The 57,671-nt window shown below is 72.9% G+C and carries 44 protein-coding genes and 1 tRNA gene (1 of these 45 running past the window's edge); 20 read left to right on the plus strand and 25 right to left on the minus strand.

From position 1 onward, the window contains the following. Nucleotides 1–128: 128 nt before the first annotated feature. Nucleotides 129–2,264, minus strand: a complete 2,136-nt coding sequence (uvrB, locus tag V1L54_RS22710) for an excinuclease ABC subunit UvrB (RefSeq protein WP_330119945.1) — start codon at nt 2,262–2,264, stop codon at nt 129–131. Nucleotides 2,265–2,592: 328 nt separating this feature from the next. Between uvrB and V1L54_RS22715 the strand changes: the two genes are divergently transcribed. The 3 genes from V1L54_RS22715 (at nt 2,593) to V1L54_RS22725 (ending at nt 5,639) form a co-directional block, all read left to right on the plus strand. Further along, nucleotides 2,593–3,501 carry a glycerophosphodiester phosphodiesterase gene (locus tag V1L54_RS22715; protein WP_443076754.1) on the plus strand — a complete coding sequence of 303 codons (909 nt, stop codon included), beginning with the start codon at nt 2,593–2,595 and terminating at the stop codon, nt 3,499–3,501. 124 nt (nt 3,502–3,625) lie between these two features. Continuing rightward, entirely contained in the window at nt 3,626–4,195 is a 570-nt protein-coding gene (locus V1L54_RS22720; protein ID WP_330120020.1) for a methylated-DNA--[protein]-cysteine S-methyltransferase, read from the plus strand. A 184-nt stretch (nt 4,196–4,379) separates the two neighbouring features. Beyond that, complete coding sequence (locus V1L54_RS22725) at nt 4,380–5,639, plus strand: MFS transporter (RefSeq protein WP_330120021.1); 1,260 nt, start codon at nt 4,380–4,382, stop codon at nt 5,637–5,639. Between the two features lie 178 nt (nt 5,640–5,817). Here V1L54_RS22725 and V1L54_RS22730 read toward each other — a convergent pair whose 3' ends face one another. Next, nucleotides 5,818–6,555 carry a PIG-L deacetylase family protein gene (locus V1L54_RS22730; RefSeq protein WP_330119946.1) on the minus strand — a complete coding sequence of 246 codons (738 nt, stop codon included), beginning with the start codon at nt 6,553–6,555 and terminating at the stop codon, nt 5,818–5,820. A 75-nt stretch (nt 6,556–6,630) separates the two neighbouring features. After that, nucleotides 6,631–7,062, minus strand: coding sequence for a type II toxin-antitoxin system PemK/MazF family toxin (locus tag V1L54_RS22735; protein ID WP_330119947.1), 432 nt, complete (start codon nt 7,060–7,062; stop codon nt 6,631–6,633). Nucleotides 7,063–7,549: 487 nt separating this feature from the next. Here V1L54_RS22735 and V1L54_RS22740 point away from each other — a divergent pair, with 487 nt between their 5' ends. Then, a complete protein-coding gene (locus tag V1L54_RS22740; protein ID WP_330119948.1) occupies nt 7,550–8,227 on the plus strand; it encodes an AIM24 family protein in 678 nt (225 codons plus the stop codon). Between the two features lie 961 nt (nt 8,228–9,188). Here the strand turns inward: V1L54_RS22740 and V1L54_RS22745 are convergent. Beyond that, nucleotides 9,189–9,932: an HNH endonuclease family protein gene (locus V1L54_RS22745; RefSeq protein WP_330120022.1), complete on the minus strand. Its 744-nt coding sequence runs from the start codon at nt 9,930–9,932 to the stop codon at nt 9,189–9,191. 191 nt (nt 9,933–10,123) lie between these two features. On the opposite strand from V1L54_RS22745, the gene V1L54_RS22750 reads away from it, so the two are divergent. Beyond that, nucleotides 10,124–10,903: a hypothetical protein gene (locus V1L54_RS22750; RefSeq protein ID WP_330119949.1), complete on the plus strand. Its 780-nt coding sequence runs from the start codon at nt 10,124–10,126 to the stop codon at nt 10,901–10,903. A 124-nt stretch (nt 10,904–11,027) separates the two neighbouring features. Here the strand turns inward: V1L54_RS22750 and V1L54_RS22755 are convergent, their stop codons facing one another. The 4 genes from V1L54_RS22755 to rpsA all read right to left on the minus strand — a co-directional run bounded on the left by V1L54_RS22755 (nt 11,028) and on the right by rpsA (nt 15,151). Next, a complete protein-coding gene (locus tag V1L54_RS22755; RefSeq protein WP_100201298.1) occupies nt 11,028–11,399 on the minus strand; it encodes a tetratricopeptide repeat protein in 372 nt (123 codons plus the stop codon). A gap of 218 nt (nt 11,400–11,617) precedes the next feature. Continuing rightward, complete coding sequence (gene coaE / locus V1L54_RS22760; RefSeq protein ID WP_330120023.1) at nt 11,618–12,220, minus strand: dephospho-CoA kinase; 603 nt, start codon at nt 12,218–12,220, stop codon at nt 11,618–11,620. Between the two features lie 141 nt (nt 12,221–12,361). Then, nucleotides 12,362–13,351, minus strand: coding sequence for a PAC2 family protein (locus tag V1L54_RS22765; protein WP_330119950.1), 990 nt, complete (start codon nt 13,349–13,351; stop codon nt 12,362–12,364). A gap of 279 nt (nt 13,352–13,630) precedes the next feature. Beyond that, nucleotides 13,631–15,151 carry a 30S ribosomal protein S1 gene (gene rpsA / locus V1L54_RS22770; RefSeq protein ID WP_330119951.1) on the minus strand — a complete coding sequence of 507 codons (1,521 nt, stop codon included), beginning with the start codon at nt 15,149–15,151 and terminating at the stop codon, nt 13,631–13,633. A 433-nt stretch (nt 15,152–15,584) separates the two neighbouring features. Here rpsA and V1L54_RS22775 point away from each other — a divergent pair, with 433 nt between their 5' ends. Further along, a complete protein-coding gene (locus tag V1L54_RS22775) occupies nt 15,585–16,412 on the plus strand; it encodes a class I SAM-dependent methyltransferase (protein ID WP_330120024.1) in 828 nt (275 codons plus the stop codon). A gap of 60 nt (nt 16,413–16,472) precedes the next feature. Beyond that, nucleotides 16,473–19,094: an ATP-dependent helicase HrpB gene (gene hrpB / locus V1L54_RS22780; RefSeq protein WP_330119952.1), complete on the plus strand. Its 2,622-nt coding sequence runs from the start codon at nt 16,473–16,475 to the stop codon at nt 19,092–19,094. A 16-nt stretch (nt 19,095–19,110) separates the two neighbouring features. Here hrpB and V1L54_RS22785 read toward each other — a convergent pair whose 3' ends face one another. Next, nucleotides 19,111–20,538, minus strand: coding sequence for a lytic murein transglycosylase (locus tag V1L54_RS22785; protein ID WP_330119953.1), 1,428 nt, complete (start codon nt 20,536–20,538; stop codon nt 19,111–19,113). Nucleotides 20,539–20,881: 343 nt separating this feature from the next. Continuing rightward, nucleotides 20,882–23,620 carry a DNA polymerase I gene (gene polA / locus V1L54_RS22790; RefSeq protein WP_443076748.1) on the minus strand — a complete coding sequence of 913 codons (2,739 nt, stop codon included), beginning with the start codon at nt 23,618–23,620 and terminating at the stop codon, nt 20,882–20,884. 165 nt (nt 23,621–23,785) lie between these two features. Here polA and V1L54_RS22795 point away from each other — a divergent pair, with 165 nt between their 5' ends. Together V1L54_RS22795 and V1L54_RS22800 are read left to right on the plus strand one after the other, a co-directional pair. After that, nucleotides 23,786–26,107: an FdhF/YdeP family oxidoreductase gene (locus tag V1L54_RS22795; RefSeq protein WP_330119954.1), complete on the plus strand. Its 2,322-nt coding sequence runs from the start codon at nt 23,786–23,788 to the stop codon at nt 26,105–26,107. 48 nt (nt 26,108–26,155) lie between these two features. Continuing rightward, nucleotides 26,156–26,629, plus strand: coding sequence for a PaaI family thioesterase (locus V1L54_RS22800; RefSeq protein WP_330119955.1), 474 nt, complete (start codon nt 26,156–26,158; stop codon nt 26,627–26,629). A gap of 74 nt (nt 26,630–26,703) precedes the next feature. Here the strand turns inward: V1L54_RS22800 and V1L54_RS22805 are convergent, their stop codons facing one another. The 6 genes from V1L54_RS22805 to V1L54_RS22830 all read right to left on the minus strand — a co-directional run bounded on the left by V1L54_RS22805 (nt 26,704) and on the right by V1L54_RS22830 (nt 33,364). Further along, nucleotides 26,704–27,471, minus strand: a complete 768-nt coding sequence (locus V1L54_RS22805; RefSeq protein ID WP_330119956.1) for an ABC transporter ATP-binding protein — start codon at nt 27,469–27,471, stop codon at nt 26,704–26,706. After that, the gene (locus V1L54_RS22810) at nt 27,468–28,436 is read right to left on the minus strand and encodes an ABC transporter ATP-binding protein (RefSeq protein ID WP_330119957.1); all 969 of its coding nucleotides are present in this window, start codon (nt 28,434–28,436) and stop codon (nt 27,468–27,470) included. Before V1L54_RS22810 ends, V1L54_RS22805 begins: the two co-directional genes overlap by 4 nt. Further along, a complete protein-coding gene (locus V1L54_RS22815; RefSeq protein ID WP_443076755.1) occupies nt 28,433–29,806 on the minus strand; it encodes a branched-chain amino acid ABC transporter permease in 1,374 nt (457 codons plus the stop codon). The genes V1L54_RS22810 and V1L54_RS22815 overlap by 4 nt, the downstream gene beginning before the upstream one ends. 2 nt (nt 29,807–29,808) lie before the next feature. After that, the gene (locus V1L54_RS22820; RefSeq protein WP_330119959.1) at nt 29,809–30,732 is read right to left on the minus strand and encodes a branched-chain amino acid ABC transporter permease; all 924 of its coding nucleotides are present in this window, start codon (nt 30,730–30,732) and stop codon (nt 29,809–29,811) included. 250 nt (nt 30,733–30,982) lie between these two features. Next, nucleotides 30,983–32,143, minus strand: a complete 1,161-nt coding sequence (locus V1L54_RS22825; protein ID WP_330119960.1) for a branched-chain amino acid ABC transporter substrate-binding protein — start codon at nt 32,141–32,143, stop codon at nt 30,983–30,985. A 552-nt stretch (nt 32,144–32,695) separates the two neighbouring features. After that, nucleotides 32,696–33,364: an ANTAR domain-containing response regulator gene (locus tag V1L54_RS22830; protein ID WP_330120026.1), complete on the minus strand. Its 669-nt coding sequence runs from the start codon at nt 33,362–33,364 to the stop codon at nt 32,696–32,698. Nucleotides 33,365–33,490: 126 nt separating this feature from the next. On the opposite strand from V1L54_RS22830, the gene V1L54_RS22835 reads away from it, so the two are divergent. Together V1L54_RS22835 and V1L54_RS22840 are read left to right on the plus strand one after the other, a co-directional pair. Further along, nucleotides 33,491–33,563, plus strand: a tRNA-Leu gene (locus V1L54_RS22835). Nucleotides 33,564–33,671: 108 nt separating this feature from the next. Further along, nucleotides 33,672–34,454: a hypothetical protein gene (locus V1L54_RS22840; protein WP_330119961.1), complete on the plus strand. Its 783-nt coding sequence runs from the start codon at nt 33,672–33,674 to the stop codon at nt 34,452–34,454. Nucleotides 34,455–34,542: 88 nt separating this feature from the next. Here V1L54_RS22840 and pyk read toward each other — a convergent pair whose 3' ends face one another. Next, complete coding sequence (gene pyk, locus V1L54_RS22845) at nt 34,543–35,976, minus strand: pyruvate kinase (protein ID WP_330119962.1); 1,434 nt, start codon at nt 35,974–35,976, stop codon at nt 34,543–34,545. A 285-nt stretch (nt 35,977–36,261) separates the two neighbouring features. On the opposite strand from pyk, the gene V1L54_RS22850 reads away from it, so the two are divergent. After that, nucleotides 36,262–36,411, plus strand: coding sequence for a hypothetical protein (locus tag V1L54_RS22850; RefSeq protein WP_330119963.1), 150 nt, complete (start codon nt 36,262–36,264; stop codon nt 36,409–36,411). A 54-nt stretch (nt 36,412–36,465) separates the two neighbouring features. Here the strand turns inward: V1L54_RS22850 and pepN are convergent, their stop codons facing one another. Both pepN and V1L54_RS22860 read right to left on the minus strand, forming a co-directional pair. Further along, complete coding sequence (pepN, locus tag V1L54_RS22855) at nt 36,466–38,973, minus strand: aminopeptidase N (RefSeq protein ID WP_330119964.1); 2,508 nt, start codon at nt 38,971–38,973, stop codon at nt 36,466–36,468. A gap of 85 nt (nt 38,974–39,058) precedes the next feature. After that, a complete protein-coding gene (locus tag V1L54_RS22860) occupies nt 39,059–39,364 on the minus strand; it encodes a chorismate mutase (protein WP_330119965.1) in 306 nt (101 codons plus the stop codon). Between the two features lie 125 nt (nt 39,365–39,489). Between V1L54_RS22860 and V1L54_RS22865 the strand changes: the two genes are divergently transcribed. After that, on the plus strand, nt 39,490–40,419 hold the full coding sequence (locus V1L54_RS22865; RefSeq protein ID WP_330119966.1) for a hypothetical protein: 930 nt from the start codon (nt 39,490–39,492) through the stop codon (nt 40,417–40,419). Between the two features lie 253 nt (nt 40,420–40,672). Beyond that, nucleotides 40,673–41,143: a PPOX class F420-dependent oxidoreductase gene (locus V1L54_RS22870; protein ID WP_330119967.1), complete on the plus strand. Its 471-nt coding sequence runs from the start codon at nt 40,673–40,675 to the stop codon at nt 41,141–41,143. Nucleotides 41,144–41,306: 163 nt separating this feature from the next. Here V1L54_RS22870 and V1L54_RS22875 read toward each other — a convergent pair whose 3' ends face one another. From V1L54_RS22875 to lgt, 4 genes are all read right to left on the minus strand, one after another. Next, entirely contained in the window at nt 41,307–42,770 is a 1,464-nt protein-coding gene (locus V1L54_RS22875; RefSeq protein WP_330119968.1) for a glutamate synthase subunit beta, read from the minus strand. Beyond that, nucleotides 42,763–47,322, minus strand: coding sequence for a glutamate synthase large subunit (gltB, locus tag V1L54_RS22880; RefSeq protein WP_330119969.1), 4,560 nt, complete (start codon nt 47,320–47,322; stop codon nt 42,763–42,765). The genes V1L54_RS22875 and gltB overlap by 8 nt, the downstream gene beginning before the upstream one ends. Before the next feature lie 367 nt (nt 47,323–47,689). After that, nucleotides 47,690–48,445 (minus strand): VIT1/CCC1 transporter family protein, encoded by a 756-nt coding sequence (locus tag V1L54_RS22885; protein WP_330119970.1) that lies wholly within the window; start codon nt 48,443–48,445, stop codon nt 47,690–47,692. 144 nt (nt 48,446–48,589) lie between these two features. After that, the gene (lgt, locus tag V1L54_RS22890; protein WP_330119971.1) at nt 48,590–49,531 is read right to left on the minus strand and encodes a prolipoprotein diacylglyceryl transferase; all 942 of its coding nucleotides are present in this window, start codon (nt 49,529–49,531) and stop codon (nt 48,590–48,592) included. A 377-nt stretch (nt 49,532–49,908) separates the two neighbouring features. On the opposite strand from lgt, the gene V1L54_RS22895 reads away from it, so the two are divergent. From V1L54_RS22895 to V1L54_RS22920, 6 genes are all read left to right on the plus strand, one after another. Further along, nucleotides 49,909–50,286 carry a DUF485 domain-containing protein gene (locus V1L54_RS22895; protein WP_443076749.1) on the plus strand — a complete coding sequence of 126 codons (378 nt, stop codon included), beginning with the start codon at nt 49,909–49,911 and terminating at the stop codon, nt 50,284–50,286. After that, nucleotides 50,283–51,980 carry a monocarboxylic acid transporter gene (locus V1L54_RS22900; RefSeq protein ID WP_330119972.1) on the plus strand — a complete coding sequence of 566 codons (1,698 nt, stop codon included), beginning with the start codon at nt 50,283–50,285 and terminating at the stop codon, nt 51,978–51,980. The genes V1L54_RS22895 and V1L54_RS22900 overlap by 4 nt, the downstream gene beginning before the upstream one ends. Before the next feature lie 231 nt (nt 51,981–52,211). Next, nucleotides 52,212–53,270 (plus strand): sensor histidine kinase, encoded by a 1,059-nt coding sequence (locus tag V1L54_RS22905; protein ID WP_330119973.1) that lies wholly within the window; start codon nt 52,212–52,214, stop codon nt 53,268–53,270. Further along, nucleotides 53,267–54,052: a LytR/AlgR family response regulator transcription factor gene (locus V1L54_RS22910; protein ID WP_330119974.1), complete on the plus strand. Its 786-nt coding sequence runs from the start codon at nt 53,267–53,269 to the stop codon at nt 54,050–54,052. The genes V1L54_RS22905 and V1L54_RS22910 overlap by 4 nt, the downstream gene beginning before the upstream one ends. Continuing rightward, entirely contained in the window at nt 54,049–54,453 is a 405-nt protein-coding gene (locus V1L54_RS22915; protein WP_330119975.1) for a hypothetical protein, read from the plus strand. The genes V1L54_RS22910 and V1L54_RS22915 overlap by 4 nt, the downstream gene beginning before the upstream one ends. Further along, nucleotides 54,450–55,922 (plus strand): sodium/solute symporter, encoded by a 1,473-nt coding sequence (locus V1L54_RS22920; RefSeq protein ID WP_330119976.1) that lies wholly within the window; start codon nt 54,450–54,452, stop codon nt 55,920–55,922. The genes V1L54_RS22915 and V1L54_RS22920 overlap by 4 nt, the downstream gene beginning before the upstream one ends. Nucleotides 55,923–56,042: 120 nt before the next feature. On the opposite strand, the gene trpA is transcribed toward V1L54_RS22920, so the two are convergent. Together trpA and trpB are read right to left on the minus strand one after the other, a co-directional pair. Beyond that, nucleotides 56,043–56,861: a tryptophan synthase subunit alpha gene (trpA, locus tag V1L54_RS22925; RefSeq protein WP_330119977.1), complete on the minus strand. Its 819-nt coding sequence runs from the start codon at nt 56,859–56,861 to the stop codon at nt 56,043–56,045. Beyond that, nucleotides 56,861–57,671, minus strand: the 3' portion of a protein-coding gene (trpB, locus tag V1L54_RS22930; protein ID WP_330119978.1) for a tryptophan synthase subunit beta. It continues 449 nt past the right edge of the window; 811 of the gene's 1,260 nt are visible here — the last part of the coding sequence; its start codon lies off the right edge, out of view; it ends in the stop codon at nt 56,861–56,863. The genes trpA and trpB overlap by 1 nt, the downstream gene beginning before the upstream one ends.

Below are 57,671 nucleotides of genomic sequence, written 5' to 3' on the forward strand. Positions count from 1 at the left end.
GTTCCCCTTTTGCGTTGCAGCCAGTGTGACCAACCGCCGTCGCCGACGGCTGCCACGAACCCTATGCACTGCGGCTGACGGGCCGGGCCGGGCGTTCCGGGTTTGTGTCGCTCTTGCAACACTTCCCGTCAGCGCAGGCCCGCCTCCTTCATCTGCCGCAGTTCCTTCTTCAGTTCGCTCACCTCGTCCCGCAGCCGGGCGGCCACCTCGAACTTCAGCTCGGCCGCCGCGGCCCGCATCCGCCCGGTCATCTCCTCGATCAGCGCGGCCAGCTCGGCGGCCGGCCGGTCGGTGGGCCGCTCGGCGCCCCCGCCGCCCGGACCTCCGCCGTCCCCGCGCGCCTCGCGGCCCAGCGCCGGCACCGGGGCTCTGCGCTCCCGGCCCGCGCCCGCCTGGCGGTAGCCGCTGTCCAGCAGCTCGTGGGTGTCGAGCTCCTCGCGCGCGATCGTCGCCACGATGTCGTTGATCTTCTTGCGCAGGGGCTGGGGGTCGATGCCGTGCGCCTCGTTGTAGGCGATCTGCCGGGCCCGGCGCCGGTTGGTCTCGTCGATGGCCTTGGCCATCGCCGGGGTCACCTTGTCGGCGTACATGTGCACCTGGCCGGAGACGTTGCGCGCCGCGCGGCCGATGGTCTGGATCAGGGAGGTCCCCGAGCGCAGGAAACCCTCCTTGTCCGCGTCGAGGATGGCCACCAGGGAGACCTCGGGCAGGTCCAGGCCCTCGCGCAGCAGGTTGATGCCGACCAGGACGTCGTACTCGCCGGCCCGCAGCTCGCGCAGCAGCTCCACCCGGCGCAGGGTGTCCACGTCGCTGTGCAGGTAGCGGACCCGGATGTCCAGCTCCTCGAAGTACCCGGTCAGGTCCTCGGCCATCTTCTTGGTCAGCGTGGTGACCAGGACGCGCTCGTCCTTCTCGGCGCGGACACGGATCTCGTGCACCAGATCGTCGATCTGCCCCTCGGTGGGCTTGACCACGACCTCCGGGTCGACCAGCCCGGTGGGGCGGATGATCTGCTCCACCACTCCGTCGGAGCGGGACAGCTCGTACGACCCGGGGGTGGCCGACAGGTAGACCGTCTGCCCGATGCGCTCCAGGAACTCCTCCCACTTCAGCGGCCGGTTGTCCATCGCGGACGGCAGCCGGAAGCCGTGGTCGACCAGGGTGCGCTTGCGGGAGGCGTCGCCCTCGTACATGGCGCCGATCTGCGGGACGGTGACATGCGACTCGTCGATGACCAGCAGGAAGTCGTCGGGGAAGTAGTCGAGCAGGGTGTGCGGGGGTGAGCCCTTCGCGCGGCCGTCGATGTGCAGCGAGTAGTTCTCGATGCCGGAGCAGGTGCCGATCTGCCGCATCATCTCGATGTCGTAGGTGGTCCGCATGCGCAGCCGCTGGGCCTCCAGCAGCTTGCCCTGCTTCTCCATCCGCGCCAGGCTCTCGGCCAGCTCGGCCTCGATCCCGGCGATGGCCCGCTCCATGCGCTCGGGGCCCGCCACGTAGTGGGAGGCGGGGAAGACGTACAGCTCCTCGTCCTCGGAGACGACCTCGCCCGTGATCGGGTGGAGCGTGGAGAGGGCCTCGATCTCGTCGCCGAACATCTCGATGCGGACGGCCAGTTCCTCGTAGACCGGGAAGATCTCGATCGTGTCGCCGCGCACCCGGAAGGTGCCCCGGGTGAACGCGAGGTCGTTGCGGGTGTACTGGATGTCGACGAAGCGGCGCAGCAGTGCGTCCCGGTCGAACTCCTGGCCGACCTTCAGCGGCACCATCCGGTCCACGTACTCCTGCGGGGTGCCCAGGCCGTAGATGCAGGAGACGGAGGCGACCACCACGACGTCGCGCCGGGTGAGCAGCGAGTTGGTCGCGCTGTGCCGCAGCCGCTCGACCTCCTCGTTGATGGAGGAGTCCTTCTCGATGTAGGTGTCGGTCTGCGGGACGTACGCCTCGGGCTGGTAGTAGTCGTAGTACGACACGAAGTACTCGACGGCGTTGTGCGGCAGGAGCTCGCGGAACTCGTTGGCGAGCTGGGCGGCGAGCGTCTTGTTCGGCGCCATCACCAGGGTCGGCCGCTGGAGCCGCTCGATCATCCACGCGGTCGTCGCCGACTTGCCGGTGCCGGTGGCGCCGAGCAGTACGACGTCCTTCTCTCCCGCCCCGACGCGCTTCTCCAGCTCGTCGATGGCCGCCGGCTGGTCGCCGCTGGGGCGGTAGGGGCTGACGACCTCGAAGGGCGCCGCCTTGCGTTCGATATGGGTCACGGGCCGCATGTGACCACCGTACGGCTCCGTACTGACATCCGGGGCCGCGTCGGATGGCCGACACCGGCGGGGGCTTCCGTACGGCGTTCAGGTTCTGTACGCCTCCCGCCCACGTATCCGTTCCCCGATGCCGGAATGTTCCTGGGGCCGGCGCACCGAGGCCGCCGGAAGCCCCGGAGCCGGAAAACCCCGACACCACGGACAACCCGGACAACCCGGATAACACCGAAGCAGCTGAGGAGCCCCCGTGCCCGTACGTCCCGCCACCCTCGCCCCGCTCGCCGGTCTGTGCCTGCTCGCCCTCACCGCCGTCCCCGTCCAGGCCGTCCCCGTCCGGGTGCCCCCCGCGGAGGACACCGCCGGCGCCGTGCCCGCCGCCGGACGGGCGGTCCCCGTGCCGGTCGCGCACCGCGGCGCCTCCGCGTACGCCCCCGAGAACACCCTCGCCGCCGTCGACGCCGCCCACGAACTGGGCGTCGAGTGGGTGGAGAACGACGTGCAGCGCACCAGGGACGGTGAACTGGTGGTGCTCCACGACGACGGGCTGGCCCGGACCACCGACGTCGAGGAGGTCTTCCCGGACCGCGCGCCCTGGAAGGTCGCGGACTTCACCGCCGCCGAGATCGCCCGGCTGGACGCCGGGAGCTGGTTCGCCCCGCGGTACGCGGGCGAGCCGGTGCCCACCCTGCGGCAGTTCCTGCGGCGGGTGGAGGACAACGGCCAGCGCCTGCTGCTGGAGATCAAGAAGCCCGAGCTGTACCCCGGCATCGAGGCGGACGTCCTGCGGCAGCTCCGGGAGGAGGGCTGGCTGGACCGGCGGCACGTGCGGAACCGGCTGATCGTCCAGAGCTTCGGCGCCGACTCGGTGCGCGCCGTCCACGAGCAGGCCCCGGCCGTGAAGACCGGCTTCCTGGGCACTCCGGCCGCCGACGACCTGCCGCGTCACGCACGGTTCGCCGACCAGATCAATCCGCCCCACACCGCCCTGTCCGAGGAGTACGTGCGGCGTGTCCACGCGCTGAAGGGGCCGCACGGCAAGCCGCTGGAGGTCTTCACCTGGACGGTGAACGACGCGGAGACGGCCCGCCGGGTCACCGCCGCGGGCGTGGACGGGATCATCTCCGACAAGCCGGACGTCGTCCGGGAGGCCACCGCGGTCCCGGCCGCGGACGTTTCCCCCGACAACGCCGTGGACACCGTCCTGGCCGGCATCCGGGGCCTCGTCCGCGGTCTCCTGGGCGGCTGAGCGGGCAACCTCCGAACGGCGGGAACGGCGGGAACGGCGGGAACGGCGGAAAAACCGCGGGGAAGCCGTCGGTGCCGGCCCGTAGGCTCGTGCCATGACCGAGAAGGCGGCGGAGGACCGTGCCATGACCGGGGCGGCGGCGGGGACCGGCCCGCCGGTCTGGACCGTGCGCGGCACCCCGGTCGGTCCCCTGCTGCTGGCGGCCACCGGCCGGGGGCTGGTGACCGTCGTCTTCCACGCCGACGGGCGGACGGCGGACCGCGCCCTGGCCCGGCTCGCCGCGCGGCTGGGTGCCGCCCCGGTGCGCGACGGCACCGGGGCGGGCCGGGCCGGCGCGGTGCTGGCCGGGGCGGTCCGGGAGCTGGACGGGTACTTCCACGGCGGGCTCCGGGAGTTCTCCGTCCCCCTGGACTGGTCGCTGACGTCCGGCTTCAACGAGCGGGTGCTGCGGGAGCTGGCCTCCTCGGTGCCGTACGGCGCCACCGTCGGCTACCGGGCCCTGGCCGCCCGGGTCGGCGAACCCGGCGCGGCGCGCGCGGTGGGAGTGGCCATGGGCGCCAACCCGCTGCCGGTGGTGGTGCCGTGTCACCGCGTGGTGGAGAGCGGTGGCGGGATCGGCGGCTTCGGCGGCGGGCTGGAGACCAAGCGCGCGCTGCTGGCGCTGGAGGGCGTCCTTCCCGCACCGCTGTTCTGAGCGTCTCCCCGGACGCTCCCCGGGCTCTCCGCCCGGGGGCGGAAACCGCTGTCGCCGCCCGGCCCTCCCTGGCAGACTGCCCATCGTGACCGACATTCCCCAAACCGCCGACGCTGCTGACGGCGCCGGAGGCGTCCCCGTCGCCTCCCCCGCCGCCTCCGAGGGCGCCGTCAAGGGCTCCCCGGTGCCGTCCGGGGGCGAACTGGCCGCGCTGCGCCGCCGCACCTCCGCCGTGCTCGCCGCGAGCCAGGTCCTGGGCGGCCTGGGCGTGGCAACCGGCATCGCCCTGGCCGCCGTGCTGGCCGAGGAGGTCAGCGGTTCGGAGGGGCTGGCCGGGCTGGCCATGACCTCGTCGGTCCTGGGCACGGCCGTGCTGTCCCTGCCGCTGGCCGCCCTGATGGCCGCGCGCGGCCGCCGCGCGGGGCTGACGCTGGCCTACCTGGTCGGCGCGGCGGGCGGCGGGGTGGTGGTCCTCGCCGCCGTGCTCGGCAGCTTCCCGCTGCTGCTGGCGGGCATGGCCGCCTTCGGAGCGGGCTCCTGCGCCAACCTCCAGGCCCGCTTCGCCGCCGCCGATCTCGCCGAGCCCGACCACCGCGGCCGGGCCATCGCCATGGTGGTGTGGGCCACCACCATCGGCGCGGTCCTCGGCCCGAACATAGCCGCCCCGGCCGGACGCAGCGTGGCGGGCCTGGGCGTTCCGCAGGCCGCGGGCCCCTTCCTGTGGGGAGCGGGTGTCTTCCTGCTGGCCGCCGCGCTGGTGTTCGCCATGCTGCGGCCGGACCCCCTGCTCACCTCCCGTGCCCTGGCCGCCGCCGGTCCGGCCGCCCCGGAGCCGGCGCGGGCCCGGTCACTGCGCGCCGGTCTGTCCGCCGTCACCGCCTCGGCACCCGCCCGGCTGGCTCTGGTCACCATCGCGGGCGCGCACACCACCATGGTCTCGATCATGGTGATGACCCCGGTCGACCTGGACCACCACGGCGCGGGCATCGAGCTGATCGGTCTGGTGATCAGCGGCCACATCGCGGGCATGTACGCCTTCTCGCCGCTGATGGGCAGGCTCTGCGACCGGCTGGGCCGGGTCCCGGTCATCTCGGCCGCCGTCGCGCTGCTGGCGTGCGCGGCCCTGGTGGCCGGCACGGCGGACGGCGACCACACCCGCAGCGCGGTGGGCCTGTTCCTCCTGGGGCTGGGCTGGTCCGCCGGGCTGGTCGGCGGTTCCGCCCTGCTCACCGACTCGGTGCCGCAGGCCGCCCGCGCGGCCGTCCAGGGGCTCTCCGACCTGGCCATGAACGCCGCGGCGGGGGTGGGCGGCGCGCTCGCCGGCCTGGTCATGGCCAAGGCGGGCTACGGCTGGCTCAACGCGGCGGCGGCCGCCCTGCTGCTGCCGGTCGCCGCACTCGTGCTGCTCACCCGCCACCGCCGTCCGGCGGCGGCCGGCCGGTGACGGCGGAGTGGGGCCGGCCGCCGCCGCGTTGAGCCGGCCGCACGCCGGGCGGGGCCCGGCGCACCGCCGCACGGCGCCACACCGGCCGGCCGCCGGTCCCTCGCCCCCGGGGCACCCGCCGCGGCCGGGACGGTCGTCCGCCTCCCTCCCGGGGAGGGACACGGCGGCGGCCGGCCCGTCACCCCCTCGGATACACCTGGAAGGTCACGGCCCGCCGTCCGCCGGTGCGTTCGGCGGACATCTCCAGCATCCCGGTGATGAACCCGCGGGCGTACTCGGCGGGCTCCTCGTCGCTGAGCGCCGTGAGGTAGGCCCGGTGCTCGGCGAGCGAGGCGACGGCCCGCTCCACGTCCTCCTCCCCCACCTCCACGGCGTGCGTCGCCTCCGGCGAACCGGCGACCGCCACCCAGCGCACCCCGTCCCAGGGCGTCAGCCCCTCGTCGGCCAGATCGGTGAAGATCCAGCGGTTGCCCGCGTCCCCGGCCGCGTCCAGGGTGGCACGCCCGACGGCCCGGTGGTCAGGGGTGTTCCAGAAGCCCGGACCCCAGGTCTCGTGGTGGTTGAGGGTGATCACCAGCTCGGGCCGGTGGCGGCGGATCGCGGCGGCCAGGTCCCGGCGGAGCGCGACGCCCTCCTCGATCACCCCGTCCCGGTGGTCCAGGAACTCCACCGCCTCCACCCCCACCACGGCCGCGCTCGACCGCTGCTCGGCCTCCCGCACCCGTGCCGCCTCGACCGGGTCCATGGTGTCGATCCCGGCCTCGCCGCGGGTCACCAGCAGATAGGCGATCTCCCGCCCGGCGGTGGTCCACCGGGCGATGGCGGCGGCCGCTCCGTACTCCAGATCGTCCGGATGGGCGACGATCGCCAGGGCGCGCTGCCAGTCCTCGGGCATGGGGCTGAGCTGTCCGTCCATCGTTGGCCTCCTCGGCGGTACGCGGTGTGCTCTGCGTGTTGCGGTGGTGTGGTGGTGCGGGTGTGACCGGTGCGATCAGTGCCAGCCGTACCGCAGCCGGAGGCTGTGCACGACCCGGTTGAACCTGGCCCGGTCCAGCGCGCACGCCTCGCGCCGCATTCCCTCCGGATGGATCCGCAACACCCGGTCCAGGTCCACCCACGACTCCCGTCCGGAGCGGTCCCAGGGGCCGGAGCCGAGCGGCACCCACTCCCGCCTTCCGTCCCGGGGCCTGCTGGAGAGCTGTACGGCCAGCAGGGTGCCGGCCGGCTCCCGCGCCACGACCAGGACGGGGCGGTCCTTGCCCCGCCCGTCCAGCTCCTCGTAGGGCACCCAGGTCCACACGATCTCACCGGGGTCCGGATCGCCGTCCGGGTCGGGCGCGTAGGCCGTCCGCACCACCCCCACCTCGTCGGCACACACCTCGGCGGTCGCGGTGGACCCCGTCGTCCCGGGTTCTGTCGTCATGGGGCCACGCTAGCGGCAGGCCCCGCTGCCATGCGGTCCGCACCGCCACCGGCAGCCCGCTCGGCCAGGCCGGACGCACGGAACGGAAGTCGGCGCGCTGCTCCGTCCCGGCCGGCGGTCGTGCCACGGACGCCCTGTGCTCCTCCGGCCGGCCGGGCCGCGGGCCGGCGCCGTCCACGGAACGGGTGCCGCCGGGCGCGACAGGTCCCCGGCGTCTTCGGTGGAGGCCGGCGGGGATCGGCGGTGGCCCGCGGGGTGGACAGGGCGGCGGGCTCCTGTGGGGGTGTCGTCCACCGGGTGATTCCCCTAGCCCCGTCCTCCGGGCCGCAGCTCCCTTCCGGCCGTGTCCGGGCGAGGAGGAGTGCCCCTGCCGGGGAGGGCGCGACCCTCCGGCGGGTCCCGCGCCCGGCCGATCGAGGCGTCCCGCCCGTCCTCCGCCGCGCGCGGTGCCTTGGCGTGCGGCGGAGGAGCGGGGAGCATACCTGCCATGCGCAGCGACATCTTCGCCTCCGAGAACACCGTCCGGCCCGCCACCGCCCCCGGTATGACCCTGCAGAACCCCAAGTCGATCCGGTACGTGGTGAACGGCGAGTGCTACGCCCGGCAGGGGGCCATGATCGCCTTCCGCGGCAATCTGGCCTTCGAGAAGAAGGGCCAGGGCGTGGGGAACTTCATCAAGCGGTCGGTCACCGGGGAGGGGCTGGCCCTGATGGCCGTCCGCGGCCAGGGGGAGGCGTGGTTCGCCCACGAGGCCGCCAACTGTTTCATCATCGACTTCGACCCCGGTGACAGCCTCACCGTCAACGGGCGCAACGTCCTGTGCTTCGACGCGGGCCTCGGTTACGAGATAAAGGTCGTCAAGGGCGCGGGCATGGTCGGCGGCGGCCTGTTCAACAGCGTCTTCACCGGACAGGGCAAGCTGGGCGTGATCTGTGAGGGCAGCCCCATCGTCATCCCCGTGGACCCGCAGCAGCCGGTCTTCGTCGACGCCGACGCGGTCGTCGGCTGGAGCGCGCAGCTCCAGACATCCCTGCACCGTTCGCAGAGTTTCGGTTCGATGATCCGCGGCGGCTCCGGCGAGGCGGTGCAGCTCAGGCTGGACGGCCAGGGCTTCGTGATCGTCCGCCCGAGCGAGGCGCGCTCGGCGGCCCAGGCCGCGGGCTGACCGCCCGGCCCACCGGGAGCGGCCCGTACCGGTCGCGGCAATGCGCCTCGCTCCTTACCGGAAGCCTTCCGGAGCTTCTTCCGGGAACTTCCCAACACCCGACGGAGAGCCCTTTTCTGACATCCGGTAACCGCTTTTCAGAACGTTTCCACCCGGCCCATTTCGCTTTTTGGCTACCGGAAAAATTCCGGAAGAACGCATTGACGCTCCCCCGTCCCGGGCCCATACTCCATACCGATCGTCACCGATCGCCACGGATGCGCGTACCGCGGGCCCAGCACGCCCGGACGATTCCCACGGTCCCGAGGAAGGGACAGCAATGGTCGGTCCACTCCTTTCCGAGCCGGCATTGCCGGAGCCACGACCGCCCGGCTCCCGCGCCCGTACGGCGGGCCCCGTCCCGGCCGCCGGGCACGCGACACGGCAGGCGGCCCGTCCACCGCACGGCACCCGCCGTCCCGAGCAGTGCCGGTGAGGACTCCGGCGGCCCGGCGGATTCCGGGATCGGTTCCTGCCCGTTTCCCGGCCCCGTCCGGCAGCCGGTGACACGGCGGCGTGGCGGTCCCCTCCCCGATCGCCACGCCGCCCGCCCTCCGGCGGGCCCCGCCGGTGTGCGGGTACTCACAACGGCGTGTCGGGGACAGGGCGGGGCCGATACGGTGTGAGGGTGCTGCCAACCCCCCGCTCCCCCTTCCCGTCCCCCGCCCCCCGGCTGTGCTGTCTCAACGAGTCGCTCCGGCGACGGCCGAGCCGGGTACGGTGCCGACCGGCGCGTGAGAGGCGGCCCGGCGGCCGTCCGCGGCCGGTGACCGCCCGGGGCACCGGCGCCACCCGGTCCGTGGTCTGCCGCCGGCTGTGCGGTTACCCGGCGCCGCCCGGAACTCCCTGACGGACCGTCCTCCTCCGGAGCCCGCCGGGAAGACGGCGGCCCGGGGACACGCCCTGTCCGGGGCGAGGCCGCTCAGCCCCCGCACTGCCGCAGCATCGCCGTCCGGTCCGCCGCCGTCACCGGCAGTTCGTACTCGAGCGCGACCTGCGCGAAGCGCACCGCGTAGGCGCAGCGGACCTGCCTGTTCGGCGGCAGCCAGGCGGCCGGTCCGGAGTCGCTCTTGCGGCTGTTGGCCGCCCCGTCCACGGGCAGCAGGTTCAGCGGGTCGTTGGCGAACCGCTCGCGCCGGTCCTCCGGCCAGCGGGAGGCGCCCAGCTGCCAGGCGTACGACAGCGGAACGACGTGGTCGACCTGCACCTCGTTGGCGTCCTGCTTGCGCCACTCGATGGTCTTCCCGGTGTACGGGTCGGCCAGCGTCATGGAGACCACCACACAGTCGGAGCCGGAACGGAAGCGCAGCTCCCGGCCGTCGCGCTTCAGCAGGTCGTTGCGGGTGTCGCAGCCGTTGCGCGCCAGCGGCACCCCGTCGGCGGAGTCCTTCCAGGCGTACCCGAACTCCTCCCGGTCGTAGCCGGTCTTCGGCCCGCGCCCCTTGGTCGCCAGCTCCCCGATGATCCTCCGCGCCTCCTCCCGCTCCGCCCCGGAGTCGAGGGGCGCGAGTCCCGGCCCGGTGCCCTCCTCGTTCTCCAGCGGGCTGACCGCCCCGCCGTCCCCGGCGGAGGGGGACGGAACAGCGGAGGAGTCCTCCGCTCCGAGGGTCTCGCAGCCGGTCAGGGCGAGGGCGGCGGCCAGTGCGAGGGCGGCGGGCGGAACCATTCCGCGGCGGCGGTGTCGGGGTGTCACGTGGCGGTCCTGGGGTCGGCGGTACGGCGGGGCGGCGCCCTGCCCATGCCAATACTGCCGCCTCCGGGCCCCGGAAAACCCGGTTGCCCTCCGACCGCGGGCGGAGGACGGTTGTGCCCGTCACAGTACTCGTCGTCAACGGGCGTCAACGGGGGTGTTCTGCCTTGACCAGCCACTTCGGCACCATCGGGCTCGAGGTGCGCGACCGGGAGAAGTACGCCGGCCTGCTGCGGCGGCTGCACGGGCTGGGACGGGCGGAGCCCGTCGGCACGGGCCTGACCAGGGTGGTGTGGACGGGCGCGGGCGGCGCGCGCGTGGAACTGGAGACCGACCGGGAGGGGGCGCTGACGTACGCGCTGCCCGCCCTGGTGCCGCGGGGCGCGCCGGTCCCGGTGCGCGGGATCGCCCTGGCGCCGGACGGCACGGCACATGTGGAGCTCCTGGACGGCCCGGGCGGCGAGATGCTGTGCCCGCTGCCGGTGGAACTGACCGACCGCGCGGAGCTGCGCGCCCTGGGCCGCTCCCCCGGCGGCGCGCCCACCGAGGGGACGCTGCGGCTGAGCGCGCTCGCCGAGCGGATAGCGCTGCACCCGGACGAGGCGGCGTACGACGCGGCGCAGGGCGACCGTGAGCCGAAGTTCGCGACGGACTTCCTCATTCCGGCCGGGCTGTTCCGCCCGGACGGTGCCGGTCCGGAGTGGGCGCCGAGCCCGCACGCGCTGTTCGCGGGCGAGGTGGTGGCCACCGAGCGCGCCGAGAGCGAGCTCACCGGCGAGGTGTTCCACCGGATCAGGGTGCGGACCATCGGCGGGATCGAGGTGGACGTCGCCGCCGCCGGTACCCAGCTGCCGCACTCCCCGGTGCCCGGCCAGTGGGCGGAGGGGGCGTTCTTCATGACCGGCTCCCTGGGGCTGCCCGCGCCCTGGGCGGCGGAAGGGCACTGACCGGGTGCCGCGCCCGCCGGTGGCGGACCGCCGTCCGGGAGGCGCGCACGTGCCGCGCCCGCCGGACGGGGACCGTCACGGCGGGCGCGGCACCGTCAGGTGCCCGGTGGTGGAAGGGCGCGGTTCAGGCCGCGCGGTCGCCGAACCGGGCGGCTTCCCAGAAGTCCGGTCGCGGGTCCAGCGCCGCCGCCAGCCGGAAGTGCCGCAGCGCCTCGTCCTCCCGGCCCGTGCGCTGCAGGGTGCGGCCGAGGGCGAAGTGCGCGAAGGAGTTGTCCGGCTCGCGCTCCAGGACGAGCTGGAACTCCTCCTCGGCGGCGCGCAGCTGGGCGCTGAGGAAGAAGGCCCGGGCGCGCAGCAGCCGGACGGAGGTCTTCTCCGGGAAGGCGCTGACCACCGACTCCAGGAGCTTCAGCGCGCCCCTGGGGTCGCGGGCGGCCAGCAGCTGCTCGGCGGCACGGTACTGGATGACATGGGTCTCTGGCGTGGTCTCGGGCACGTCGGCGCCTCCTCGCCCGGGATCGGCCGCATGCCTGGCGTGACACGTCCGGGCGCGTCACATCCGCGGGATCACCGGTCCTCGGGTACGGGTTGTGGTTCCGGAGCGCCGCGGGAGTACCCCGGACGCCGCGGACACCGTGGTGTACCGCCACGGGAACGTTCCGCCACGCGGTCGTATTCCCCTGTCCGGGTGAGTCTTCCCGGGCCGGGGAGCGGTCAAGCCGCCCGGGCCCGCTCGCTCAGCCGCCGCCACACCTGCGCGACCCGCTCCCGGAGTTCCTCCGGCGAGCCGTCGTTGTCGATGACGATGTCCGCGGCCGCCAGCCGCCGCTCGCGCGTGGCCTGGGCTGCCATCCGGCTGCGGGCGTCCGCCTCGGTCATGCCGCGCAGCCGCACCAGGCGGTCGAGCTGGGTGCCGGGCGAGACGTCGACGACCACCACCACGTCGTAGCGGGACATCAGGTCGTTCTCGACCAGCAGCGGCACGTCGTGGACGACGACCGCGTCCTCGGCCGCCGCCCGCTGGAGTTCGGCGGAACGGGCCCCGACCAGGGGGTGGACGATCGCGTTGAGGGCCTTCAGCCGCTCCGGGTCGCCGAAGACGACGGAGCCCAGCCGGGGACGGTCCAGCGCGCCCTCCGCGGTGAGGAACTCCTCGCCGAACTCGGCCACCACGGCGGCGAGCCCCTCGGTGCCGGGCGCCACGACTTCACGGGCGATCCGGTCGGCGTCGATGATCACCGCTCCGTGCTCGCCGAGCAGCCGGGACACCTCACTCTTGCCCGCGCCGATCCCGCCTGTCAGCCCCACGGAGAGCATGCTCACGCCTCCACCCGCTCGGTGTCCGGTCGACTCCCCCGCGTCCCGCGGCGGGGCCTCGCGCAGCGGGACGGAAATCCTCCCGGCCGCGACCGCCGTCCAGCCTATCGGAGCAGGTCGGCGGACCGGCGCGCGGCGCGATCAGGTGCCGGGGGCGTCTCCGCCGGCCGGGCCGGCACCGTCCTCGCCGCCTCCGCCGCCCTCGTGTTCGGCGAGGAAGCGTTCGAAGACCTCGCCGAGTTCCTCGGCGGACGGCAGCTCCATGGGCTCGGCCACCAGGTTGCCGCGGGTCTCGGCGCCGACTATGGCGTCGTACTGCTGCTCCAGCCCCCTCACGACCGCGACCAGCTCGTCGTCCCCCGCCGCCAGCTGCCGCTCGATCTCGTCACGCACCCGGTGTGCCTCGGTGCGCAGCGCGTGGGTGACCTCGGGCAGGACCAGACCGGTGGCCGCGGTGATCGACTCGACGACGGCCAGGGCGGCGTCGGGGTAGGCGGAGCGGGCCAGATAGTGCGGAACGTGCGCGGCGAAGCCCAGCACGTCGTGGCCCGCCTCGGCCAGCCGCAGCTCCAGCAGCGCGGCCGCGCTGCCCGGGACCTGGGCCTCGTCGAAGGGACTGGGCCGGGCGGGTGTCAGATCGGTGCGGTTGCCGTGCGGCGTGAGACCGACGGGCCGGGTGTGGGGGACCCCCATGGGGATGCCGTGGAAGGTCACCGCGAGCCGTACACCGAGCCGCTCGGTGATCTGGCGCACCGCCGCGGTGAACCGCTCCCACTCCACATCCGGCTCGGGGCCCGTGAGCAGCAGGAAGGGAGTGCCGGTGGCGTCCCGCAGCAGGCTCAGCTCCAGCCGGGGCGTCTCGTAGGACGCCCAGTGGTCACGCCGGAAGGTCATCACCGGGCGACGGGCCCGGTAGTCGACGAGCCGGTCCACGTCGAAACGGGCGACGGTCGGATGCGGCCGGTGGCCCAGCAGCAGCTCGGTGATCTGGCCGCCGGTCTCCCCGGCGTCGATGAAGCCCTCGAAGTGGTAAAGCATGACGAGCCCGGCGCTGCCCGGCCCGCCGCCGGCTGCCTCGCTCTCCTTCAGCCCTTCGGAATCCCACTCGTACAGCTTCTGCGGATCCAGCACTGACGCCCCTCCGTGTCGCTCCTGTCTGCCGGTAACACCGGGCACCGAAGGCGCATTCCCGCCCGCGGGTGCCCCAGGGGGCCCCGGGGGTCCGCGGGGAGGTGCGCCGCCTGCCCGGCCGGACGGCCGGGAACCACCGCCGGATGATCACGTATGGTGCCACGTCCGGCCCCGAGCACACCGCAGGGCCCCCTCCCCGGCCGGGGAGGGGGCCCTGCTTGTTCGGCGCTTGTTCGGCGTCCGTCCCGGTGCTGCCCGGTCAGGCGCCGTGCCCTCGGGTCAGCTCTGGCCGCCCGCGAGCTTCTCGCGGAGGGCCGCCAGGGCCTCGTCCGAGGCGAGGGCACCGGAGTTGTCGCCCGACTCCGAGGAGTACGAGCCGCCGCCGCCACCGCCGCCGCCCTGCTGGCCGCCGGCGGCACCGCCGCCACCGCCACTGGTCCCCTCGGCCTCCGCCTGCGCGTCGGCCTCGCGGGACTTGAGCACCTGCGCCTGGTGCTGCTCGAAGCGCTGCTGCGCCTCGGCGTACTGGCGCTCCCACTCCTCGCGCTGCTTCTCGTAGCCCGGCAGCCAGTCGTTGGCCTCCGGGTCGAAGCCCTCGGGGTAGATGTAGTTGCCCTGGTCGTCGTAGGACGCGGCCATGCCGTACAGGGTCGGGTCGAACTCGACCGCCATCGGGTCGGCCCCGAAGGACTCGTTGGCCTGCTTCAGCGAGAGGCTGATCCGGCGGCGCTCCAGGTCGATGTCGATGACCTTGACGAAGATCTCGTCGTTGACCTGGACGACCTGCTCGGGAATCTCCACGTGACGCTCGGCCAGCTCGGAGATGTGGACCAGGCCCTCGATGCCCTCGTCGACCCGGACGAACGCGCCGAACGGCACCAGCTTGGTGACCTTGCCGGGGACGACCTGGCCGATCTGGTGGGTCCGGGCGAACTGCTGCCACGGGTCCTCCTGCGTCGCCTTCAGCGACAGGGAGACCCGCTCGCGGTCCATGTCGACGTCCAGGACCTCGACCGTGACCTCCTGGCCGACCTCGACCACCTCGGACGGGTGGTCGATGTGCTTCCAGGACAGCTCGGAGACGTGGACCAGACCGTCCACGCCGCCCAGGTCCACGAAGGCGCCGAAGTTGACGATCGAGGAGACGACGCCGGACCGCACCTGGCCCTTCTGCAGGGTGGTGAGGAAGGTCTGGCGGACCTCGGACTGGGTCTGCTCCAGCCAGGCACGGCGGGACAGAACCACGTTGTTGCGGTTCTTGTCCAGCTCGATGATCTTCGCCTCGAGCTCCTTGCCCACGTAGGGCTGGAGGTCGCGGACCCGGCGCATCTCCACCAGGGAGGCCGGGAGGAAGCCGCGGAGGCCGATGTCGAGGATCAGGCCGCCCTTGACGACCTCGATGACGGTACCGGTGACGATGCCGTCCTCTTCCTTGATCTTCTCGATGGTGCCCCAGGCGCGCTCGTACTGGGCGCGCTTCTTCGAGAGGATCAGGCGGCCCTCCTTGTCCTCCTTCTGGAGGACCAGGGCCTCGATCTCGTCACCGACGGCGACGACCTCGTTCGGGTCGACGTCGTGCTTGATCGACAGCTCTCGGGAAGGGATGACGCCTTCGGTCTTGTAACCGATGTCGAGCAGGACCTCGTCCCGGTCGACCTTCACGATGACGCCGTCGACGATGTCGCCGTCGTTGAAGTACTTGATCGTCTCGTCGATCGCGGCGAGGAAGGCTTCCTCGGAACCGATGTCGTTAACCGCAACCTGCGGGGTGGTCACGGTGGTCTCGGTGCTGCTCGTCATGTGGAAAAGGGCTCCGGTACGGACATTGAAATCGTAGGTACTGCCACGCCGTGAGCCCTTATCGCACTGCCGAAGCCGGACAGCCTGGGAGGCACCTGCACAGATCTCCGAGGAAATCACCGGCGCCTCGACAACCGAGGGGACATACAACAGATACGAGCGCGACCTGCTCCGTCTGAGGCGCGCAGGCCCGCAGCGCAACTTGTAGCATACGGGGGCAGCCGGGCATGGTCAATGCGCGAACGAGTACACGCTGGACTTACCCCCCATATCCGGCACATGTCGCCGCGTCTCACGGCCGGTCCCCCCGGTTCCGCACCGATTCCGCCGGTCTCCGGGCGGCGCACCCCACCGCACAGGCCACGACGACGGGCGGCACGGACCAGCCATGAACGCCGGCACGAACGACGGGCACGAACGCCATGGGCGCGGCATGAACCAGGAGAGCGAGCCCCGGGCCGCACGCCGTCACGCGGACGGGACGGAGAGCAGCAGGGCGAGCCGGAGCTGGTGGGACCGGAACGCCGACGACTACCAGCGCGAGCACGGCGCCTTCCTCGGCGGCACCGCCGGCGGCGGCCGCTTCGTGTGGGGCCCGGAGGGGCTGGACGAGGAGCGGGCCGGACTGCTGGGCCCGGTGGCGGAGCTGGCCGGGCGGTCCGTGCTGGAGATCGGCGCCGGGGCGGCCCAGTGCTCGCGCTGGCTGGCGGCGCGGGGCGCGCGGCCGGTGGCGCTGGACATCTCCCACCGGCAGCTGCGGCACGCGCTGCCGGCCGGCCCGGGCGCCGGACCGCTCTTCCCGCTGGTCCAGGCGGACGCGGGGGCCCTCCCGTTCGCCGCCGGCTCCTTCGACCTGGCGTGCTCCTCCTACGGTGCGCTGCCCTTCGTCGCCGACCCGGTGCGGGTGCTGCGCGAGGTGCACCGTGTCCTGCGGCCGGGCGCCCGGTGGGTGTTCTCGGTGACCCACCCGATCCGCTGGGCCTTTCCCGACGAGCCCGGGCCGGAGGGCCTGACGGTCACCTCCTCCTACTTCGACCGCACCCCCTACGTGGAGCAGGACGACCGCGGGCGGGCGGTCTACGTCGAGCACCACCGCACCCTCGGCGACCGGGTGCGCGACCTGGTCGCCGCCGGCTTCCGGCTGGTGGACCTGGTGGAACCGGAGTGGCCCGCGGACAACCGGCAGGAGTGGGGCGGCTGGTCGCCGCTGCGCGGGCGGCTGATCCCGGGCACGGCGGTCTTCGTCTGCGAGCGCGGCTGAGCCCCGCGGAGCCCGGGGACGCCGCGCCGGCGGGGCGGGACGACGGGACAGAATGGCGGCATGCCCCTGCGGACCGACGCCCTCGACCGGCTGCCCGTGCGCTCCGTCCTGCCCGCCCTGGCGGACGCGCTGACCACCCGCGGGGCGGCCGTGCTGTCCGCGCCGCCGGGCACGGGCAAGACCACACTGGTGCCGCTCGCCCTGGCCGGACTGGTCTCCCCCGGCGCCGGGAGCACCCGGAGCACCGGGGACGTCCGGCGCGTGGTGGTGGCCGAGCCGCGCCGTATCGCGGTGCGGGGCGCGGCACGCCGGATGGCCTGGCTGCTGGGCGAGCGGGTGGGCGAACGGGTCGGCTTCACCGTGCGCGGGGAGCGGGCGGTGGGACCGGAGTGCGTGGTGGAGGTGGTCACCACCGGAGTGCTGCTCCAGCGGCTCCAGCGCGACCCGGAACTGCCGGGGGTGGACACGGTGGTGCTGGACGAGTGCCACGAGCGGCAGCTGGACGCGGACACTGCCGCCGCCTTCCTGCTCGACGTGCGGGCCGCGCTGCGGCCGGAGCTGCGCCTGGTCGCCGCCTCGGCCACCACCGACACCGGGGCCTGGGCCCGGCTGCTGGACGCGCCGGTGGTGGCGGCCCCCGGCGTGACCCACCCCGTGCGGACGGTGTGGGCGCCTCCCGGCGGCACCCGGCCGGTGCGCCCCGCGCACGGCATGCGGGTGGACCCGGCCCTGCTCGCCCACGTCGCGGACACCGTGCGGCGGGCGCTGCGGGAGGAGGACGGCGATGTGCTGTGCTTCCTGCCCGGCGTCGGGGAGATCGCCCGGGTGGCCGCGCTGCTGGGGGCCGACGGCGCGGCAGGGGCCGGCACGGACGCCGAGGTGCTCCAGGTGCACGGCCGCGCCCCGGCCGCCGACCAGGACGCGGTGCTGGCCGGCTCCGCCGGACGGCGCCGGGTGGTGCTGGCCACCGCGGTCGCGGAGTCCAGCCTGACGGTGCCGGGGGTGCGGGTGGTGGTGGACTCCGGGCTGGCCCGCGAGCCGCGCACCGACCATGCCCGCGGTCTCGGCGCGCTGACGACGGTGCGGGTCTCGCGGGCCTCGGCCGAACAGCGCGCGGGCCGGGCCGGACGCGAGGCGCCGGGCGTGGTGTACCGCTGCTGGGCCGAGGCCGGGCACGAGCGGCTGCCGCGCTTCCCCTCCCCCGAGATCGCGCTCGCGGACCTCACCGCGTTCGCCCTGCGCGCGGCCTGCTGGGGCGACCCGGACGCGCGCGGTCTGGCCCTGCCGGACCCGCCGCCGGCCGGGGCGATGGCCGCGGCCCGCGAGGTGCTGCGCGCGATCGGCGCCGTGGACGACGGCGGACGGGCCACCGGACGCGGCAGGCGGATGGCCGCGATGGGTCTGCACCCCCGGCTGGCCCGCGCCCTGCTGGACGGCGCGCCCCTGGTGGGGGCGCGGCGCGCGGCGGAGGTGGTGGCGCTGCTGAGCGAGGAGCCGCCCCGGGAGTACGGCACCGAGGTCGCGGCCGTCTGGCGTGCCGCGCGCCGCGGCCGGGGCGGCGGGGACGGGTACACCGCCCGCTGGCGCCGGGAGACACGCCGGCTGGTGGACGCCCTGCCCGGGACGGGCGGGGCCGGACCGGCGGAGACCGCGACAGGGGCGGAGACGCCGGACGACACGGCCGCGGGGCTGATGGTGGCGCTGGCCTACCCCGAGCGGGTGGCACGCTCCCGCGGCGAGCGTACGTATCTGATGGTCTCCGGAACCCGGGCGGAGACCGCCCCCGACTCCGGGCTGCGCGACGTTCCCTGGCTGGCGGTCGCCGCCGCGGACCGGCCGGTGGGCTCGGCCTCCGCCCGGGTACGGCTGGCCGCGGTGATCGACGAGGACACCGCGCGCCGGGCCGCCGGGGCGCTGTACTCCGAGGACGAGGAGGTCCGGTGGTCGGCACCGCGGCGCGGCGCCGGGGATGTCATCGCCCGGCGGGTGGCACGGCTGGGCGCGGTCGAACTGGCCGCCGCCCCGCTGGAGCGGCCGGACCCCGCGCTGGTGCGGGCGGCGCTGCTGGACGGGCTCCGGAGCGAGGGACCGGGGCTGCTGCGCTGGACCCGCGAGGCGCTCTCGCTGCGGCAGCGGCTGGCCTTCCTCCACCGGGAGCTGGGCGAACCCTGGCCCGACATGTCGGACGCGGCACTGCTGGCCCGGGCGGAGGAGTGGCTGGGCCCGGTGCTGGGAGCGGCCCGGCGGCGGGACGATCTGGCACGGGCGGACGCCGGGCGGCTGCTGACCGCCCTGCTGCCGTGGGCCACCGGTGAGGCCACCCGGCTGGAGGAGCTGGCGCCGGAACGGATCGAGGTGCCCTCCGGGTCACGGATCCGGGTGGACTACGGCGGTGAGCGGCCGGTGCTGGCGGTCAAGCTGCAGGAACTGTTCGGCTGGCGTGAGGCGCCTCGGCTGGCCGGAGGGCGGGTACCGCTGCTGGTGCATCTGCTGTCACCCGCCGGGCGGCCCGCCGCGGTGACGGCGGACCTGGCGTCGTTCTGGCGCGACGGCTACCGCTCGGTGCGGGCCGAGCTGCGCGGCCGCTATCCCAGGCATCCCTGGCCCGAGGACCCGGCGACGGCGGAACCGACCCGGCGTACGGCGGCCGCGGCACGCGGCGGGACGGGCCGGGCCCGCTGACGCGCGGGGACGGCCGTCAGTCCGGGCGTCCGGAGGCGGAGAGGCTGGTGGACGGGGTGGGCGTGGGGGCCGGCTCGCCGGCACCGTCCTCCTCGCCGTCCTCCTCCTCGCCCTCGCCGTCCTCCTCGTCCTCCCCGCCCTCGCCGCAGGGGTCTTCCTCCGGCTCCCCTGGATCGCCGGACTCCTCCTCGCCGTCCTTCCCGTCCTCACCGTTCTCGCCGCCCTCGGCGTTCCCGGTGGGAGTGGGAGTGGGAGTCCCGGAGGGCTCGCCGGGCTCGGTGGGCGTGGGCTCCGGCTCCACCGGGCAGACGGGCGGCTCGGTGGGCTCACCGGGATCGGTCGGCTCACCCGGGTCGGTCGTACCGGGGTCGGTCGGCTCACCCGGGTCGGTCGTACCGGGGTCCGTCGGCTCACCCGGGTCGGTCGTACCGGGGTCCGTCGGCTCACCCGGGTCGGTCGTACCGGGCTTGGTGGGCTTGACGGGTTCGACGCTGCCCTCTTCGGTGACTCCGGGCCTGGGCGCGGTGGTGCCCTCGCCGGACCCCGGGTCCTTGCCGTCCTCGTCCCCGCCGCGCTTCGAGCCGCCCGGATCGGCCTGCGGGCGGGAGGTGGAGTCGGTGACCGGCTCGGAGGACGGCCGGGCGGGCCGGCGCTCGTTGCCCGCGCCGGGGGTCACCGGCAGCACGCCCTCGCCGTCGGGCACCTCGTGGACGCCCTTGCGGTAGAACTCCAGCCAGGACAGCACCGTGCGCAGGTACTCCCGGGAGCGGTTGTAGCTGAGAACGGCCTGCTCCAGGTCCCCCGGGCTGGACAGGTCCCGGTCGTTGGCGCACAGGTAGCGCCCCGCGGCGAGCGCGGCGTCGTAGATGTTGTTGGGGTCCTCGCGGCCGTCGCCGTTGCCGTCCGCGCTCCAGTTCTTCCAGGTGGACGGGATGAACTGCATCGGTCCGACAGCCCGGTCGTACCGGGTGTCGCCGTCGTGCGCGCCGTTGTCGGTGTCGGAGATGTGCGCGAAGCCCACACCGTTGAGGGCGGGGCCCAGGATCGGCTTGAGGGTGGTGCCCCCGGAGTCCACCGCCCCGCCGCGGGCCTGGCCGGACTCCACCTTGCCTATCGCGGCGAGGAGCTGCCAGGGCAGATTGCAGCCGGGCCGCTCGGCGTTCAGCGTCCGCTCCGCCTTCTTGTAGGCGGCCAGGACGGTGGCGGGTATGCCCGCCTCGGCGGCGCCGGTGTCCCCCGGCAGGGTGTTGGAGGAATCGGGCCTGTCCGGCTTGACCAGCGGCGGAAGCTCTGTGTGGTACGGGGAGTCGCCGTCGGCGGGAAGATCGGGCAGTTCCGGGGAGGAGGTGTTGTCCCTGCCGCCGGGCTGGGCGAACTCCAGACCGGGCCCCTGCGACGCGGTGAGCGCGGCCATCGCCGCCGCCGCGATCGCGGTGCTGGTCACGCCCCTCCGGACCCTGCCCCCGAGACGAGCCGACATCTGACAGACCCCTCCACGCTGCTGTTCCGTTGTCCCGTGTCACCACGCCGACGGCGCGTCCTGCTCGCCGTGTGCTCGTGCTTCCTCGCCTGCGCCCCGCCCCGCCGGCCGTTCCGCCTCACCGCGCGTCTCCCGCGATCCCCCGGGGGCGGCAACGGTCGTGACGTTACGGCAAGTTCGGCACCCGATCCACCACATCCCGCCACCGTGCCCCAATGGGCACGGCCGTTCCACCGGATGTTCACCACCGTCCACCGCGGCCGGACGAACGGGCGGTCTTCCGCGGCCGGCCCCGGCCCGGAACCGCTCAGTGAGCGGCCTCCTCCCAGTTCCCCCCGGATCCGACGGACACGTCCAGCGGCGCCCGCAGCCGGACCGCCCCGGCCATCTCGCGCCGTACCAGTTCCTCCACCCGCTCCCGCTCGCCCGGGGCGACCTCCAGCACGATCTCGTCGTGCACCTGGAGCAGCATCCGCGAGCGCAGCTCCGCCCCGGTCAGCGCCCGGTCCACCTTCAGCATCGCGATCTTCACGATGTCCGCGGCGGTGCCCTGGATCGGGGCATTGAGCGCCATCCGCTCGGCCATCTCGCGGCGCTGCCGGTTGTCGCTGTTGAGATCCGGCAGATAGCGGCGGCGGCCGAGGATGGTGGAGGTGTAACCGGTGGCCCGCGCCTCCTCCACCACCCGGTGCAGATAGTCGCTGACCCCGCCGAAGCGCTCGAAGTAGGCGTCCATCAGCCGGCGCGCCTCGTCGGCCGTGATGCCCAGCTGCTGCGAGAGGCCGAACGCCGACAGGCCGTAGGCCAGTCCGTACGACATGGCCTTGATCTTGCGGCGCATCTCCGGGTCCACCCGCTCCTTGGGCACCCCGAAGACCTGCGAGGCGGCCGTGGTGTGCAGGTCCTCGCCGGAGGTGAACGCCTCGATCAGGCCCTCGTCCTCCGAGAGGTGCGCCATCACCCGCAGCTCGATCTGGCTGTAGTCGGCCGTCAGCAGCGCCTCGTAGCCCTCGCCGACCACGAAGCCCCGGCGGATGGCCCGGCCCTCGTCGGTGCGCACCGGGATGTTCTGCAGGTTCGGGTCGGTCGACGACAGCCGCCCGGTCGCGGCGACCGTCTGGTTGAAGGTGGTGTGGATACGGCCGTCGGCGGAGATCGTCTTGATCAGCCCCTCGACGGTGGTGCGCAGCTTGGACTGCTCGCGGTGGCGCAGCATGATCACCGGCAGCTCGTGCTCGGTCTGCCCCGCCAGCCACGCCAGCGCGTCCGCGTCCGTGGTGTACCCCGTCTTGGTCCGTTTCGTCTTCGGCAGGCCCAGCTCGCCGAAGAGCACCTCCTGCAGCTGCTTGGGGGAACCGAGGTTGAACTCGCGGCCCACCGAGGCGTGCGCCTCCCGCACCGCCTGCTGGACGGCCGCGGCGAACTGCTGCTCCATGTTCTCCAGCCAGGACCGGTCCGCGGCGATACCGGCCCGCTCCATACGCGCCAGCAGCTCGGAGACCGGCAGTTCCACGTCCTTCAGCAGCTCGGCCGCGCCCACCTCGGCCAGCCGCCCGGCCAGCGCGCCGCCCAGATCCAGAATGGTGCGGGCCCGGCTCATCAGGGCGTCCGCCTCGGCCTGCTCGTCCACGCCGAAGGCCAGCTGCCCGTCGCTCTCGGCCGCACGGGCCGGCTCCCGGCCCAGGAACTCCACCGACAGCGCGTCCAGCGCGAAGGAACGGCGGCCGGGCTGCACCAGATAGGCGGCGAGCGCGGTGTCCGTCTCCACCCCGGCGATCCGCCAGCCCTGCTCCGCGAAGACCCGCATCGCCGCCTTGGCGTCGTGCAGGACCTTCGGCCGCCCGCCGTCGGCGAGCCAGCCGGCGAACGCCCTCTCGTCGGCCTCGTCCAGCTCGGCGGGGTCGAACCACACCGCCGGGCCCCCGGCGGTGGCCAGGGCGATCTCGGTGACGCCGCCCGCGCCGAGCTTCCAGGTGTCGACGGCGGCCATCCCCAGCGGCCCGGCGCCGGGCGCGGCGTGCTCCGCCAGCCAGGGCGCCAGCTCGCCGGCGCCCAGCACCGTCCCGTCGATCTCGACCCCGTCCTCCGGGGCCGTCTCCTCCTCCGCCGCCCCCGGGTCCACCGCGTACAGCCGGTCGCGGAAGTTGGTGTTGCGGAACTCCAGGGAATCCAGCACGGTCGCCAGCTCGTCGCGGTCGTACGGCGTCCGCGCCAGATCCGCCGGGGCGGACGGCAGCGGCACGTCGCACACCAGCTCCGTCAGCCGCCGGTTGAGGCGGACGGACTCCAGGTGCTCGCGCAGCTTCTCCCCGACCTTGCCCTTGACCTCGTCCGAGCGCTCCAGCAGCTCCGCGAGGGAGCCGAACTGCCGGATCCACTTCGCGGCCGTCTTCTCCCCCACGCCGGGGATACCGGGCAGGTTGTCCGACGGGTCGCCGCGCAGCGCGGCGAAGTCCGGGTACTGCCGCGGCGTCAGGCCGTACTTCTCCTCGACCATCGAGGGGGTGAAGCGCGTCAGCTCCGACACCCCGCGGGTGGGGTACAGCACCGTGACCGCGTCGGCGACGAGCTGGAAGGAATCCCGGTCGCCGGTGACGATCGACACCTGGAAGCCCTCGGCCGCCGCCCGGGTGGCCAGGGTGGCGATGACGTCGTCCGCCTCGTAGCCCTCCACCGCGAACCGCGGCACCCGCATCGCGTCCAGCAACTGGCCGATCAGCTCGACCTGCCCCTTGAAGCCGTCCGGGGTCTTGGCGCGGTTCGCCTTGTAGTCGGCGAACTCCCCGGTGCGCCAGGTCGTGCGCGACACGTCGAAGGCGACCGCCAGATGAGTGGGCGCCTCGTCCCGCAGGGTGTTCGCCAGCATCGAGGCGAACCCGTAGACGGCGTTCGTCGGCTGGCCCGTGGTGGTGGAGAAGTTCTCCTCGGGCAGCGCGTAGAACGCCCGGTAGGCGAGGGAGTGCCCGTCCAGCAGAAGCAGGCGCCTCCCCGTTGACGCCGCCGGTGCCGTCGGTGCTGCGGTCGCTGTCGATGCTTTGTTGGCCACGCCCCGATCCTGCCATGGAGCACCGACAGTCCCGTCCCCGGACCACCCGCACGGCGCCGTCGCGCGCCGCCGGGAGACACGGTGCGCGCCGGGCGGCGCGGGGGCGGGCACGGACCGGCACGCACGGGTGCCGCTCCCCGCCGGCCCGTGGCAGGATCGGCGGCCATGAAGCGCAAGCCGCCCCAGACCGATCCCGTCCAGGACGCCCCCCGGGTCGGCGCACCGCGCCGCTCCGCCGCCGGACTGCCCGCCGTCGCCCGCTCCCTGCGCATGGCACAGCGGCAGATGGGCACCCGGCGCACCGCGCTGACCCTGCTCGGCGTCAACCAGGACGGCGGCTTCGACTGCCCCGGCTGCGCCTGGCCGGAGCCGGAGCGGCGGCACCGGGCCGAGTTCTGCGAGAACGGCGCCAAGGCCGTCGCCGAGGAGGCCACCCTCCGGCGCGTCACCCCCGCCTTCTTCGCGGAGCACCCGGTGGCCGGCCTCGCCCGCCGCTCCGGCTACTGGCTGGGCCGACAGGGACGGCTGACCCACCCGGTGTACCTGGCCGAGGGCGCCGACCACTACGAGCCGGTCGGCTGGGAGCGGGCCCTCGACATCGTCGCCGGGGAACTAGCGGCCCTGGACTCCCCCGACGAGGCCCTCTTCTACACCTCCGGCCGCACCGGCAACGAGGCCGCCTTCCTCTACCAACTCTTCGCCCGCTGCTTCGGCACCAACAACCTGCCCGACTGCTCCAACCTGTGCCACGAGTCCTCCGGCGCGGCCCTGACCGAGACCCTCGGCGTCGGCAAGGGCAGCGTGCTGCTGGAGGACCTGCACCGCGCCGACCTGATCATCGTCGCCGGGCAGAACCCGGGCACCAACCACCCGCGGATGCTCTCCGCGCTGGAGAAGGCCAAGCGGGGCGGAGCGCGGATCATCACCGTCAACCCGCTGCCCGAGGCCGGTCTGAAGCGGTTCGACAACCCGCAGACCCTGCGCGGTCTGGCCGGCCGCGGCACACCGCTCACCGACCTGTTCCTGCAGATCCGGCTCGGCGGCGACCAGGCGCTCTTCCGCGAGCTGTGCCGCCGGGTGATCGGGGCCGACGGCGGGGTGGACACCGCGTTCGTCCGCGAACACACCCACGGCTACGAGGAGTTCGCCGCCGCCGCGCGCGCCACCGATCCGGCGGAGGTGCTGCGCGCCACCGGCCTGGCGGCGGCCGACATCGACCGCGCCGCCGAACTGGTGCTGAACTCACAGCGCACCGTGGTGTGCTGGGCCATGGGCCTGACCCAGCACAAGCACGCCGTGCCCACCATCCGGGAGGTCGTCAACCTGCTGCTGCTGCGCGGCGCCGTCGGCCGCCCCGGCGCCGGCGTCTGCCCGGTGCGCGGCCACAGCAACGTCCAGGGCGACCGCACCATGGGCATCGTCGAGAAGCCCGCGCCGGCCCTGCTGGACGCCCTGGAGAAGGAGTTCGGCGTCCCCATGCCGCGCGAGCACGGCCTGGACGTGGTGAACGCCGTCCGCGCCCTGCGCGACGGACGGGCGAAGGTGTTCTTCGCCCTGGGCGGCAACTTCGTCGCCGCCTCCCCCGACACCTCGGTGACCGAGGCCGCGATGCGGCGGGCCCGGCTGACCGTGCACGTGTCCACCAAGCTCAACCGCTCGCACTGCGTCACCGGCGCCCGCGCCCTGATCCTGCCCGTCCTCGGCCGCACCGAACGGGACGTCCAGGCCACCGGCGAGCAGTTCGTCACCGTCGAGGACTCCATGGGCATGGTCCACGCCTCCCGCGGCCGGCTGGCCCCCGCGAGCGAGCACCTGCTGTCCGAAGCCGCCCTGGTGTGCCGGCTGGCCCGCCGCGTACTGGGCCCGGACCACCCCGTGCCCTGGGAGGAGTTCGAGGCCGACTACGCCGCGATCCGCGACCGCATCGCCCGTGTCGTCCCCGGCTTCGACGACTTCAACGCCCGCGTCGCCCGGCCCGGCGGCTTCGCGCTGCCCCACGCCCCGCGCGACGAGCGCCGCTTCCCCACCGCCACCGGGAAGGCCAACTTCACCGCCGCGCCCCTCCAGTACCCGCACCTGCCGCCCGGACGGCTGCTGCTGCAGACGCTGCGCTCCCACGACCAGTACAACACCACCGTCTACGGCCTCGACGACCGCTACCGCGGCATCACCGGAGGCCGCCGCGTGGTGCTCGTCCATCCCGCCGACGCCACCGCCCTCGGGCTGCCCGACGGGTCGTACGCCGACCTCACCAGCGAGTGGGACGACGGCGTGGAGCGCACCGCGCCCGGCTTCCGCGTCGTCCACTACCCCACCGCCCCCGGCTGCGCCGCCGCATACTTCCCCGAGACCAACGTCCTGGTCCCCCTCGACGCCACCGCCGACGTCAGCAACACCCCCGCCAGCAAGTCCGTGGTCATCCGCCTCACCCCGTGCGCGGAACCCCGCCCGGCCGCCGGCGGACCGGCCTCTGATAAGACGGTGTAGCACTCACCTACCACTGTGTACCACCGCGTACGACGATCGGAGCCGGCCATGGACGAGCAGCGGACCAGCAGCGTCTTCCCACGCGAGATCCTCGACCAGTGGGCCGGACTCGACATCGACCTGCCCGCCCTGTTCTCCGCCGGGCACCTGGGCGAGCGCATGGGCCTGACGATCACCGAGGCCTCCCCCGAGAAGGTCGTCGGCACCCTCCCCGTCGAGGGCAACACCCAGCCCTACGGACTGCTGCACGGCGGCGCCTCCGCCGTCCTGGCCGAGACCCTCGGCTCGGTCGGCGCCATGCTCCACGGCGGCCCCGGCAGGCTCGCCGTCGGGGTGGACCTCAGCTGCACCCACCACCGCTCGCTGCGCTCGGGCACCGTCACCGGCACCGCCGTCCCGCTGCACCGCGGCCGGACCACCGCCACCTACGACATCGCCGTCACCGACGAGCAGGGCCGGCGGGTGTGCTCCGCCCGGCTCACCTGCCTGCTGCGCGACGCCCCGGCCGACGCGTACCGCTGACGGCGGCCCCGGGCCACCGGCCCGGGCCGCGCGGTACGGCGGGGGCGCCGCCGCCCGCCGTACCGCCGGAGCCGCTACGCGGCACCCTCGCCCAGGTACGCCGCCCGCACCCGGGGGTCGGACAGCAGCCCGGCGGCCTCGCCCTCCATCACCACCGAGCCCGTCTCCAGCACATAGCCGCGGTCCGCCATCCGGAGTGCCTGCGCGGCGTTCTGCTCCACCAGCAGCACCGTGGTGCCCTGCTCGTTGATCTCCCGCAGGATGTCGAAGATCTGCCGCACGATCAGCGGCGCCAGCCCCATCGACGGCTCGTCCAGCAGCAGGATCTCCGGCTTGCCCATCAGCGCGCGGCCGATCGCCAGCATCTGCTGCTCACCGCCGGAGAGCGTCCCGCCGAGCTGGCTCCTGCGCTCCCCCAGCCTCGGGAAGAGCGTGAACACCCGGTCCATGACCTCCTTGTCGGCGGTCTTGAACCGGTACGCCCCCATCTGGAGGTTCTCCCGCACCGTCATCCGCGGGAAGACCCGGCGCCCCTCGGGAACATGGCCGATGCCGAACCGGACCAGATCGTGCGACTTGATGCCGTCGACCCGCTCCCCGTGCAGCAGCACCTGCCCCCCGCGCGGGGCGATCATCCCGGAGGCCGTCCGCAGGGTGGTCGACTTGCCCGCGCCGTTGGCACCGAGCAGCGCGACCACCTCACCGCGGCGGACCGTCAGATTGACGCCCTTGAGCGCCTCGATGGCGCCGTAGAACACGTGCAGGTCGCGGAGTTCGAGCACCACCGGAGAGGTCGGCTCACCGCGCCCGGACTCCTTCTTCAGCTGCGTGCCGCCGCTCACTCGCGCTCCCCGTCGTCCCGTGCCCGCTCCCCGGACCCACCGGCCCCGGTCCCGGCCCCGTCATCGGTGCCGGCGCCGTGACCGGCCTCCGCCTCCGCCGCCACCTCCGCGACCGCGGCCTCCTCGTCCTCGGTCGACGCACCCAGATACGCCTCGATCACCGCCGGGTCCCGCTGGACCTCGGACGGGGACCCCTCGGCGATCTTCCTGCCGAAGTTGAGCACCATCACCCGGTTCGCCACCGACATCACCAGCCGCATGTCGTGCTCGATCAGCAGCACGCTCACGCCCAGCTCGGTGTTGATCCGCCGGATCAGCTCCTCCAGCTCCAGCTTCTCCGTCGGGTTGGTGCCCGCCGCCGGCTCGTCCAGCAGCAGCACCTCCGGGTCGGTCGCCAGCGCCCGCGCGATCTCCAGCCGCCGCTGGTCGCCGTAGCTCAGTGAACCGGCCAGTTCGTTGATCCGGTCCAGCAGACCGACGAACGACAGCACCTCGTGCGCCCTGCGGTCACTGGCACGCTCCGCCCGCCGCGCGTTCGGCAGCCCCAGCATCACCGACACCGGGCCGGCCGTCAGCCGCGTCTCCGCCGCGATCTTGACGTTCTCCAGCGCCGTCAGCGCGCCGAACAGCCGGATGTTCTGGAAGGTGCGCGCCAGCCCCAGCCGGCTCACCACATGCGGCTTGCGCCCCAGCAGCGAGTGCTCCCCGCCGGCCCGCGGCCGGAAGACGATTCTTCCCTCCTGCGGTACGTACGCGCCGGTCAGCGAGTTGAACAGCGAGGTCTTGCCCGCGCCGTTGGGTCCGATGACCGCCAGCACCTCACCGCGCCGCATCCACAGCCCGACGTCGTCCAGGCTGGTCAGGCCGCCGAACCGCAGCGTCACACCCGACGCCTCCAGCACTGTCTCCCCGGCGGCCGCGCCCGCCGCCGGCCCCCCGTCCGTCTTCCTCACCTCGGTGCTCACTGCCGCCTGCCTTCCGCCGGGCCGGTCGCGTCCGCTCCGCCGATCCCCGCCTCCGCCATCGAGAGCTCGCGCTTGCGGCGGCGGGAGGGCCACACGCCCTGCGGCCGGTAGATCATCATGATCACGAGCAGGGCGCCCAGATACATGTAGCGGTCCTTGGGGTCCACCCAGTCCCGCAGCGCCTCCGGCAGCCACACCAGGAACGCGGCGCCGAACAGCACGCCCGGGATCGAGCCCATGCCGCCGAAGATGACATACGCCAGCACCAGGATCGACAGCAGGATCGCGAAGTTCTCCGGGTTGAAGTAGCCCGCCTTGCTCGCGTACGCCACCCCCGCCACACCGGAGGTCGACGCGCCGATGGCGAACGCCATCAGCTTGTACCGCACCGTGTTCACACCCGTCGCCGCCGCGGCCACCTCGTCCTCGCGGACCGCGGTCCAGGCCCTGCCCACCTTGGAGTGCTCCAGCCGCAGGAACAGGAAGATGGCCAGCACCGTGAACCCGATCAGCAGCCAGTAGTACGGCATCGGGTCCAGCTTCCACTCGTAGGAGAAGAAGCCCAGGTCGACGCTGAACCGCTCGACCTTGACACCGCGCGCCCCCTCCGTGACGCCCTCGGCGTTCTTCGCCAGCAGATAGACGATCTCGTGGAAACCGAGCGTCACGATCGCCAGGTAGTCGCCCCGCAGCCGCAGCGTCGGCGCGCCCAGGATCACCCCCGCCACCAGACAGGTCGCCACCGCGATCGGCAGCACCAGGAAGTTGTTCAGCGCCACCGGCGGCTGGACCGGCAGCGCACCCGTCCAGTACGCCGCGCTGTACGCGCCGATGGCGAAGAACGCGATGAAGCCCAGGTCCAGCAGCCCGGCCCAGCCGATCACCACGTTCAGACCGATCGCCAGCAGCACGAAGATGGCGATCTGGTCCACCAGCACCTGCTGCCAGTACCGCTCCACCCCCAGCGGCCCGAACACCACCAGCGCCAGCAGCGCCGTCAGCACCCCCGCACGCACCCGGCGGTCCGCCTCCCAGCGGCGCCGCGCCTCGCCGAGCGGGCCCGACGCCGTCCGCCTGGTCCACCGCACCGCGCCGCTCGTCTGCTCGGCGAGGAACTCGCGCACCGCCCACACGGCCACCGCGACCGCCACCCAGACCCACAGCGCGGGCCCGGTGAAGTCCTCGCGCAGCGCGAAGAACAGATCCCGGGTGGTGCCCTCCTCGCCGGTCATCAGGGCGAGGGTCACCGCGACCGCCAGCAGCGCGCCCAGCCGCCGCCAGCGCGGCTCCTGGTACCAGCGCGTCCGCCGCAGCCGGGCGGCCGCCGACGGCGCGGACTCCGGGGGCCGCGCCGGGGTCGAGGTCTTCATGCTCATGCCGTCCTCCCCAGACGCTCACCGAGAATGCCGGTCGGACGGACCATCAGCACCAGCACCAGCACCACGAAGGCCCCGACATAGCGCCAGTCGTCGCCCCACAGGCCCACCGTCATGGTCTCCACCACGCCCAGCAGCAGACCGCCGAGCATCGCGCCGCGCACATTGCCGATACCGCCCAGCACCGCCGCGGCGAAGGCCGTGATGCCCGGCAGGAAGCCCATCGTGTACCAGACCTGGCTGTTGGTGCCGAACAGGAAGCCGGCCGCGCCGCCCAGCAGACCGCCGAGCACGAACGTCCGGGACACCACCTTGTCGATGTCCACGCCCATCAGCGACGCGACCTCCGGGTCCTGCGCCACCGCGCGGATGCCCGAACCCATCTTCGTGCGGTTCACCACATAGTCCAGACCGAGCATCATCGCCACCGCCGACCCCAGGATCAGCAGCTGCGTGACGGTCAGCTCCGCGCCGAAGACCGACACCACCCGCTTGTTCTCGTACATCGACGGCATCGGCAGCGGATTGCGGCCGAACAGCTTGCCCGCCAGGTTGTACAGGAAGAACGAGGCACCGATCGCGGTGATCAGGAACACCAGCCGGGGCGCGTGGTGTCTGCGCAGCGGCCGGTAGGCCACCCGTTCCAGCCCGAACGCGACCGCGCCGCCCAGCGCGGCCCCCGCCAGCATGCCGACCGCGACATAGCCGACGGAACCCGGCCCGGTGGGCGTCGTCTCCGGTATCAGGGCGGTCAGGGCCAGCAGGCCGCCGTAACCGCCGAACATGAAGACCTCGCTGTGCGCGAAGTTCAGAAGCTGCAGCACGCCGTAGACCAGCGTGTAACCGATGGCGATGACGGCGTAGAGACTGCCGAGCACCACCCCTAGGACGAGAAAGTCCCAGAACTCACTGAGGGACATCGAACTGTCTTCCTTGTGGGAATGTGCCGCCGTGCCGTGCGTTCGGCACCGGACAGGCGGCGTCGGGAGGAAGGCGGCGGACACGGTGCCCGGACCCCGGCCCCGGCGGCACGGGACGCCGGGGGTACCGGGAGCCGGGAGACCGGCACCGGGGAGGGAACGTCCGCCGGGGTGTCACACCGGGCGGCGCGGCGGAACCGGTCTCCCGGGATCCCGCCGCGCCGCCCGGACACAAGCGCCGGACGGGACCTCAGCCCGCCAGCTCGTCGATGTTGCCCTGGTACTCGATGGCGTCACCCTTGACCTGGTACATGTAGATGGTCTGGTTGGTGAACTCGCCCTTGTCGTCGAAGGAGAACTCCTTCGTCAGACCCTTGTACTTCACCCCGCGCAGGGCCTCCATCAGCGCCTCGCGCTCGACGCCGCCCTCCGCGTGGAGCTTCTCGATCTCCTCGATGACCATGCTGGCGACGTCGTACGACTCGGCCGAGTAGGTGCCCGGCGCCTGCTTGAACTCCTTCTCGTAGTCCGCGGCGAACTTCTTCGTCGCGTCCTCCTTGGTGGCGTCCGTGCACGGGCAGGTCAGGTACCAGCCGTCCGAGGCGTCGCCGGCCAGCTCGATGAACTGCGCGTCGTTGGTGCCGTCACCCGACATCGCGACCCCGTCGAAGCCCGCCTCCTTGAGCTTCGTCGCGAACGGGCCCGCGTCCTGGTAGTAGCCCGCGTAGATCAGGGCGTCCGGGCTGTTCTTGATCACGTTCCTCGCCGCGGCGCTGTAGTCCGGGGTCTTCTGCGGGACGCTCTGGCGCACCACGCTGATACCGGCGGCCTTCAGGTCCTTCTCCGCGACGTCCGCCAGTCCGATGCCGTAGTCGGTCTTGTCGTCGACCACCACGACCTTCTCGGCGCCGACCTTGCCGGCCAGGAACTTCGCCATACCGGCACCCTGTGCGCTGTCGTTCGGCACCGCCCGCAGGAACGTCTCGTACCCCTTGGTCGTCAGGTCCGGGCGCGTCGCCGACGACGACACCGCCGCCATCCCGGCCGCCCCGTAGACCTCGGCGGCGGTGTCCGCCGGGCCGGAGAACGCCGGACCGATCACCGCGACCACGTCGGTGTCGTCGATCGCCTTCTGCGCGGCGGTCGTCGCCTTGTCCGGCAGACCCTGGTCGTCCACCGGCAGGTACTCGATCTCGAAGTCCAGCTCGCCCGAGGCGTTCGCCTGGTCGACGGCGAGCTTGATGCCGTTCTCCATGTTCTGGCCGAGCTGGACGTTGTCGCCGGAGAGCGGACCCTGGAAAGCGATCTTGTAGACGTCGCCGCCGCTGCCGCTGTCTCCTCCGCATCCCGTGAGCGCAAGCGCGCCGACGGCCATCGGAATGGCCAGCTTGACGATGGTCTTGTTGAGCACGTGGTACCCCCTGAGCCCGCTCAGATCACGACGACCGCCGAACCCTCCGGCGTCGCAGTCCGCACATACATGCGGCGTGGCCCGGAATCTATTGCCCGAGAAGCTGACCAGATAGGGCAGAGCGGCAGATGTGATCTCCCTGTGACCTCTGCCATGCGCCGGAAACAGAACAGTCCTTACCGAAGAGCGGACGGAAACGCGGAGTCCGGCAGAAGCCGGACCCACCCGCGCCCCGGCGCCCGGCACCTCCCCGCCACCGGTCCGCCGCGCTTGCCGGCGCACACGAACCGCACACCGGCCCACCCGCCCCCGCACCCACAGCTCACCACCGGCGCGGCACCGCCACACCGCCCCGACCGCGCCTTTGCACTCCACTACGGCAACGCCCCGCGGGCCGGGCATCCGGCACCCCGCCCGGCGGCCTGCCCCCTGCCGGACGGGCACCACGGGGAACACCCGGCGTACCGCGCGGCGGAACACCGCGGCGCGTCCGGAAAACACCGGAAATCCGGGGAGTCCTCCCCGGAAAAGCCGGGAGAACAGCGCCCGCCGCTACTGTCCGCTCTTCTCCCGCTTCTTCTCCTCGGCGTCCTCGATGACGGCCTCCGCCACCTGCCGCATGGACATCCGGCGGTCCATCGAGGTCTTCTGGATCCACCGGAAGGCGGCCGGCTCGGACAGCCCGTACTGCGTCTGCAGCAGCCCCTTGGCCCGGTCCACCAGCTTCCGCGTCTCCAGCCGCTGCGAGAGGTCCGCCACCTCCTCCGCCAGCACCCGCAGCTCGTTGAACCGCGACACCGCCATCTCGATCGCCGGCACGACGTCGCTCTTGCTGAACGGCTTCACCAGATACGCCATCGCCCCGGCGTCCCGGGCCCGCTCCACCAGCTCGCGCTGCGAGAAGGCGGTCAGCATCAGCACCGGGGCGATGGACTCCCCGGCGATCTTCTCGGCGGCCGAGATGCCGTCGAGCACGGGCATCTTCACGTCCAGGATCACCAGGTCCGGCCGGTGCTCCCGGGCCAGGTCCACGGCCGTCTGACCGTCCCCGGCCTCTCCCACGACGCTGTAGCCCTCCTCCTCGAGCATCTCCTTGAGATCCAGGCGGATCAGCGCCTCGTCCTCGGCGATGACGACACGTGTCGTCTGCGGCGGCACATGCGCCCGCTCGACGGCGTCACCGCCGTCGGTGGTGCCGCCGCCGTCGGTGGGGGTGGTGATGGGCTCGGGGATGTCCGCGGTGCTCACTGGGCTCCTCGTGTTCCGGCCAGGTGGACCACATGAGCCTACCTAGCTCCTGTATGTTTGAGGTACTGCGGTCATCCGCTAGCCTTCATTTCGAAGGAAGCCCCGGTAGTCCAGCGGGAGAGACACGGTGCTCAAACCACCGACAGCGTGGGTTCGAATCCCACCCGGGGCACATTGCCTTCATTTCCAAGGAATACCCTGGTTGGAGATCTTCACTCTTTGAGGTGGCCGACCCCGGGATTCACCACACAGCGACGGCCACGCTCTCAGAATCGCGAGCATGTACGACCTCGACACCCGCAGGCGCGTACTCGCGCTCGTCGACCAGGGCCGCAGTCTCAACTCCGTCAGCAAGCAGACCGGGATATCCCGTTTCGCCATTCGCTCCTGGCAGACCCGGCTCGAGCCCCTTCCCCGCGTCTCCGTCGAGGCCGACTGCTTCCGCTGCGCGCCCGAGCCGTCCCTGCCTCCGAACGGCCCTGCCTACGCGTATCTGCTCGGCCTCTACCTCGGTGACGGCTGTGTCAGCTCACATCCGCGGCGCAGCGGCCGCTATCTGCGGATCGCCTGCGCGAACACCTGGCCCGGGCTGATCACCGAGTGCGCGGAGGCGATCACGGCCGTCCTCCCGGACCGGAGTGCCTGCCGCATGCAGGCCGAGGGGTGCGTCATGGTCACCTCATACGGCCACCACTGGCTCTGCCTGTTCCCCCAGCACGGTCCGGGCCGGAAGCACGAGCGGCGCATCGCCCTCGCCCCGTGGCAGCGAAAGGTCGTCGGTCGGCACCCCTGGGAACTGCTCCGGGGGCTCGTCCACTCCGACGGCTGCCGGATCACCAACTGGACCACGCGCCTGGTGGCGGGCGAGCGGAAACGCTACGAATACCCGAGGTACTTCTTCACCAACACCTCCGGGGACATCGTGCGGCTCTACTGCGAGACGCTGGACCGCGTCGGGGTGGAGTGGAAGGTGGTACACCGCCCCACCGGGGCGTACAACGTCTCCGTCGCCCGGCGGGCGTCCGTGGCGCTGATGGACGAGCACATCGGGCCGAAACACTGAAGGCGGCGGGAGCCCGGTCACCGCTGGCGCGAGGCGGCGACCGGGCTCCGGTCCGTGAGGCCCTGCCCGGGCCGGGCGGGCCGGCGGGTCAGCGGAGGGTGTGTGCCTCGCCGATGTGGTGGACGCGCACCATGTTGGAGGTGCCGGGCACCCCGGGCGGTGAGCCCGCGGTGACGATCACCTTGTCCCCCTCCTGGCAGCGGCCGATCCGCAGCAGCTGCTCGTCCATCTGCTCCACCATCTCGTCGGTGCTCTCGACCACGGGACCGAGGAAGGTCTCCACCCCCCAGGTGAGGTTGAGCTGGGCGCGGGTGGCCGGGTCGGGCGTGAAGGCGAGGACGGGGACCGGGGAGCGGTAGCGGGACAGCCGCCGGGCGGTGTCGCCGGACTGGGTGAAGGCGACGAGGAACTTGGCGCCGAGGAAGTCGCCCAGTTCGGCCGCCGCGCGGGCCACCGCGCCGCCCTGGGTGCGGGGCTTGTGGCTCTGGCTCAGCGGGGGCAGGCCCTTGGCGAGCATGTCCTCCTCGGCGGCGGCGACGATCCGGCCCATGGTCTTGACCGTCTCGATCGGGTACTTGCCGACGCTGGTCTCGCCGGAGAGCATCACGGCGTCGGTGCCGTCCATGACGGCGTTGGCCACGTCGGACGCCTCGGCGCGGGTGGGACGGGAGGAGTCGATCATCGAGTCGAGCATCTGGGTGGCGACGATGACCGGTTTGGCGTTGCGCCGGGCGAGCTTGACGGCGCGCTTCTGCACCAGCGGGACGGTCTGCAGGGGCATTTCGACGCCGAGGTCGCCGCGGGCGACCATCAGCCCGTCGAAGGCGGCGACGATCTCGTCGAGGTTCTCCACCGCCTGGGGTTTCTCGATCTTGGCTATGACGGGGAGGTGGCGTCCCTCCTCCTTCATCACCCGGTGGACGTCGGCTATGTCGCGTCCGCTGCGGACGAAGGAGAGGGCTATGACGTCCACGCCCGTGCGCAGGGCCCAGCGCAGGTCCTCGATGTCCTTGTCGGACAGGGCGGGCACGGAGACGGCGACGCCGGGGAGGTTGAGGCCCTTGTGGTCGGAGACCATGCCGCCCTCGGTGACCAGGGTGCGGACGCGGGGGCCGTCGACGGCGGTGACCCGCAGCGCGACCCGGCCGTCGTCGACGAGGATGGCCTCACCGGGGCCGATGTCCTCGGCCAGTCCCTCGTAGGTGGTGCCGCACTGCTCGCGGTCGCCTTCGACGCTCTCGGTGGTGATGGTGAACTCGTCGCCGCGTTCGAGGAGTACGGGGCCCTCGCGGAACCGGCCGAGCCGGATCTTCGGCCCCTGGAGGTCGGCGAGGATGCCGACACTGCGGCCGGTGGCCTCGGACGCCCTGCGCACCCGGCGGTAGCGTTCCTCGTGCTCGGCGTGGCTGCCGTGGCTGAGGTTGAGTCGGGCAACGTCCATTCCGGCTTCCACGAGCGTCTTGATCTGCTCGTACGAGTCGGTGGCCGGTCCGAGTGTGCAGACGATTTTCGCGCGGCGCATAAGGCCGAGCCTATGACTTACCTATGGGTAACGAGTTATGGGATACCCACTGTTCAACAGCCGTTGTCCGCTGGAGCGTCAACAAATCGCGAAATGGGCGGCGGGCCGCTCGGATGAGCGTTTTCCCTTGCCGGAGAAACATGCCGGAGGCGTATTCCGGGGAACGGCGAGGCCGGTCCGGAGCGCGGGGAGCCCTTCCCGGCACTGACGGACGGCAGGCGCGGTCGCCCTGCTCCCCACATGCACGTTTGCCCTCGTTCGGCTTGTTCGCAACGTTGAGGAGCTGTGCGCTGTACGTCCGAGGGGAAGAAGCGGGACTTGTTCGTCGTGGCCGGGGTGACGAAGAAGAGCACGGCCGGTGCCGAGGCCGTGGCGAGGTTCATCACCGCGTACCGCGAGGAGTTCCTGAAAAGCAATCCGTGCGCCGGCGAATGACGAGTGAGCCGGGTGCCGGGGTTCGTCCGTGGACGGCCCCCGGCACCCGGTGTGTCAGTGCGCTTCGCGCACGCGCAGGTAGCGGGCCAGGTCGTCGAGTTCGTCGGCCAGGGGGCGGCGCAGGGCGGGGAGCAGGTCGGGGTGGTCCAGGCAGCGCTTCCCCGCCGCCAGGGTGTCGGGGTCGGTGAAGGGGCGGGGGAAGCCGTACCGGACCAGGGAGTCGGCGATGGCGGGGCCCCGGCGGGCGGTGAGGGTGGGGGCCTGCTCGAAGTAGCGGGGGACGTAGTCGCTCAGGATCTCGCGCTGTTCGGGGTGCCAGAAGCCCTGGAGGGTGGCGGCGAACAGGTAGTTGGAGAGGGTGTCGGCCGGGTCGAGCAGGGCCTGCCAGGCGGCGGCCTTTGCCTCGGGATCCGGCAGGGCCGCGCGACAGCGGGCGGCGCTCTCGGTGCCGGTGGCGCCGGGGTCGGCGGCGAGGGCGTCGTCGATGTCGCCGGGACCGGCGGCGTCGAGGACGGCGAGGCGGTGCAGCAGCCGCCAGCGCAGTTCGGGGTCGAGGGGGATGCCGCCGGGGAGGGTGCCGTCGGTCCACCACCGGCGTGCCTCGCCGGGATCGGTGGCGCTGTCGACGAGGGCGCGTACGGCGGTCAGCCGCAGTCCGTCGTCCGGGGTGTTCTCCAGGAGGGTGCGGGCGATGCCGGTGAGGGTCCTCAGGGCGGCGGTGCGCTCGTCCGGCGGCAGGAGGCGGTCGGCGACCGTCTGGCGGGCGAAGCGCAGGACACCACCGACGACGGCGGTGTCGGTCTCCCTCGGCAACTGGGTGCGGGCGGTGTCCAGGTACTCGGCGGGCGGCAGTTCGCCGTCGCGGACCATGTCGCGGACGGCGTTCCAGACGGTGGCCCGGGCCAGCGGGTCGGGCAGGCCGGACAGGGCGCTCCGCACGGTCTCCCGGGAGCCGTCGTCCAGGCGGATCTTGGCGTAGGTCAGATCGCGGTCGTTGACCAGGAGCAGGTCGGGGCGGGGGCCGGGCAGGGGCAGGACGTGGTGTTCCCCGTCGGCGGCCAGCTCGGTCTCCAGGCGCTCGCGCAGCACCAGTTCCTCCCCGGCGCCCGCTGTGCCGGCCCGGTCGTACAGGCCGACGGCGATGTGGTGGGGGCGGCCGCCGGAGTGGGTGATCTCCAGGCGCGGGCCGTCCGCCGCCTCGGTGACGCGCGGCGTGAGGGTGTCGACGCCGGTGGTGCGCAGCCAGTGTCCGGCCCAGGTGTGGACCGCGCGGCCGGAGGCACGGGCGAGGGAGTCGAGGAAGTCCTCCAGGGTGGCGTTGCCGAAGCGGTGGCGGGCGAAGTGGTCGTTGATGCCGGCGAGGAAGGCCCTCTCGCCGAGCCAGGCGACCAGCTGCCGCAGGGCCGAGGCGCCCTTGGCGTAGGAGATGCCGTCGAAGTTGAGCCGGGCGGCGGCGGTGTCGGGCACGGACTCGGCGGCGGGGGCGACGGGGTGGGTGGAGGGGCGCTGGTCGGCGTCGTAGCCCCAGGACTTGCGGTTGGCGGCGAAGTCGGTCCAGGTGTCGGTGAAGCGGGTGGCCTCGGCGAGGACCTGGTAGCCCATGTACTCGGCGAAGGACTCGTTGAGCCAGATGTCGTCCCACCAGCGCAGGGTGACCAGGTCGCCGAACCACATGTGGGCCATCTCGTGGGCGATGACCATGCCGCGGGTCTGGCGTTCGGTGTCGGTGACGGCGGAGCGGTAGACGAACTCGTCGCGGAGGACGACCAGTCCGGGGTTCTCCATGGCTCCGGAGTTGAACTCGGGGGCGAACACCTGGTCGTAGGAGTCGAAGGGGTAGGGCTCGTCGAAGATCTCGTGGTAGCGGTCGAAGCAGCGGCGGGTGATGTCGAGCAGTTCGGCGGCGTCCGCGTCGAGGTGGGAGGCGAGGGACTGCCGTACGTGCAGGCCGAAGGGGAGGCCTGCGTGCCGGGTGCGCACCGAGTGCCAGGGGCCGGCGGCCAGCGCCATGAGGTAGGTGCTCAGCGGCGGGGTGGGGGCGCACTCCCAGCGGCCGGGTTCGTCCTCGGCGCGGCGGGCGATGCCGTTGCCGAGGACCGTCCACTCCTCGGGCGCGGTGACGGTGACGGCGAGGACGGCCTTGAGGTCGGGCTGGTCGAAGGCCGCGAAGACGAGGGGGGCTTCGGTCTGGCAGCACATGGTGTAGAGGTAGGTGCGGCCGTCGGCGGGGTCGGTGAAGCGGTGCATGCCCTCGCCGGTTCGGGAGTAGGGCATGTCGGCCTCGACGCGCAGTTCGTGCTCGCCCGCGGCCAGTCCGGTCAGCGGCAGACGGCCGTCGGCGAGGGCGGCGGTGTCGAGGTCGTGTCCGTCGAGGGCGGCCCGGTGGAGGGTGCGGGGCCGCAGTTCGACGAAGGTGTCGCCGGCTTCGCGGGTGGTGAAGCGGACGGTGGTGGTGGAGCCGAAGACCTCCTCGCCGCGGGTGAGGTCGAGGTCGATCGCGTACTGCCGGACATCGAGGAGCCGGGCTCGGCTGCGGGCTTCGTCGCGGGTGAGTGCGGGCATGGCGTTCATGCTGCCGTACGCGTCCGCGGGCGCGCACCGGGGTGTTCCCCGGCGCGCCCGCCCCTGGGGGGCGGGGGCGGGCGGGTCAGGAGCGGGCGATCGTCTCGTGGTGGCGGATCACCTCGGCGATGATGAAGTTGAGGAGCTTCTCGGCGAAGCCGGGGTCGAGTCTGGCGCTCTCGGCGAGGGCGCGCAGCCGGGCGATCTGGCGGGCCTCGCGGGCGGGGTCGGCGGGGGGCAGGTCGTGTTCGGCCTTGAGGCGGCCGACCTGCTGGGTGCACTTGAAGCGCTCGGCGAGCATGTGGACCACGGCCGCGTCGATGTTGTCGATGCTCTCGCGCAACCGGGTGAGCTCGGTCTGGACCGCGGGATCGATCTCGCTGTTGTTCATGGCCACCGACTCTATGCCGTCCCGGCCGCCCGGTCCGCCGCCCCCGCGGGTGCCGTTGCCCGCCGTACAGTGGCAGGAGGCGGTGGCGGCACCCACGGGATCCCCGGGAGGAAGCGGGCGGGCGCATGGCGGTACGCGGTGGTGGCCCCGGCCACGGGTGGGATCCCGTCGAGCACGGTTTCCCGCACCTTCCGGTGGTTCGGGCGTCCATCACCGCGCTGTACCGGCGGCTGTCGTACGACACGGTGCGGACCTTCGGCACCAGTGTCACCGCGGGCGAGGTGGCCTTCGCCGACACCGACGAGCTGTACACCGGCGCACAGCGGGTGGCGCGGGTGCTGGTGGGGCATCTGCGGCTGCCGGACGCGCGGCTGGTGGTGGGCTTCCGGGACATGACGCACGCGGCGAGCGTGGAGCTGGCGGCGGGCCCGGAGTACTTCGTGGAGCTGAACTCGCGGTTCCGGTGCCACCGCCGGGACATCGGGGCGGCGCTGGCGCACGAGGTGACGCATGTCTTCCTGCACCGGCTGGGGCTGTCCTTCCCCGGGGAGCGGGAGAACGAGATCCTCACCGACACGGCGGCGGCGTACCTGGGGGTGGGCTGGCTGCTGCTGGACGCGTTCCGGCAGGACGAGCTGGCCTCGCAGAAGCTGGGGTACCTGACGCCGGAGGAGTTCGGGTACGTGCTGGCCAAGCGGGCGGAGCTGTTCGGCGAGGACCCTGCTGTGTGGTTCACCAGTCCGCAGGCGTACCGGGCGTATGTGCGGGGACGGGAGACGGCCCGCCGGGACGCGCTGCGGCCGCCGCTGGCGGCCGGGGGGTGGGCGGGGCGGCGGCGGTACGCGCTGGACCGGCGGTACGCGCGGGCGCATCCGGAGCACACGCCCTTCCCTGCCGGTGCGGCCGACGCGGACGGTTACGTCTTCGAGGCGTGTTCCCCGCCGCGGGTGTCGTTCCCCTGCCCGACGTGCCACCAGCGGATCCGGGTGCCGGTGCGGGGGCGGTTGCGGGCGCGGTGCGGGCTGTGCCGCAGTGTGCTGGAGTGCGACACCTGAGGTCGTGCGGGGCGGTCGGGCCGGGTTCCGTCGCGGTGGCCGGGGGGCTCGCGGCGCCCCGGGTACGGCGCTCCCCCGGCCGCCACCGGGAGACGTGCCCTGCGCCGCGTCGCCGGGACCGCCCGGGTGTGCCCGCCGGTGCGAGGGCGGTCCCCCGCCCGTGCCGCGTCCCCTGCCGAGCGGCGGGGAGACCCGGCCGGCGGGCGCGGGCGTTCCGGCGGACACCCCCGGTCACAGCGCTAGGCTCAGGGGAATGAGCCCTTCCATCGCGACCAACAACCGGGTCGGACTTGAGGAACTGCTGGAATTCCTGCGCCCCCGGCACCGGGCGGTCCTGCTGACCCGCCGCGCCGACGGCTCCCCGCAGGGGTCGCCGGTGGCGTGCGGGGTGGACGGCGGGGGCCGGATCGTGGTGTCGACGTATCCCGAGCGGGCCAAGACCCGCAACGCCCGCCGTGACCCGGCCGTCAGCGTGATCGTGCTGTCGGACGACTTCAACGGTCCGTGGGTGCAGGTGGACGGCACCGCGGAGGTGCTGGACGTGCCGGAGGCGGTGGAGCCGCTGGTGGAGTACTTCCGGTCGATCTCGGGTGAGCACCCGGACTGGGACGAGTACCGGGAGGCGATGGTGCGGCAGGGGAAGTCGCTGCTGCGGATCACCCCGGCGCGCTGGGGGCCGGTGGCCACCGGCGGTTTCCCGGCCCGGCTGGCCGAGGACGGCTGAGCCGCGGGGCGCCGGGCCCCGGACAGGGGTGTACCGCGGCGCCGGCCCTCGGTCGGGGAGGGGTCGGCGCCGCGGGGTGCGGGCGCGCCGCGGGGCGCTGCGGGTAGGTTCCGCGGCGCCCCGCGGGCGGCTGGGGCGGGCCGCCGGTCAGACCACGGAACGGTCAGACCGTCAGCGCGCGGTCGGTGGGCCGGACGGGGGCCGGGAGGGAGCTGGTGCCGGTCAGGTAGCCGTCCACGGCGCGGGCCGCGGAGCGGCCCTCGGCGATCGCCCACACGATCAGGGACTGGCCGCGGCCGGCGTCGCCGGCGACGAAGACGCCGTCGACGTTGGTGGCGTAGTTCCCGTCGCGGGCGACGTTGCCGCGCGCGTCCAGTTCCAGGCCGAACTGCTCGACCAGGCCGTTGGTCCGGTCGATGCCGGTGAAGCCCATGGCCAGGGTGACGAGCTGGGCGGGGATCCGCTTCTCGGTGCCGGGCTTCGGGGCGAACTTCCCGTCCTTGAACTCGACCTCGACCAGGTGCAGGGCCTGCACGTTGCCGTCCTCGTCGCCCTCGAAGTGGGTGGTGGAGACCGAGTACACGCGGTCGCCGCCCTCCTCGTGCGCGGAGGAGACCTTGTAGAGCAGCGGGAAGGTCGGCCAGGGCTGGGAGACCGGGTCCCGGTCGTCGTTCGGCCGGGGCATGATCTCCAGCTGGGTGACGGAGGCCGCGCCCTGCCGGTGGGCGGTGCCGACGCAGTCGGCGCCGGTGTCGCCGCCGCCGATGACGACGACGTGCTTGCCCTCGGCCGTGATCGGCGGGGCGACGTAGTCGCCCTCCTGGACCTTGTTGGCCAGCGGCAGGTACTCCATCGCCTGGTGGATGCCGTTCAGCTCGCGGCCGGGGACGGGCAGGTCGCGGGCGGTGGTGGAGCCGGCGGCGATGACGACGGCGTCGTAGCGCTTGCGCAGCGCGGTGGCGGGCATGTCCCGGCCGATCTCGACACCGGTGCGGAACTTGGTGCCCTCCGCGCGCATCTGCTCGATGCGGCGGTTGATGTGCCGCTTCTCCATCTTGAACTCGGGGATGCCGTAGCGCAGCAACCCGCCGATGCGGTCGGCCCGCTCGTAGACGGCGACCGTGTGCCCGGCGCGGGTGAGCTGCTGGGCGGCGGCCAGGCCGGCGGGGCCGGAGCCGATGACGGCCACCGTCTTGCCCGACAGCCGCTCGGGCGGCTGCGGGGTGACGCCGCCGGCCTCCCATGCCTTGTCGATGATGGTGACCTCGACGTTCTTGATGGTCACCGCCGGCTGGCTGATGCCCAGCACGCAGGCGGACTCACACGGCGCGGGGCACAGCCGCCCGGTGAACTCCGGGAAGTTGTTGGTGGCGTGCAGCCGCTCGATGGCGGCCTGCCAGTCACCGCGCCAGGCGTAGTCGTTCCACTCGGGGATGAGGTTGCCCAGCGGGCAGCCGTTGTGGCAGAACGGGATGCCGCAGTCCATGCACCGGCCGGCCTGCTTGCTGATGATCGGCAGCAGGGAGCCGGGGACGTAGACCTCGTTCCAGTCCTTGACGCGCTCTTCCACGGGGCGGGTCCGGGCGACCTCGCGGTCGGTGTTCAGGAAGCCCTTGGGGTCAGCCATTGATCGCCGCCTCCATCATCTTCTCGTGGATCTCGGACTCGGGCAGTCCGGCTCGCTCGGCGGCGTCCTTGGCGGCGAGCACTGCCTTGTACGTGGTGGGGATGATCTTGCTGAAGCGGCCGGCGGCGTTCTCCCAGTCGGCGAGCAGTGCCTCGGCGACGGTGGAGCCGGTCTCCTCGTGGTGGCGGCGCACCACGTCGTGCAGCCACTGCCGGTCGGTCCCGTCCAGGGGTTCGACCGCGCCCGCGACGTCCGGGTTGACGTTGTCGGGGTCCAGGTCGACGACGTACGCGGTACCGCCGGACATGCCGGCGCCGAAGTTGCGGCCGGTCGGGCCCAGGACGACGGCCGTGCCGCCGGTCATGTACTCGCAGCCGTGGTCGCCCACGCCCTCGGAGACGACCAGGGCGCCGGAGTTGCGGACGCAGAAGCGCTCGCCGACGACGCCGCGCAGGAACAGTTCGCCGCCGGTGGCGCCGTAGGCGAGGGTGTTCCCGGCGATGGTGGAGTACTCGGCCAGGTGGGTGGCCCCGCGGTCGGGCCGGACGACGACGCGTCCGCCGGAGAGGCCCTTGCCGACGTAGTCGTTGGCGTCGCCCTCCAGCCGGAGGGTCACGCCGCGCGGCAGGAAGGCCCCGAAGGACTGCCCGGCGGAGCCGGTGAAGGTGATGTCGATGGTGTCGTCGGGCAGGCCGGCGCCGCCGAACTTCTTCGTCACCTCGTGGCCCAGCATGGTGCCCACCGTCCGGTTGATGTTCCGGACGGCCACCTGGGCGCGCACCGGCTGGGCGGCCTCGGCGGTGTCGGCGGACAGGGCGTCGGCGGCGAGCCTGATGAGCTCGTTGTCGAGCGCCTTGGCCAGACCGTGGTCCTGTTCCACCACCCGGTGGCGGGCGGCGCCCGCGGGCAGGTCGGGGACGTGGAGCAGCGGGGCCAGGTCCAGGCCCTGGGCCTTCCAGTGGTCCACCGCGCGGCTGACGTCGAGGACCTCGGCGTGGCCGATGGCCTCGTCCAGGGTGCGGAAGCCCAGTTCGGCCAGGAGTTCGCGGACCTCCTCGGCGATGAACTCGAAGAAGTTCACCACGTGCTCGGCCTTGCCGGTGAAGCGCTCGCGCAGCACCGGGTTCTGGGTGGCGATGCCGACCGGGCAGGTGTCCAGGTGGCACACGCGCATCATCACGCAGCCGGAGACGACCAGCGGTGCGGTGGCGAAGCCGTACTCCTCGGCGCCCAGCAGTGCGGCGATGACCACGTCGCGACCGGTCTTGAGCTGGCCGTCGGTCTGGACGACGATGCGGTCGCGCAGTCCGTTGAGCAGCAGCGTCTGCTGGGTCTCGGCCAGTCCGAGCTCCCAGGGGCCGCCCGCGTGCTTGAGGGAGGTGAGCGGGGAGGCGCCGGTGCCGCCGTCGTGGCCGGAGATGAGCACCACGTCGGCGTGGGCCTTGGAGACGCCCGCCGCGACCGTGCCGACGCCGACCTCGGAGACCAGCTTCACGTGGATGCGGGCGTTCGGGTTGGCGTTCTTCAGGTCGTGGATGAGCTGGGCGAGGTCCTCGATGGAGTAGATGTCGTGGTGCGGCGGCGGGGAGATGAGCCCGACGCCGGGGGTGGAGTGGCGGGTCCTGGCCACCCAGGGGTAGACCTTGGGGCCGGGCAGCTGGCCGCCCTCGCCGGGCTTGGCGCCCTGGGCCATCTTGATCTGGATGTCGTCGGCGTTGACGAGGTACTCGCTGGTGACGCCGAAGCGGCCGGAGGCGACCTGCTTGATCGACGAGCGGCGGGCGGGGTCGTACAGCCGCTCGGGGTCCTCGCCGCCCTCGCCGGTGTTGGACTTGGCGCCCAGCCGGTTCATGGCGATGGCGAGGGTCTCGTGCGCCTCCTGGGAGATGGAGCCGTAGGACATGGCGCCGGTGGAGAAGCGCTTGACGATCTCCGAGACGGGCTCGACCTCCTCGACGGGGATCGAGGGCCGGTCGGGGGCGAACCCGAACAGGCCGCGCAGCGTCATCAGGCGTTCGGACTGCTCGTCCACCCGCCGGGTGTACTGCTTGAAGATGTCGTAGCGGCGGGTGCGGGTGGAGTGCTGGAGGCGGAAGACCGTCTCCGGGTCGAACAGGTGCGGTTCGCCCTCGCGGCGCCACTGGTACTCGCCGCCGATGTCCAGGTTCCGGTGGGCCGGGGCGATGCCGGAGGCCGGGTAGGCCGTGGCGTGGCGGGCGGCGACCTCCCTGGCGACGACGTCCAGGCCCGCGCCGCCGATCTTGGTGGCGGTGCCGTGGAAGTAGGTGTCGACGAACTCCTCGTCCAGGCCGACGGCCTCGAAGACCTGTGCGCCGCGGTAGGAGGCGACGGTGGAGATGCCCATCTTGGACATCACCTTCAGCACGCCCTTGCCGAGTGCCCTGATCAGGTTGCGGATGGCGGTCTCGGGCGCCATGTCGCCGGGCAGGAAGGTGCCGGCCCGGACCAGGTCCTCGACGGTCTCCATGGCCAGGTACGGGTTGACGGCCGCGGCGCCGTAGCCGATGAGCAGGGCGACGTGGTGGACCTCGCGGACGTCGCCGGCCTCGATCAGCAGGCCCGCCTGGGTGCGCTGCTTGGTGCGGATGAGGTGGTGGTGCACCGCGGAGGTGAGCAGCAGCGAGGGGATGGGGGCGTGCTCGGCGTCCGAGTGGCGGTCGGACAGGACGATCAGCCGGGCGCCGTCGGCGATGGCGCTCTCGGCCTCGGCGCAGATCTCGGCGAGCCGGGCGGCCAGCGCCTCGGCGCCGCCGCCGACGCGGTAGAGGCCGGAGAGGGTGACGGCCTTCATGCCGGGCATGTCGCCGTCGGCGTTGATGTGGACGAGCTTGGCCAGCTCGTCGTTGTCGATCACCGGGAAGGGCAGGGTGACGCTGCGGCAGGAGGCCGCGGTGGGCTCCAGCAGGTTGCCCTGCGGCCCGAGCGAGGACCGCAGCGAGGTGACCAGTTCCTCGCGGATGGCGTCCAGCGGCGGGTTGGTGACCTGGGCGAACAGCTGGGTGAAGTAGTCGAAGATCAGCCGGGGCCGCTCGGAGATGGCGGCGATGGGCGAGTCGGTGCCCATCGAGCCGATCGGCTCGGCGCCGGTGCGGGCCATCGGGGCGAGCAGGACGCGCAGCTCCTCCTCGGTGTAACCGAAGGTCTGCTGGCGGCGGGTGACCGAGGCGTGGGTGTGGACGACGTGCTCGCGCTCGGGGAGGTCCTCCAGCTCGATGGTCCCGGCCTCGAGCCACTCCTGGTAGGGGTGCTCGGCGGCGAGGGCCGCCTTGATCTCGTCGTCCTCGATGATGCGGTGTTCGGCGGTGTCCACCAGGAACATGCGGCCGGGCTGGAGGCGGCCCTTGCGGACCACCTTCTCCTGGGGGATGTCCAGGACGCCGACCTCGGAGGAGAGGACGACCAGGCCGTCGTCGGTGACCCAGTAGCGCCCCGGGCGCAGGCCGTTGCGGTCCAGGACCGCGCCGACCTGGACGCCGTCGGTGAAGGTGACGCAGGCCGGGCCGTCCCAGGGCTCCATCATCGTGGCGTGGTACCGGTAGAAGGCGCGCCGGGCCGGATCCATGGACTCGTGGTTCTCCCACGCCTCGGGGACCATCATCAGCACCGCGTGCGGCAGTGTGCGGCCGCCGAGGTGGAGGAGTTCCAGCACCTCGTCGAAGGAGGCCGAGTCGGAGGCGTCCGGGGTGCAGACCGGGAAGATCCGCTCCAGCTCCTTCTTCCCGAACAGGTCGGAGAACAGCTGGGACTCCCGGGCGCGCATCCAGTTGCGGTTGCCCTTGACGGTGTTGATCTCGCCGTTGTGGGCGACGAAGCGGTAGGGGTGGGCCAGCGGCCAGCTCGGGAAGGTGTTGGTGGAGAACCGGGAGTGCACCAGCGCGACGGCGCTGGCGAAGCGGCGGTCGGACAGGTCCGGGAAGAACGGCTCCAGCTGGCCGGTGGTCAGCATGCCCTTGTAGACGATGGTCCGGGCGGACAGCGAGGGGAAGTAGACCCCGGCCTCGCGCTCGGCGCGCTTGCGCAGCACGAACGCCTTGCGGTCCAGGGCGAGCCCGGTGTTGACGCCGTCGGCCACGAAGAGCTGCCGGAAGGCGGGCATGGTGGAGCGGGAGGTGGCGCCCAGCAGCTGGGGGGCGACGGGGACCTCGCGCCAGCCCAGGACCGTCAGGCCCTCCTCGGCGGCGATCGTCTCGATGCGTGCGGTGGCCTCGGCGGCCGCCGGTCCGTCGGTCGGCAGGAAGGCGGTGCCCGCGGCGTAGGAGCCCGCGTCAGGGAGGCCGAAGCCCGCCGTGGCGCGGAAGAAGGCGTCCGGGATCTGGACGAGGATGCCCGCGCCGTCGCCGGAGTCCGGCTCGGAGCCGGTGGCGCCCCGGTGCTCCAGGTTGCGCAGGACGGTCAGTGCCTGGTCGACCAGGTGGTGGCTCGCCTCACCGGTGAGGGTGGCCACGAAACCGACGCCGCAGGCGTCGTGCTCGTCGCGCGGGTCGTACATTCCCTGCTTGGCAGGGTAGGCCGTGAGGGGCACAGCGCGCATCGGCTCTCCCGTCGTCATCGTGGCTTTGTGTGCCTCCAGACGGAGTCTGGGGGGACATGTGCCGAGGGACGACGCTGGCCCTCTGCGGAACATTTTTCGTGCAGGTTACATGATGGACAGTTCTTCCGGTCCGTGGACGGCTCGGTCCATCATGCGGACGCTGCGGTGGTGGTCGAATCGGACAGGCGGTCTGTGACCGCCGCGGGGATTCGGGGTGGCGCCGGCGACACTGCCAGAAGCGCTCCGTTGTCTTCCCCTACGGTGACACGGTTGAAACCACGGGGTAACACGGAAAAGGGTCCGGACGGGCGTCGGATCGCTCACACCCGGCCGCCGCCCTGCCGTTCGGGACTGCCGTCCGGGCCCCTCAGCCCAGGGCCACTCCGAACAGGGTACCCAGTCCGTAGGTCAGGGCCGCCGCCGCGCCGCCCAGCACCAGCTGCCGCAGCCCGCTGTACCACCAGGGCCGGGAAGTGATCTTCGACACGACCGCGCCGCACAGGAACAGCCCCAGCAGCGACACCGCCACGGCGGGCCACAGCACGGCGGCACCCAGCAGATAGGGCAGCACGGGGATCATGGCGCCCACCGCGAAGGAGGCGAAGGAGGAGCCGGCGGCGAGCGCGGGCGAGGGCAGCTCGCCGGGGTCCACGCCCAGTTCCTCACGCGCGTGGATCTCCAGGGCCTGCTCGGGGTTCCTGGAGAAGTGCTCGGCGACCTGCTCGGCCACCTCCGTCGGCAGGCCCCGGCCCCGGTACAGGTCGACCAGTTCCTGCCGCTCGCTCTCGGGGTGGCGGCGCAGTTCGCGCCGTTCGATCTCCAGCTCGGCCAGGACCAGCTCGCGCTGGGAGGCCACCGAGGTGTACTCGCCGGCGGCCATGGAGAACGCCCCGGCGGCGAGTCCGGCCAGCCCGCTGAGGATGATCACCTGCCGGTCCGCCGTGCCGCCCGCGACCCCCGTCATGAGGGCGAGGTTGGACACCAGGCCGTCCATCGCGCCGAAGACGGCGGGGCGCAGCCAGCCCCCGCTGACGTCGCGGTGGGTGTGGTTGTCGCGGTGCGCGGAGTTCGGCGCTCCCGGGCGGAGTGTGATCCCGGTTCCGTCCCCGGCCGTGTACGACATCGCGCCCCCTCCTCCCGGTCCTCCCCGGGTTCCGGCCCGGGGCTTCGACCGTACGCCCGAAGGGGTGCGCAGACCAGCAAGGAAGGCCAAACTAACCGATCTGACCTGCGCTTTCACGGTGGAGGCGGCCGTGGCGCCCCCGGCTCACTTCCGGGCGGAGGCCGGTTTCCCGTCTCCGCCGCCGGTCTTCCCGGACCCGCCGGTGCCGGTGTCGCCGGCCGCGGTGTCGTCGGCGGTGTCGGCACCGGCTTCCCCGTCGCCGTCGGCGGGCTTGTCCGCCGACGGCTCCACCGCGTCCTCACGGCCCGGGCGGCGCCTGGCCGAGAGCACCATGTACAGCACAGCGGCCAGGAAGACGGCGATCGAGGTCCAGTTGTTCAGCCGCAGGCCGAGGAACTCGTGGGCCTCGTCGATCCGCAGGTACTCGATCCAGAAGCGCCCCACCGTGTATCCCGCGACGTACAGGGCGAAGGCCCGGCCGTGGCCGAGGGTGAAGCGGCGGTCCGCCCAGATCACCAGGGCGGCGACGAACAGGCACCACAGCGACTCGTACAGGAAGGTGGGGTGGAAGGTGCCGGCGTCGACACCGTTGTCGATCCGCACGGCCCACGGCAGGTCGGTGGGGCGCCCGTACAGCTCCTGGTTGAACCAGTTGCCCCAGCGGCCGATCGCCTGGGCGAGGGCGATACCGGGCGCGATCGCGTCTGCGTAGGCGGGCAGCGGGACGCCCCGCAGGCGGCAGCCGATCCAGGCGCCCACCGCGCCGAGCGCGATCGCCCCCCAGATGCCGAGGCCGCCCTCCCAGATCTTGAGGGCGTCGACCCAGTTCCGCCCCTCGCCGAAGTAGAGCTGGTAGTCGGTGACGACGTGGTAGAGCCGGCCGCCCACCAGGCCGAAGGGCACCGCCCACACGGCGATGTCGGCGACCGTCCCGGGCTGCCCGCCGCGGGCGGCCCAGCGCCTCCCGCCGAGCCAGACCGCGGCGAAGACGCCGACGATGATGCAGAACGCGTAGCCCCGCAGCGGGATCGGCCCGAGCACGATCTCGCCGGACGACGGGCTGGGGATGAAGGCAAGGGTGTCCATGACCCCACGAACGCTACCGTGCCGGGCTCGCCGGGCGGCAACCCGCCCGGCAACGGGTCCGTAACGCGCGCCGCCGGCCGCGCCCGCTTCCTGCCCGTGTCCCGCCCCGCGGACCGCCGCACCCCCACCCGAAACCGGCGAAACCCCACCCGTTCGCCTGTGTGCACAGCCTTCCCGGCCCCGCGGAAGCGACCGTTCGGCGCGCACAGCGACCGTTCGGCGCACGGCGAACTACCGCTCGGCGCACGCATCCGACATTCGCCGCACACCCTGACCAGCGTCTTCACCGCCGATGTGACGCCGCTTACGTTCCCCGCATTCCTTTTCCGCTCCCGTACGTCGTGTCGTATCGCGTCGTGTCGATGAAGGAGGCGGCAGTGTCCGCAGAACGTCCACAACCAACCCTGGACCCCGCCGGGGACGCGGAGGACCGCATGGTTGCCATGCACAGCGATCCCCGCTTCGACAACCTCAGGCGCACCTTTGTGTCCTTCGTGCTCCCCGTGAGCGTCGCCTTCCTGGTCTGGTACCTGCTCTACGTGCTGATGTCGGCCTACGCCCGCGACCTCATGGGCACGGTGCTGTTCGGCGATGTCAACGTGGCCTTTGTCTTCGGGATTCTCCAGTTCGTCAGCACCTTCGGCATCGCGATCGTGTACGCCCGCTTCGCCGGACGGAAGCTGGACCCGCAGGCCGACAACCTGCGCGCTGAGCTGACCGGTGCCGCCACCGGCACGAGGGGAGGCCGGGCATGACCGGAACGTCGCAGACCCTGCTGGCCGCGGAAGAGGTCAGCTCCAGCGGCCGTACGCTGACCATCCTGGTGTTCATGGTGATGATCGCCGTGACGCTCGGTGTCACGGTGTGGGCCGGACGCCGTACCAAGTCGGCGGCCGACTTCCACTCCGGCGGCCGCGGGTTCAGCGGTATGCAGAACGGCTTCGCCATCGGCAGTGACTACATGTCCGCCGCGTCCTTCCTGGGCATCGCGGGCATGATCTCGCTGTTCGGCTACGACGGCTTCCTGTACTCCATCGGCTTCCTGGTCGCCTGGCTGGTGGCGCTGCTGCTCGTCGCGGAGCTGCTGCGCAACTCCGGCCGGTTCACCATGGCCGACGTGCTCTCCTACCGGATGCAGCAGCGTCCGGTGCGGACCGCCGCCGCGGTGTCCACGATCACCGTGTCGGTCTTCTACCTGCTGGCCCAGATGGTCGGCGCCGGCGCGGTCGTCGCGCTCCTGCTGGGCATCCGGCCGGGCGAGACGTACCTGGGCATGGACGCGGACACCGCCAAGATCGCCGGCATCGTCATCGTCGGCATCCTGATGACCCTGTACGTCACCTTCGGTGGCATGAAGGGCACCACCTGGGTGCAGATCATCAAGGCCGGCATGCTGATGGGCGGCACGATCCTGCTGGCCACCCTGGTCATGGCCATCTACGGCTTCAACTTCGGCGAGCTGATGAGCGACGCGGCGAACGCCAGCGGCGCCGGGCAGTCCTTCCTGGAGCCGGGTCTGCGGTTCGGCGTGGAGGTGCCCGACGACGCCCTGCAGACGCTGTGGAACAAGCTGGACCTGATCAGCCTGGGTCTGGCCCTGGTGCTGGGCACCGCGGGCCTGCCGCACATCCTGATCCGCTTCTACACCGTCCCGGACTCCAAGGCGGCCCGCAAGTCCGTCAACTGGGGCATCGGCCTGATCGGCTCCTTCTACCTGATGACCCTGATCCTGGGCTTCGGCGCGGCGGCCCTGGTCGGCAAGGAGGCCATCACGGCCCAGGACGCGGCGGGCAACACCGCGGCTCCGCAGCTGGCCCGGGAGGTCGGGGAGCACTTCGGCGGCGAGTTCTTCGGTTCGGTGATGCTGGCCATCATCGCGGCCGTCGCCTTCGCGGCGATCCTCTCCACGGTGGCCGGTCTGGTCATCGCCTCCTCCTCGTCCCTGGCGCACGACTTCTACAACAGCGTGCTGCGCAAGGGGCAGGCCTCGGAGCACGAGGAGATCAAGGTCGCCCGGATCTCGGCCTTCGGGATCGGCGCCGCGTCGATCCTCCTGGCGATCTTCGCGCAGAGCCTCAACGTGGCGTTCCTGGTCGGCCTGGCGTTCGCCATCGCCGCCTCGGCCAACCTGCCGACCCTGCTGCTCAGCCTGTTCTGGAAGCGCTTCAACACCCGGGGCGCGCTCGCCGGCATCTACGGCGGTCTGATCAGCGCCGTCGGTCTGGTGATCTTCTCGCCGGTGTTCTCGGGAGCCGACAACGCCCTCATTCCGGGCATCGACATCGCCTGGTTCCCGCTGACGAACCCGGGTCTGGTGTCCATCCCGCTCGGCCTGCTGTGCGCGATCGTCGGCACGATGTCCTCGGGCGAGAGCAACCCGCGGCGCTTCGCCGAGCTCCAGGTGCGGGCCCTGACCGGGGCCGGTGCCGAGGGCGCCGCGCAGCACTGACGCCGGTTCCGCCGGGCCCCGGGAGGGGCCCGGCGGGCCACCGGGCCCCCGGTGGCGGGTTCTTCTCTCCGGCGCGACCCCCCACGCTCGGCGCCGGTCCCGTCACCGGGTTCCGGGGGAGTTCTTCGGGCTCCTCGCCCGAAGGGCTCCCCTGGCGCTTTTGTGCGTTACGGTCACCCCGTGGCCAGAAGTTCGTGGAGCGGTATCCGGCGCCGCGGACGGACAGGCCGGGTGAGTCCGGCCGGAACCGATCCGCGCACCACCGTCGGTGTGCTGCGCGAGGTGCGGCTGATCGGCGCGGACCTCCAGGACGGGCTGCACGGCGGCCGGGCCGCCTCGGCCGCCCGCCGCATCCGCCGGCTGCTGGCGGCCGACGCCGTCGTCCTCGCCGACCTCGACGGACCCGTCGCCCGGCACGGCGCACTGCCCGTGGACACCGACCTGGACGCGGTGCTCGCCCAGGTCTACGAGCACGGCGCCGCCTTCCGCAAACCCCCACTGTGCGCCGCCCCGCTGCTGGTGGCGGACGAGCTGACCGGCTGCCTGGTCGTCGGCGTCGCCCCCGGTGACCGGGCGCTGGACGAGCGCGAGCTGGCCGAGGTCGCCGAGCTGGTGTCGCAGTCGCTGGACCACACCGAGCTGCGCAGCGCCCGCGCCCGGATCGCCGCCGCCGACCTGCGGACCCTGCGCGCCCAGATCTCGCCGCACTTCGTGCACAACTCGCTGGCCGTCATCGCCGCGCACATCCGCACCGACCCCGGCCGCGCCCGCCAGCTGCTCACCGACTTCGCGGACTACCTGCGCTACAGCTTCTCCACGGCGGGCGACTACGTCACGGTCGCCGCCGAGCTCCAGGCCACCCAGACGTATCTGGAGCTCCAGCGCGCCCGCTTCGACGACCGCATGGAGATCACCGTCCGGATGGCACCGGAAATTCTTCCTGTGGCGATCCCCTTCCTGGTGGTCCAGCCCATAGTGGAAAATGCCGTGCGTCACGGACTGGAGAAGAAGGCCGACCCCGGGCACATCAGCGTCTCGGGGTTCGGCGAGGGCCCGCTGTGCGTCATCGAGATCGAGGACGACGGGGTGGGCATGGAGCCGGGACTCGCCCGGGCGATCCTCGCCGGTGTCGGTCCCCCCGCCAAGGGCGTCGGTCTGGCCAACGTGGACCGGCGGTTGCGCACCGTGTACGGACCGGAGTACGGCCTCGTCATCGAGACCGCGCCCGGCAACGGCACCAAGGTGACGATCCGGGTGCCACGTTTCATGCGAGGGGTGGTTACGGAATGACGGGCAGCTCACTGCGGACCCTCCAGGTCCTCGTCGTCGAGGACGAGGCGTCCACCCGTGAGGAGCTCGCCGACCTCCTCGCGGACATCCCCGAGATCGGCGACGTGTACGCGGCCGAGAGCGGTGCCCGGGCGGTGCAGCTGCTGGGGGCGAACGCCTTCGACGCCGTCTTCCTGGACATCTCCATGCCCGGTCTGAACGGGATGGACGTGGCCCGGGTGATCAGCCAGCTCTCGGCGCCTCCCTCCATCGTCTTCGTCACCGCCTCGGAGTCCCACGCCATCGAGGCGTTCGGCATCGGGGCGGTGGACTACCTGCTCAAGCCCGTCCGGCCCGAGCGGCTGGCCGACTCGGTCACCCGGGTAGGCACCCTGCGCCGTGCCGGTGCGGGCGGCGACGAGGAGGACGGGCCCCGGGACGAACTGGCGGTCGTCCAGATCGACCACGGCCGCCGGACCGTGTTCGTGCGCCGCGACGACGTGCAGTTCGTGGAGGCGCACGGCGACTACATCCGGCTGCACACCGCCCAGGGCACCCATCTGCTGCGGCTGTCGCTGTCCTATCTGGAGGAGATCTGGGCCCCGGCGGGCTTCGTACGGGTGCACCGCGGCTATCTGGTGGCCATCGACTGGGTCCACGACCTGCGGGTCACCAGCTCCTCCGGGCTGGTGGCGTGCACTCCGGCGGGCGACGTGCCGGTCAGCCGCCGCCACGCCCGGGGGCTGAAGGAGCAGCTGCTGGAGGCGGCGCGCAGCGGCCAGCTGGGCAGGGCGGCCCGGTGAAGGGCGGCCAGCTGAGCGGCTCCCGCCGCACGAAGATCACCAGTCCGCAGACCCGGATCGCCCTGGCCCGCGGCCACCGCCGCCACCCGCAGCTGCTGCCGCTGCCCGCGCCCGCCGACGCCGAGGCCGCCCGCGCGGTGTTCGCGGCGCAGCGCCGGGTGGCCCTGCGCACGCTGGTGCTGCTGGGCGCGGTGCTGTTCGGGACGAGCGGGGCGATCGCGGCCCTGCCCGTGCTGGACCGGATGACCCTGTGGGGGTTCCCGCTGTCCTGGCTGGTGCTGGCCGTGGCCACCTATCCGGTGCTGCTGCTGCTCGCCGTGGACCATGTGCGCCGGACCGAGCGGGTGGAGGACCGGGCCGGCGGCAGACGGGACGGCCCCTCCCCGGGAGGCGGCGGGTGACGGGTGTGACGGCGATCGGCCTGGTCCTGGTCGCCAGTCTGGCCATCGGTCTGTACGGCGTCCACGCGGCCCGCACCAGTCCGGACTTCCTGGTGGCCTCCCGCCGGATCGCCCCCGGCTGGAACGCCATGGCGATCGCCGGCGAGTACGTCTCGGCCGCCTCGGTGCTCGGGCTGGCCGGTCTGATGCTCAAGGACGGCATCGGGGCGATGTGGTACGCCGTCGGGTTCACCGCCGGATACGTCGCCGTGGTCGCGCTGGTGGCCGGGCCCATGCGGCGCTCGGGGGCGTTCACCGTGCCGGACTTCGCGGAGTACCGGCTGGGCTCGCCCACGATCCGCAGGCTGTGCGGGCTGATCGTCCTGGTGATCATGTGGCTCTATCTGGTGCCGCAGTTCAAGGGTGCCGGAGTGGTCCTCCACCTGGTCAGCGGCACCCCCTACTGGGTGGGCGTGGTCCTGGCCGGGCTGGTGGTGAGCGCCTCGATCGCGGTGGGCGGCATGCGGTCGGCCACCTACGTCCAGGCGTTCCACTACCTCGTCAAGCTGCTGTTCATCGCCGTGCCGGCGATCTACCTGGTGGTGCACGTCGGCGCGGAGACCCGGGCCGAGGCGCTGCGCCCGGTACGGATGGGAGACGTCGCCGCCGGGGACTGGAGCCGCCCGCTGATCGATCTGGAGGGGGCGGGACTTCCGCTGCTGTCCACCTGGTCGGTGCTGCTGGCGACCACGCTGGGCGCGATCGGGCTGCCCCATGTGATCATGCGCTTCCACAGCAGCCCCACGGCCCGCACCGCCCGCCGGGTGGCCGTCATCGTGATCGGGCTGCTGAGCGTGTTCTACCTCTTCCCGGCGGTCTACGGACTGCTCGGCCGGGTCCTGACCCCGCACCTGGTGCACAGCAACGCCACCGACACCGTCTCCGTCGTCCTGCCCGGGACCGCCGTGCCGGGCATGCTGGGCAGCGTGCTGACCGCCCTGGTGGCCGCCGGTGCCTTCGCGGCGTTCCTGTCCACCTCCTCGGGGCTGCTGCTGGCCCTGGCCGGCGGGCTCTCCCACGACCTGTTCGGCGGCGGGCTGGCCAAGCTGCGGCAGGCGGTGGCGGCGGGGGCCCTGGTGGCGGTGCTGTTGTCGCTGCCCGCCGCGCACCTGGACATCAACGTCGTGGTCGGCTGGGCGTTCGCGGTGGCGGCGTCCACGTTCTGCCCGCTGCTGGTGCTGGGCATCTGGTGGACCCGGCTGACGGTGGCGGGCGCGGCGAGCGGGCTGGCCGTGGGGGTGGTCACCGCCACGGGGGCGGCGGTGCTGTCCGCCACCACCCGGCCGCCGTTCCCCTGGCTGACCGTGCTGCTGGCCCAGCCGGCCGCCTGGACGGTGCCGCTGGCCTTCCTCACCATGATCGCCGTGTCGCTGCGCGGCACCCCGGCCGACTGGTCCGAGCGGGCCGTCCTGCGGCTGCACGCCCCCTGAGCCGGGACGGCCGCGGGCGCCGCGCCAGGAGCGCGACGCGGGGCGCGCGTACACCGCGCACCCCGCGTCCGGCGGCGCCCGGGCCCCGGAAGGCCCGCTCCCGCCGTCCGGCTCCGGCGTTCAGCCGCGGCGCCGTACGCCCTCGGCCAGCTCGGCGGCGAGCTCGCGGACCGCCGCCAGCCCTCCGGCAGGGTCACCGGAGTGGTCCAGCAGCCGCTTGACGAACGCCGAGCCGACGATCACGCCGTCCGCGAAGGAGGCGACCTCGGCGGCCTGGTCGGCGTTCGAGACGCCCAGGCCCACGCAGACCGGCAGGTCGGTGGTGGCGCGGGTGCGGCGCACCAGCTCCTCCGCCTCGCGGCCCACCGACGCCCGGGTGCCGGTGACGCCCATCAGGGAGGCCGCGTAGACGAAGCCGCTGCCCGCCGCGGTGATCCTCGCCAGCCGCTCGTCGCGGCTGCTGGGTGCCACCACGAAGACGGTCGCCAGCGAGTGCTGCTCGGCCGCCTTGCGCCAGACCTCGGACTCCTCAACCGGCAGGTCCGGCAGGATGCAGCCCGCGCCGCCCGCCTCGGCCAGTTCGGCGGCGAAGCGCTCGGGACCGTAGCGGTCCACCGGATTCCAGTAGGTCATGCACAGCACCGGCGCGCCGGTGGCGGCGTGCGTCTCGCGCACGGTCCGCATGACGTCGGCGATCCGTACCCCGCCGCGCAGGGCGATGTCGTCGGCGGTCTGGATGACCGGCCCGTCCAGCACCGGGTCGCTGTGCGGCAGCCCGACCTCGACGATGTCGCAGCCGCCCGCCAACAAGGCGGTACAGGCGGCGATGCCACCGTCCACGGTGGGGAATCCGGCGGGCAGGTAGCCCACCAGCGCGGCCCGGTCCTCGTCCTCCGCCCGGGCCAGGACGCGTCCGAGCAGTTCGGCCTGTCCGGTCATCACTCGCCCTCCTGCCCGGTCCCGGCGGTGCCGGGGCCGTCGTACAGCCCGAAGTAGCGGGCGGCGGTGTCCATGTCCTTGTCGCCGCGCCCGGAGAGGTTGACCAGCAGCAGCGCGTCCGGGCCCAGTTCGCGGCCCAGGTCCAGGGCGCCGGCGAGCGCGTGCGCGCTCTCGATGGCCGGGATGATGCCCTCGGTCTCCGACAGCAGGCGCAGGGCCCGCATCGCCTCGTCGTCGGTGACCGGGCGGTACTCGCCGCGCCCGGTGTCCTTGAGGTAGGAGTGCTCGGGGCCGATGCCGGGGTAGTCCAGACCGGCCGAGATGGAGTACGGCTCGGTGATCTGGCCCTCGTCGTCCTGGAGTACGTAGGAGCGCGAGCCGTGCAGGATGCCCGGCTCCCCGGCGGTCAGCGTCGCCGCGTGCTCGCCGGAGGCCACCCCGTGGCCGGCCGCCTCCAGGCCCACCAGCCGGACGCCGGTGTCGGGGATGAAGGCGTGGAACAGGCCGATCGCGTTGGAGCCGCCGCCGACGCAGGCCAGCACCGCGTCCGGCAGCCGTCCGGTGCGCTCCAGGATCTGCCGCCGGGCCTCCACACCGATGACCCGGTGGAAGTCGCGCACCAGCGCCGGGAAGGGGTGGGGTCCGGCGACGGTGCCGAAGAGGTAGTGGGTGTGGTCGACGTTGGCGACCCAGTCGCGGAACGCCTCGTTGATGGCGTCCTTCAGGGTCCGGCTGCCGGAGGTCACCGGGATCACCTCGGCGCCCAGCATCCGCATCCGGGCGACGTTGAGCGCCTGGCGCTGGGTGTCG

The organism is Streptomyces rubellus, assembly GCF_036323805.1.
In the GTDB taxonomy this organism is placed as follows: domain Bacteria; phylum Actinomycetota; class Actinomycetes; order Streptomycetales; family Streptomycetaceae; genus Streptomyces.

Bases quoted from the DNA above. Each gene is read 5' to 3' on its own strand.
- uvrB (WP_330119945.1), bottom strand. From the start codon at position 2,264: ATGCGGCCCGTGACCCATATCGAACGCAAGGCGGCGCCCTTCGAGGTC.
- V1L54_RS22720 (WP_330120020.1), top strand. From the start codon at position 3,626: ATGACCGGGGCGGCGGCGGGGACCGGCCCGCCGGTCTGGACCGTGCGC.
- V1L54_RS22730 (WP_330119946.1), bottom strand. From the start codon at position 6,555: ATGGACGGACAGCTCAGCCCCATGCCCGAGGACTGGCAGCGCGCCCTG.
- V1L54_RS22735 (WP_330119947.1), bottom strand. From the start codon at position 7,062: ATGACGACAGAACCCGGGACGACGGGGTCCACCGCGACCGCCGAGGTG.
- V1L54_RS22740 (WP_330119948.1), top strand. From the start codon at position 7,550: ATGCGCAGCGACATCTTCGCCTCCGAGAACACCGTCCGGCCCGCCACC.
- V1L54_RS22745 (WP_330120022.1), bottom strand. From the start codon at position 9,932: ATGGTTCCGCCCGCCGCCCTCGCACTGGCCGCCGCCCTCGCCCTGACC.
- coaE (WP_330120023.1), bottom strand. From the start codon at position 12,220: ATGCTCTCCGTGGGGCTGACAGGCGGGATCGGCGCGGGCAAGAGTGAG.
- rpsA (WP_330119951.1), bottom strand. From the start codon at position 15,151: ATGACGAGCAGCACCGAGACCACCGTGACCACCCCGCAGGTTGCGGTT.
- V1L54_RS22775 (WP_330120024.1), top strand. From the start codon at position 15,585: ATGAACCAGGAGAGCGAGCCCCGGGCCGCACGCCGTCACGCGGACGGG.
- hrpB (WP_330119952.1), top strand. From the start codon at position 16,473: ATGCCCCTGCGGACCGACGCCCTCGACCGGCTGCCCGTGCGCTCCGTC.
- V1L54_RS22795 (WP_330119954.1), top strand. From the start codon at position 23,786: ATGAAGCGCAAGCCGCCCCAGACCGATCCCGTCCAGGACGCCCCCCGG.
- V1L54_RS22800 (WP_330119955.1), top strand. From the start codon at position 26,156: ATGGACGAGCAGCGGACCAGCAGCGTCTTCCCACGCGAGATCCTCGAC.
- V1L54_RS22815 (WP_443076755.1), bottom strand. From the start codon at position 29,806: ATGAAGACCTCGACCCCGGCGCGGCCCCCGGAGTCCGCGCCGTCGGCG.
- V1L54_RS22820 (WP_330119959.1), bottom strand. From the start codon at position 30,732: ATGTCCCTCAGTGAGTTCTGGGACTTTCTCGTCCTAGGGGTGGTGCTC.
- V1L54_RS22840 (WP_330119961.1), top strand. From the start codon at position 33,672: ATGTACGACCTCGACACCCGCAGGCGCGTACTCGCGCTCGTCGACCAG.
- pyk (WP_330119962.1), bottom strand. From the start codon at position 35,976: ATGCGCCGCGCGAAAATCGTCTGCACACTCGGACCGGCCACCGACTCG.
- pepN (WP_330119964.1), bottom strand. From the start codon at position 38,973: ATGCCCGCACTCACCCGCGACGAAGCCCGCAGCCGAGCCCGGCTCCTC.
- V1L54_RS22860 (WP_330119965.1), bottom strand. From the start codon at position 39,364: ATGAACAACAGCGAGATCGATCCCGCGGTCCAGACCGAGCTCACCCGG.
- V1L54_RS22865 (WP_330119966.1), top strand. From the start codon at position 39,490: ATGGCGGTACGCGGTGGTGGCCCCGGCCACGGGTGGGATCCCGTCGAG.
- V1L54_RS22870 (WP_330119967.1), top strand. From the start codon at position 40,673: ATGAGCCCTTCCATCGCGACCAACAACCGGGTCGGACTTGAGGAACTG.
- V1L54_RS22875 (WP_330119968.1), bottom strand. From the start codon at position 42,770: ATGGCTGACCCCAAGGGCTTCCTGAACACCGACCGCGAGGTCGCCCGG.
- gltB (WP_330119969.1), bottom strand. From the start codon at position 47,322: ATGCGCGCTGTGCCCCTCACGGCCTACCCTGCCAAGCAGGGAATGTAC.
- V1L54_RS22885 (WP_330119970.1), bottom strand. From the start codon at position 48,445: ATGTCGTACACGGCCGGGGACGGAACCGGGATCACACTCCGCCCGGGA.
- lgt (WP_330119971.1), bottom strand. From the start codon at position 49,531: ATGGACACCCTTGCCTTCATCCCCAGCCCGTCGTCCGGCGAGATCGTG.
- V1L54_RS22900 (WP_330119972.1), top strand. From the start codon at position 50,283: ATGACCGGAACGTCGCAGACCCTGCTGGCCGCGGAAGAGGTCAGCTCC.
- V1L54_RS22910 (WP_330119974.1), top strand. From the start codon at position 53,267: ATGACGGGCAGCTCACTGCGGACCCTCCAGGTCCTCGTCGTCGAGGAC.
- trpA (WP_330119977.1), bottom strand. From the start codon at position 56,861: ATGACCGGACAGGCCGAACTGCTCGGACGCGTCCTGGCCCGGGCGGAG.